The organism is Streptomyces sp. NPDC043896 (assembly GCF_056435605.1).
Map to the genome: position 1 here is coordinate 225,607 of NZ_JBWKEE010000006.1, position 57,671 is coordinate 283,277.

The 57,671-nt window shown below is 72.8% G+C and carries 46 protein-coding genes, 1 tRNA gene and 1 riboswitch (2 of these 48 only partly in view); of the genes, 27 read left to right on the top strand and 20 right to left on the bottom strand.

Annotated features, from left to right (window positions below):
* A protein-coding gene (locus AC069X_RS11210; protein ID WP_478727363.1) for a trans-aconitate 2-methyltransferase crosses the window boundary here: on the top strand, positions 1-99 show its end. Its footprint begins 759 nt before the window's first position; only the last 99 of its 858 coding nucleotides appear in the window; its start codon lies off the left edge, out of view; it ends in the stop codon at positions 97-99.
* Entirely contained in the window at positions 96-491 is a 396-nt protein-coding gene (locus tag AC069X_RS11215; RefSeq protein WP_478727365.1) for a VOC family protein, read from the top strand. Before AC069X_RS11210 ends, AC069X_RS11215 begins: the two co-directional genes overlap by 4 nt.
* A gap of 400 nt (positions 492-891) precedes the next feature.
* Here the strand turns inward: AC069X_RS11215 and AC069X_RS11220 are convergent, their stop codons facing one another.
* The gene (locus AC069X_RS11220; protein WP_478727367.1) at positions 892-1,566 is read right to left on the bottom strand and encodes a TetR family transcriptional regulator; all 675 of its coding nucleotides are present in this window, start codon (positions 1,564-1,566) and stop codon (positions 892-894) included.
* Positions 1,563-2,534 (bottom strand): acyl-CoA desaturase, encoded by a 972-nt coding sequence (locus AC069X_RS11225; RefSeq protein ID WP_478727369.1) that lies wholly within the window; start codon positions 2,532-2,534, stop codon positions 1,563-1,565. Before AC069X_RS11225 ends, AC069X_RS11220 begins: the two co-directional genes overlap by 4 nt.
* A gap of 305 nt (positions 2,535-2,839) precedes the next feature.
* Between AC069X_RS11225 and ppc the strand changes: the two genes are divergently transcribed.
* On the top strand, positions 2,840-5,629 hold the full coding sequence (gene ppc / locus AC069X_RS11230) for a phosphoenolpyruvate carboxylase (protein WP_478727371.1): 2,790 nt from the start codon (positions 2,840-2,842) through the stop codon (positions 5,627-5,629).
* 145 nt (positions 5,630-5,774) lie between these two features.
* On the opposite strand, the gene pth is transcribed toward ppc, so the two are convergent.
* The 6 genes from pth to AC069X_RS11260 form a co-directional block, all read right to left on the bottom strand.
* A complete protein-coding gene (gene pth, locus AC069X_RS11235; RefSeq protein WP_385764758.1) occupies positions 5,775-6,365 on the bottom strand; it encodes an aminoacyl-tRNA hydrolase in 591 nt (196 codons plus the stop codon).
* A 111-nt stretch (positions 6,366-6,476) separates the two neighbouring features.
* Entirely contained in the window at positions 6,477-7,061 is a 585-nt protein-coding gene (locus AC069X_RS11240) for a 50S ribosomal protein L25/general stress protein Ctc (RefSeq protein ID WP_478727373.1), read from the bottom strand.
* Between the two features lie 210 nt (positions 7,062-7,271).
* Positions 7,272-8,249, bottom strand: coding sequence for a ribose-phosphate diphosphokinase (locus tag AC069X_RS11245; protein ID WP_478727375.1), 978 nt, complete (start codon positions 8,247-8,249; stop codon positions 7,272-7,274).
* 133 nt (positions 8,250-8,382) lie between these two features.
* Positions 8,383-9,831, bottom strand: coding sequence for a bifunctional UDP-N-acetylglucosamine diphosphorylase/glucosamine-1-phosphate N-acetyltransferase GlmU (gene glmU, locus AC069X_RS11250; protein WP_478727377.1), 1,449 nt, complete (start codon positions 9,829-9,831; stop codon positions 8,383-8,385).
* A gap of 109 nt (positions 9,832-9,940) precedes the next feature.
* Positions 9,941-10,017: transfer RNA gene (locus tag AC069X_RS11255), tRNA-Gln, on the bottom strand.
* Positions 10,018-10,032: 15 nt separating this feature from the next.
* Positions 10,033-10,926 (bottom strand): hypothetical protein, encoded by an 894-nt coding sequence (locus AC069X_RS11260; RefSeq protein WP_478727379.1) that lies wholly within the window; start codon positions 10,924-10,926, stop codon positions 10,033-10,035.
* 131 nt (positions 10,927-11,057) lie between these two features.
* On the opposite strand from AC069X_RS11260, the gene AC069X_RS11265 reads away from it, so the two are divergent.
* Entirely contained in the window at positions 11,058-12,311 is a 1,254-nt protein-coding gene (locus AC069X_RS11265; RefSeq protein WP_478727381.1) for a sensor histidine kinase, read from the top strand.
* 62 nt (positions 12,312-12,373) lie between these two features.
* Here the strand turns inward: AC069X_RS11265 and AC069X_RS11270 are convergent, their stop codons facing one another.
* Both AC069X_RS11270 and AC069X_RS11275 read right to left on the bottom strand, forming a co-directional pair.
* Positions 12,374-12,883: an SUKH-3 domain-containing protein gene (locus AC069X_RS11270; protein ID WP_478727383.1), complete on the bottom strand. Its 510-nt coding sequence runs from the start codon at positions 12,881-12,883 to the stop codon at positions 12,374-12,376.
* A gap of 5 nt (positions 12,884-12,888) precedes the next feature.
* Entirely contained in the window at positions 12,889-13,452 is a 564-nt protein-coding gene (locus AC069X_RS11275; RefSeq protein ID WP_478727385.1) for a YwqJ-related putative deaminase, read from the bottom strand.
* 228 nt (positions 13,453-13,680) lie between these two features.
* Between AC069X_RS11275 and AC069X_RS11280 the strand changes: the two genes are divergently transcribed.
* From AC069X_RS11280 to AC069X_RS11300, 5 genes are all read left to right on the top strand, one after another.
* The gene (locus AC069X_RS11280; protein ID WP_478727387.1) at positions 13,681-14,676 is read left to right on the top strand and encodes an SMI1/KNR4 family protein; all 996 of its coding nucleotides are present in this window, start codon (positions 13,681-13,683) and stop codon (positions 14,674-14,676) included.
* 7 nt (positions 14,677-14,683) lie between these two features.
* The gene (locus AC069X_RS11285) at positions 14,684-17,326 is read left to right on the top strand and encodes an SUKH-4 family immunity protein (protein ID WP_478727389.1); all 2,643 of its coding nucleotides are present in this window, start codon (positions 14,684-14,686) and stop codon (positions 17,324-17,326) included.
* A 125-nt stretch (positions 17,327-17,451) separates the two neighbouring features.
* On the top strand, positions 17,452-18,324 hold the full coding sequence (locus AC069X_RS11290) for a DivIVA domain-containing protein (protein WP_478727391.1): 873 nt from the start codon (positions 17,452-17,454) through the stop codon (positions 18,322-18,324).
* Between the two features lie 552 nt (positions 18,325-18,876).
* Entirely contained in the window at positions 18,877-19,485 is a 609-nt protein-coding gene (locus tag AC069X_RS11295) for a DUF7691 family protein (protein ID WP_478727393.1), read from the top strand.
* Between the two features lie 270 nt (positions 19,486-19,755).
* The gene (locus tag AC069X_RS11300; RefSeq protein WP_478727395.1) at positions 19,756-20,244 is read left to right on the top strand and encodes a hypothetical protein; all 489 of its coding nucleotides are present in this window, start codon (positions 19,756-19,758) and stop codon (positions 20,242-20,244) included.
* Positions 20,245-20,341: 97 nt separating this feature from the next.
* On the opposite strand, the gene AC069X_RS11305 is transcribed toward AC069X_RS11300, so the two are convergent.
* The gene (locus AC069X_RS11305; RefSeq protein ID WP_478727397.1) at positions 20,342-21,202 is read right to left on the bottom strand and encodes a hypothetical protein; all 861 of its coding nucleotides are present in this window, start codon (positions 21,200-21,202) and stop codon (positions 20,342-20,344) included.
* 93 nt (positions 21,203-21,295) lie between these two features.
* Positions 21,296-23,107: an MDR family MFS transporter gene (locus AC069X_RS11310; protein ID WP_478727399.1), complete on the bottom strand. Its 1,812-nt coding sequence runs from the start codon at positions 23,105-23,107 to the stop codon at positions 21,296-21,298.
* 386 nt (positions 23,108-23,493) lie between these two features.
* Here AC069X_RS11310 and AC069X_RS11315 point away from each other — a divergent pair, with 386 nt between their 5' ends.
* Both AC069X_RS11315 and AC069X_RS11320 read left to right on the top strand, forming a co-directional pair.
* Positions 23,494-24,270, top strand: a complete 777-nt coding sequence (locus AC069X_RS11315; RefSeq protein WP_478727401.1) for an ABC transporter ATP-binding protein — start codon at positions 23,494-23,496, stop codon at positions 24,268-24,270.
* Positions 24,267-26,840: an ABC transporter permease gene (locus AC069X_RS11320; protein WP_478727403.1), complete on the top strand. Its 2,574-nt coding sequence runs from the start codon at positions 24,267-24,269 to the stop codon at positions 26,838-26,840. Before AC069X_RS11315 ends, AC069X_RS11320 begins: the two co-directional genes overlap by 4 nt.
* Before the next feature lie 233 nt (positions 26,841-27,073).
* Here the strand turns inward: AC069X_RS11320 and AC069X_RS11325 are convergent, their stop codons facing one another.
* The gene (locus tag AC069X_RS11325; protein ID WP_478727405.1) at positions 27,074-28,480 is read right to left on the bottom strand and encodes a DUF2079 domain-containing protein; all 1,407 of its coding nucleotides are present in this window, start codon (positions 28,478-28,480) and stop codon (positions 27,074-27,076) included.
* Positions 28,481-28,769: 289 nt separating this feature from the next.
* Here AC069X_RS11325 and mfd point away from each other — a divergent pair, with 289 nt between their 5' ends.
* Positions 28,770-32,330: a transcription-repair coupling factor gene (gene mfd, locus AC069X_RS11330; protein ID WP_478727407.1), complete on the top strand. Its 3,561-nt coding sequence runs from the start codon at positions 28,770-28,772 to the stop codon at positions 32,328-32,330.
* Between the two features lie 314 nt (positions 32,331-32,644).
* Here the strand turns inward: mfd and AC069X_RS11335 are convergent, their stop codons facing one another.
* Positions 32,645-32,818, bottom strand: a complete 174-nt coding sequence (locus AC069X_RS11335) for an Rv0909 family putative TA system antitoxin (protein ID WP_478727409.1) — start codon at positions 32,816-32,818, stop codon at positions 32,645-32,647.
* A 69-nt stretch (positions 32,819-32,887) separates the two neighbouring features.
* On the opposite strand from AC069X_RS11335, the gene AC069X_RS11340 reads away from it, so the two are divergent.
* Positions 32,888-33,445 carry a GNAT family N-acetyltransferase gene (locus tag AC069X_RS11340; protein ID WP_478727411.1) on the top strand — a complete coding sequence of 186 codons (558 nt, stop codon included), beginning with the start codon at positions 32,888-32,890 and terminating at the stop codon, positions 33,443-33,445.
* 12 nt (positions 33,446-33,457) lie between these two features.
* On the opposite strand, the gene AC069X_RS11345 is transcribed toward AC069X_RS11340, so the two are convergent.
* From AC069X_RS11345 to AC069X_RS11355, 3 genes are all read right to left on the bottom strand, one after another.
* Positions 33,458-34,330 carry a hypothetical protein gene (locus AC069X_RS11345; protein ID WP_478727413.1) on the bottom strand — a complete coding sequence of 291 codons (873 nt, stop codon included), beginning with the start codon at positions 34,328-34,330 and terminating at the stop codon, positions 33,458-33,460.
* 31 nt (positions 34,331-34,361) lie between these two features.
* The gene (locus AC069X_RS11350) at positions 34,362-35,108 is read right to left on the bottom strand and encodes a hypothetical protein (RefSeq protein WP_478727415.1); all 747 of its coding nucleotides are present in this window, start codon (positions 35,106-35,108) and stop codon (positions 34,362-34,364) included.
* Positions 35,109-35,173: 65 nt separating this feature from the next.
* On the bottom strand, positions 35,174-35,932 hold the full coding sequence (locus AC069X_RS11355) for a hypothetical protein (RefSeq protein ID WP_478727417.1): 759 nt from the start codon (positions 35,930-35,932) through the stop codon (positions 35,174-35,176).
* 160 nt (positions 35,933-36,092) lie between these two features.
* Here AC069X_RS11355 and AC069X_RS11360 point away from each other — a divergent pair, with 160 nt between their 5' ends.
* From AC069X_RS11360 to AC069X_RS11370, 3 genes are all read left to right on the top strand, one after another.
* Positions 36,093-38,219, top strand: a complete 2,127-nt coding sequence (locus AC069X_RS11360; protein WP_478727419.1) for an N-6 DNA methylase — start codon at positions 36,093-36,095, stop codon at positions 38,217-38,219.
* Between the two features lie 117 nt (positions 38,220-38,336).
* On the top strand, positions 38,337-39,089 hold the full coding sequence (locus AC069X_RS11365) for a hypothetical protein (protein ID WP_478727421.1): 753 nt from the start codon (positions 38,337-38,339) through the stop codon (positions 39,087-39,089).
* The gene (locus AC069X_RS11370) at positions 39,086-40,600 is read left to right on the top strand and encodes a protein kinase domain-containing protein (protein ID WP_478727423.1); all 1,515 of its coding nucleotides are present in this window, start codon (positions 39,086-39,088) and stop codon (positions 40,598-40,600) included. The genes AC069X_RS11365 and AC069X_RS11370 overlap by 4 nt, the downstream gene beginning before the upstream one ends.
* A 27-nt stretch (positions 40,601-40,627) precedes the next feature.
* Here the strand turns inward: AC069X_RS11370 and AC069X_RS11375 are convergent, their stop codons facing one another.
* Entirely contained in the window at positions 40,628-43,054 is a 2,427-nt protein-coding gene (locus tag AC069X_RS11375; protein ID WP_478727425.1) for a YfhO family protein, read from the bottom strand.
* Positions 43,055-43,231: 177 nt separating this feature from the next.
* Between AC069X_RS11375 and AC069X_RS11380 the strand changes: the two genes are divergently transcribed.
* The gene (locus AC069X_RS11380) at positions 43,232-43,858 is read left to right on the top strand and encodes a SurA N-terminal domain-containing protein (protein ID WP_478727427.1); all 627 of its coding nucleotides are present in this window, start codon (positions 43,232-43,234) and stop codon (positions 43,856-43,858) included.
* A gap of 28 nt (positions 43,859-43,886) precedes the next feature.
* A complete protein-coding gene (locus AC069X_RS11385; protein WP_478727429.1) occupies positions 43,887-44,909 on the top strand; it encodes a nucleoside triphosphate pyrophosphohydrolase in 1,023 nt (340 codons plus the stop codon).
* A 57-nt stretch (positions 44,910-44,966) separates the two neighbouring features.
* On the opposite strand, the gene AC069X_RS11390 is transcribed toward AC069X_RS11385, so the two are convergent.
* Entirely contained in the window at positions 44,967-46,166 is a 1,200-nt protein-coding gene (locus AC069X_RS11390) for a globin domain-containing protein (RefSeq protein WP_478727431.1), read from the bottom strand.
* Positions 46,167-46,288: 122 nt separating this feature from the next.
* On the opposite strand from AC069X_RS11390, the gene AC069X_RS11395 reads away from it, so the two are divergent.
* The 9 genes from AC069X_RS11395 (at position 46,289) to AC069X_RS11435 (ending at position 57,376) form a co-directional block, all read left to right on the top strand.
* The gene (locus AC069X_RS11395) at positions 46,289-47,605 is read left to right on the top strand and encodes a cytochrome P450 family protein (protein ID WP_478727433.1); all 1,317 of its coding nucleotides are present in this window, start codon (positions 46,289-46,291) and stop codon (positions 47,603-47,605) included.
* A gap of 92 nt (positions 47,606-47,697) precedes the next feature.
* Positions 47,698-48,768 carry a transglycosylase family protein gene (locus AC069X_RS11400; protein WP_478727435.1) on the top strand — a complete coding sequence of 357 codons (1,071 nt, stop codon included), beginning with the start codon at positions 47,698-47,700 and terminating at the stop codon, positions 48,766-48,768.
* A gap of 275 nt (positions 48,769-49,043) precedes the next feature.
* Positions 49,044-49,215, top strand: a riboswitch (cyclic di-AMP (ydaO/yuaA leader).
* Positions 49,216-49,217: 2 nt separating this feature from the next.
* Entirely contained in the window at positions 49,218-49,958 is a 741-nt protein-coding gene (locus AC069X_RS11405; protein WP_478727437.1) for a transglycosylase family protein, read from the top strand.
* A gap of 316 nt (positions 49,959-50,274) precedes the next feature.
* Positions 50,275-51,561 carry a phosphopyruvate hydratase gene (gene eno, locus AC069X_RS11410; protein ID WP_427711197.1) on the top strand — a complete coding sequence of 429 codons (1,287 nt, stop codon included), beginning with the start codon at positions 50,275-50,277 and terminating at the stop codon, positions 51,559-51,561.
* Positions 51,562-51,704: 143 nt separating this feature from the next.
* Positions 51,705-52,193, top strand: a complete 489-nt coding sequence (locus tag AC069X_RS11415; protein WP_007264518.1) for an FtsB family cell division protein — start codon at positions 51,705-51,707, stop codon at positions 52,191-52,193.
* 51 nt (positions 52,194-52,244) lie between these two features.
* Positions 52,245-52,799 (top strand): DUF501 domain-containing protein, encoded by a 555-nt coding sequence (locus AC069X_RS11420; RefSeq protein ID WP_478727439.1) that lies wholly within the window; start codon positions 52,245-52,247, stop codon positions 52,797-52,799.
* Positions 52,796-53,767, top strand: a complete 972-nt coding sequence (locus AC069X_RS11425; RefSeq protein ID WP_478727441.1) for a Ppx/GppA phosphatase family protein — start codon at positions 52,796-52,798, stop codon at positions 53,765-53,767. Before AC069X_RS11420 ends, AC069X_RS11425 begins: the two co-directional genes overlap by 4 nt.
* A 569-nt stretch (positions 53,768-54,336) precedes the next feature.
* Positions 54,337-55,722, top strand: coding sequence for an NAD(P)/FAD-dependent oxidoreductase (locus AC069X_RS11430; protein ID WP_467888964.1), 1,386 nt, complete (start codon positions 54,337-54,339; stop codon positions 55,720-55,722).
* A gap of 277 nt (positions 55,723-55,999) precedes the next feature.
* Positions 56,000-57,376 carry a class I SAM-dependent methyltransferase gene (locus AC069X_RS11435; protein ID WP_478727443.1) on the top strand — a complete coding sequence of 459 codons (1,377 nt, stop codon included), beginning with the start codon at positions 56,000-56,002 and terminating at the stop codon, positions 57,374-57,376.
* A gap of 89 nt (positions 57,377-57,465) precedes the next feature.
* On the opposite strand, the gene AC069X_RS11440 is transcribed toward AC069X_RS11435, so the two are convergent.
* Positions 57,466-57,671, bottom strand: partial view of an ABC transporter permease gene (locus AC069X_RS11440; RefSeq protein ID WP_478727445.1) — the end only. The gene runs 2,344 nt beyond the window's last position; only the last 206 of its 2,550 coding nucleotides appear in the window; its start codon lies beyond the right edge, outside the window; its stop codon occupies positions 57,466-57,468.

A 57,671-nucleotide genomic window follows, 5' to 3' on the forward strand; every position in this document is an offset into this window, starting at 1 on the left:
GAATACCGGGAGGCCCTGCGCACGGCGTACCCGCCGGGCCCGCGGGGCACCGTCTTCCCGTTCCGCCGCATCTTCGCCGTCGCCCACAAGGAGGCATGACCGTGCTCACCGCCGTCGACCACGTACAACTCGCCGCGCCACCCGGGTCGGAGGACAAGCTGCGCGCGTACTACCAAGGCGTCCTCGGCATGCGGGAGGTCTCCAAACCCCCCGTCCTCGCCGCGCGCGGAGGCTGCTGGTTCACCGCCGGAGGCGTGCAGCTGCACCTGGGCGTGGAAGAGGACTTCAAGCCGGCCCGCAAGGCCCACCCCGGGCTGCGCGTGACCGGCATCGTGGAGTACGCCGGCAGACTCCGCGAACGCGGCGCCGAGGTCGTCTGGGACGACAACCTGCCGGGCCACCGCCGCTTCTACTCCCACGACCCCGTCGGCAACCGGCTCGAATTCCTGGAGCCGTACACCCCCGAGCCCGACGGGCTGCCCGCGGCCTGACCCCACCGGCCCGTACCCGGCCCCGTAAGACGCGACGGCGCCCCGCCACCGGAACACCGGTGACGGGGCGCCGTCGCGTGTGCCGCGTGTGCCGCACGCGCCTTCAACACCGTGCAAGTCCCGCGCACGCGTCGCCCGCGACGCGTACGCGGTGCAGGGGCCGCGCCGCGGCGGGCGGGGGCCGCGGAGGGACTCGTACGCTGTGCAACTCCCACGCCGACGCCGTCCGGACTCGTACGCCGTGCAACTTCCGGGTGTGCGCACCAGGGGACTCGTACGCCGTGCAACTCGCTTGTCAGCGCACCAGGGGACTCGTACGCCGTGCAAGCCCCGTGCACCCGCCGCAGCGGCTTGTACGCAGTGCAACCCGCGTGCGGGCGCCGTACGAGCCGTACGGGCCTCAGCTCTTGCGGTGTCCCACCAGCCGCGGCTTCGCCTCCAGGTTCTCCAGCCCGTGCCAGGCCAGGTTCACCAGGTGCGCCGCCACCTCCGCCTTCTTCGGACGCCGCGTCTCCAGCCACCACTGACCCGTCAGCGCCACCATCCCGACCAGCGCCTGCGCGTACAGCGGGGCCAGCTTCGGATCGAAGCCCCGCGCCTTGAACTCCAGCCCCAGGATGTCCTCGACCTGCGTGGCGATGTCGCTGATCAGCGACGCGAAGGTGCCCGTCGACTGCGCCACCGGCGAATCCCGTACCAGGATCCGGAAACCGTCCGTGTAGTTCTCGATGTAGTCGAGCAGCGCGAACGCGGCCTGCTCCAGCAGCTCCCGCGGGTGCCCGGCCGTCAGCGCGCCCGTCACCCCCTCCAGCAGCTGGCGCATCTCGCGGTCCACGACCACCGCGTACAGACCCTCCTTGCCGCCGAAGTGCTCGTACACCACCGGCTTGGACACCCCGGCCTTCGCCGCGATCTCCTCCACCGAAGTGCCCTCGAAGCCCTTCTCCGCGAACAGGGCGCGGCCGATGTCCAGCAGTTGCTGGCGCCGTTCGGCGCCCGTCATCCGGACCCGGCGTCCTCGCCTGGGCTTGTCGCTGCTGGAACTGCTGCCGTCGATCGCCACGTCCCCCATCATGCCGCGTTCGGCGTCTTTTCCTTGCGCCGGGCGTCGATCCTCGCCCCCGACGGCCAGCGCACGTCCGAGGCCCATCCCAGCAGCTCGAACCAGCGGATCAGCCGCGCACTCGAATCCACCTGCCCGCGCAGCACCCCGTGCCGCGCCGACGTCGGGTCCGCGTGGTGCAGGTTGTGCCAGGACTCCCCGCACGACAGCACCGCCAGCCACCACACGTTGCCCGACCGGTCCCGCGACTTGAACGGCCGCTTGCCCACCGCGTGACAGATCGAATTGATCGACCACGTCACATGGTGCAGCAGCGCCACACGCACCAGCGAACCCCAGAAGAACGCCGTGAACGCACCCCACCACGACATCGTCACCAGACCGCCCACCAGCGGCGGGATCGCCAGCGACACGACCGTCCAGAAGACGAAGTCACGACTGATCCGCCGGATCGCCGGGTCCTTGATCAGATCGGGAGCGTACTTCTGCTGGTTGGTCTGCTCCTCGTCGAACAGCCAGCCGATGTGCGCCCACCACAGGCCCTTCATCAGCGCCGGCACCGTCTCGCCGAACCGCCACGGCGAATGCGGGTCGCCCTCGTGGTCCGAGTACTTGTGGTGCTTGCGGTGATCGGCGACCCAGCGCACCAGCGGCCCCTCCACCGCCATCGACCCCATGACCGCCAGCGCGATCCGCAGCGGCCGCTTCGCCTTGAAGGAGCCGTGCGTGAAGTAACGGTGGAAACCGATGGTGATCCCGTGGCACGCCAGGAAGTACATGAACACCATCAGACCCAGGTCCAGCCACGTCACCCCCCAGCCCCAGGCCAGCGGCACCGCCGCCAGCAGAGCCAGAAACGGTACGGTGATGAACAGCAGCAGCGCGATCTGCTCGACGGAGCGCTTCTGCTCCCCGCCGCGCGTCGCGGAGGGCGCGGACGGCGCCGAGGAGTCCTCGATCAGTTCGGGACTGATGGTCATAGTGGGGTTCCCCTGGGGGGTGAGAAGTCCGGCAGGGCCCGGCCACAGACCCTACGGATCCGTAACCTACGGCATCGTAAGTATGGCAAAGACCGCCCGCCCGGCAACAGGACGACGCCACCTGCGCGAACCGAGTCCAAAGAGCGGGCGCTCTGCCAGGGCACAGGGGCGGGACACCTATCCTGGTGTCGTCGGACAGCGCGGTCCGCACGGGCAGCCCGGGCTGCGCGCACGACCGGCACGGCCGCGCACGCCCCGGGAGCCCACAGCCCAGTAGCGCTCGAACACTGCAAGGAGCCGCACCTGTGAGCAGTGCTGACCAGGCCGCCCAGGCCCCCGTCACCCAGCCCGCCCCCCACCCCTCCGCCACGACGCGGACGGCGGAGACGGCGAACGCGGAGCTGCGCGCGGACATCCGCCGCCTCGGCGACCTCCTCGGCGAGACCCTCGTCCGCCAGGAAGGCCAGGAACTCCTCGACCTCGTCGAACGGGTCCGCGCACTCACGCGCACCGACGGCGAAGCCGCCGCCGCCCTCCTCGGCGACACCGACCTGGAGACCGCCGCCAAGCTGGTGCGCGCCTTCTCCACCTACTTCCACCTCGCCAACGTCACCGAACAGGTGCACCGCGGCAAGGAGCTGCGCGCCCACCGCGCCGCCGAAGGCGGCCTCCTCGCCCGCACCGCCGACATGCTCAAGGACGCCGACCCCGAGCACCTGCGCGACACGGTCAAGAACCTCAACGTCCGCCCCGTCTTCACCGCACACCCCACCGAGGCAGCCCGCCGCAGCGTCCTCAACAAGCTGCGCCGCATCGCCGCCCTCCTCGAAGAGCCCGTCTCCGGCGCCGGCGAACGCCGCCGCCACGACCTGCGGCTCGCCGAGAACATCGACCTCGTCTGGCAGACCGACGAACTGCGCGTCGTCCGCCCCGAGCCCGCCGACGAGGCCCGCAACGCCATCTACTACCTCGACGAACTCCACGCCGGCGCCGTCGGCGACGTACTCGAGGACCTCGCCGCCGAACTCCAGCGCGTCGGCGTCGAACTGCCCGCCGGCACCCGCCCCCTCACCTTCGGCACCTGGATCGGCGGCGACCGCGACGGCAACCCGAACGTCACCCCCGACGTCACCCGCGACGTGCTGATCCTCCAGCACGAACACGGCATCACCGACGCCCTCGAACTCGTCGACTTCCTGCGCAGCCTGCTCTCCAACTCCATCCGCATCGCCGGCGCCACCGAGGAACTCCTCGCCTCCCTCCAGGCCGACCTGGAACGCCTCCCCGAGATCAGCCCCCGCTACAAGCGGCTGAACGCCGAGGAGCCCTACCGCCTCAAGGCCACCTGCATCCGGCAGAAGCTCCTCAACACCCGCGAGCGCCTCGCCAAGGGCATCCCCCACGAGGAAGGCCGCGACTACCTCGGCACCGCCGAGCTCCTCGCCGACCTCACCCTCATCCAGACCTCCCTGCGCGAACACCGCGGCGGCCTCTTCGCCGACGGCCGCATGGACCGCACCATCCGGACCCTGGCCGCCTTCGGCCTCCAGCTCGCCACCATGGACGTACGCGAGCACGCCGACGCCCACCACCACGCACTCGGCCAGCTCTTCGACCGCCTCGGCGAGGAATCCTGGCGCTACGCCGACATGCCGCGCGACTACCGGCAGAAGCTCCTCGCCAAGGAACTCCGCTCCCGCCGCCCGCTCGCCCCCACCCCGGCCCCGCTCGACGCCGCGGGCCAGAAGACCCTCGGCGTGTTCACCGCCATCAAGGACGCCTTCGAGAAGTTCGGCCCCGAGGTCATCGAGTCCTACATCATCTCGATGTGCCAGGGCGCCGACGACGTCTTCGCCGCCGCCGTCCTCGCCCGCGAGGCCGGCCTCCTCGACCTCCACGCCGGCTGGGCCAAGATCGGCATCGTCCCGCTCCTGGAGACCACCGACGAGCTCCGCGCCGCCGACGTCATCCTCGACGAGATGCTCGCCGACCCCTCCTACCGGCGCCTCGTCTCCCTGCGCGGCGACGTCCAGGAGGTCATGCTCGGCTACTCCGACTCCAGCAAGTTCGGCGGCATCACCACCAGCCAGTGGGAGATCCACCGCGCCCAGCGCCGGCTCCGCGACGTCGCCCACCGCCACGGCGTGCGCCTGCGCCTCTTCCACGGCCGCGGCGGCACCGTCGGCCGCGGCGGCGGCCCCTCGCACGACGCGATCCTCGCCCAGCCCTGGGGCACCCTCGAAGGCGAGATCAAGGTCACCGAGCAGGGCGAGGTCATCTCCGACAAGTACCTCGTCCCGTCCCTGGCCCGCGAGAACCTGGAGCTGACCGTCGCGGCCACCCTCCAGGCCTCCGCCCTGCACACCGCCCCGCGCCAGTCCGACGACGCGCTCACCCGCTGGGACGCGGCCATGGACATCGTCTCGGACGCCGCCCACGGCGCCTACCGCGCACTCGTCGAGGACCCCGACCTGCCCGCGTACTTCTTCGCGGCCACCCCCGTCGACCAGCTCGCCGACCTGCACCTCGGCTCCCGGCCCTCCCGCCGCCCCGACTCCGGCGCCGGCCTCGACGGCCTGCGCGCCATCCCGTGGGTGTTCGGCTGGACCCAGTCCCGGCAGATCGTCCCCGGCTGGTACGGCGTCGGCTCCGGCCTCAAGGCCCTACGCGAAGCCGGCCAGGACACCGTCCTCGCCGAAATGGGCGAACGCTGGCACTTCTTCCGCAACTTCCTGTCCAACGTCGAGATGACGCTGGCCAAGACGGACCTGCGGATCGCCCGCCACTACGTCGACACCCTCGTACCCGACGAGCTCAAGCACGTCTTCGACCGCATCGAGGCCGAACACGAGCTCACCGTCCGCGAGGTCCTGCGCATCACCGGCGGGGAGCAGCTCCTCGACTCCCAGCCCGTCCTCCAGCAGACCTTCGCCGTACGCGACGCCTACCTGGACCCCATCTCCTACCTCCAGGTCTCCTTGCTGGCACGCCAGCGCCAGGCCGCCGCCCGCGGCGAGGACCCCGACCCGCTGCTGGCCCGCGCCCTGCTGCTCACCGTCAACGGCGTCGCCGCCGGCCTGCGCAACACCGGCTGACCGGCCCCGTACCCGGCCCCGCACACGAAGGAAGCCCCCGCCGTCAGGCGGGGGCTTCCCTCTTGCACGCCGTACAAGCGGCGGGTTGAACACCGTACAAGCGGCGCTCAGGCGCTGCCAGGACAGGCCACAGCAGTCAGGGCAGTCAGGAGTTGTACGCCGACTGCGCGCGCTCCAGACCCTCCTGGACCAGGCACTCCACCGCGTCCGCCGACCGGTCCACGAACCAGTCCAGCTCCTTGCGCTCCGTCGACGAGAAGTCCTTCAGCACGAAGTCCGCCACCTGCATCCGCCCCGGCGGACGACCGATGCCGCACCGCACCCGGTGGTAGTCCGCACCCATCGACTTCGTCATGGACTTCAGCCCGTTGTGGCCGTTGTCACCACCGCCCAGCTTCAGCCGCAGCGTCGCGTAGTCGATGTCCAGCTCGTCGTGCACGGCGACGATCCGCTCCACCGGAACTTTGTAAAAGTCCCGCAGCGCCGTCACCGGACCACCCGACAGGTTCATGAACGACATCGGCTTCGCGATCACCACGCGCCGGTTCAGCGGCCCCGGCGGACCCATCCGCCCCTCGACCACCTGCGCCCGCGCCTTGTGCGCCTTGAACTTCCCGCCGATCCGCTCCGCCAGCAGGTCGGCCACCATGAAACCGATGTTGTGGCGGTTCCCGGCGTACTCCGCCCCCGGGTTACCGAGACCGACGATCAGCCACGGCGCCGCGTCGTCCGACATCAAAAGCTCCTTAAACCCGTGAACAAGCCCGTGAACGAGAACGACCGCCGTCCCGCTCCAGTGGAGCCGGACGGCGGTCGGTCAGCAACTGCTGAGGGGGTGAGGCGAGGCTCAGGCCTCTTCGCCCTCGGCGGCCTCGGCGGCCGGCTCCTCGGCCTGCGGGGCGACGACCTGCAGGACGGCGGTCTCACCGTCGACGGCCAGCGTGGTGCCGGCCGGCAGGACCAGGTCCTTGGCGTGGATCGAGGCACCGGCCTCGAGGCCCTCGATGGAGACCTTGACCTCGGTCGGGATGTGCGTGGCCTCGGCCTCGACGGAGACCGTCGCGAGCAGGGTCTCCAGCAGGTTGCCACCGGCGGCCAGGTCGCCCTCGGTCACGACCGGAACCTCGACCGTGACCTTCTCGCCCTTCTGGACGATCAGGAAGTCGACGTGCAGGATGTCGCGGCGCAGCGGGTGACGCTGGACGGCCTTCGGGATGACCAGCTCGGTGCCGTCACCCGCGATGTCCAGGGAGAGCAGCGCGTTCGGGGTCTTCAGCGCCATCATCAGCGCGTGGGACTCGACACCCACGTGCTTCGGGGCGGTGCCGTGACCGTAGATGACACCCGGGGTCAGGGCGTCACGACGGGACTGGCGGGCAGAGCCCTTGCCGAAAGAGTCGCGGAGCTTCGCGGAAAGCTTGATCTCGGACATGTTCACTCCTCGTGGGGTGACGAAACGGACAGAGGTCACCCGGCCTGAACGGCCTGCTACGAAGAGCGCGTCGATAACGGAGCACCCGCACCCGAAACAGGTACGGCCTCCCTCGCCGAGCAACTCAACGAGTGTACCCGGCGGGGAGGCCGCGCCCAAAAGGATCTCACCCAGGCCCGCAAGGGCCGTACGGGTCAGACGACCAGACGACTACTGCTGCTCCTCGAAGAGGCTCGTCACCGAACCGTCCTCGAAGACCTCACGCACCGCGCGCGCGATCATCGGCGCGATCGACAGGACCGTGATCTTGTCGAGCTCCAGGTCGGACGGGTCCGGCAGGGTGTTCGTGAAGATGAACTCGCTGACCTTCGAGTTCTTCAGACGGTCGGCGGCCGGTCCCGACAGGATGCCGTGCGTGGCCGTCACGATGACGTCCTCCGCGCCGTGCGCGAACAGCGCCTCGGCGGCGGCGCAGATCGTGCCACCCGTGTCGATCATGTCGTCGACCAGGACGCAGACGCGGCCCTTGACCTCACCCACGACCTCGTGGACCGTCACCTGGTTGGCGACGTCCTTGTCACGGCGCTTGTGCACGATCGCCAGCGGCGCGTCCAGACGGTCGCACCAGCGGTCGGCCACGCGGACACGGCCGGCGTCCGGGGAGACGACCGTCAGCTTGGTGCGGTCCACCTTCGCGCCCACGTAGTCCGCGAGGACGTTCAGCGCCGACAGGTGGTCCACCGGGCCGTCGAAGAAGCCCTGGATCTGGTCCGTGTGCAGGTCGACCGTCAGGATGCGGTCCGCACCCGCGGTCTTCAGCAGGTCCGCGACCAGGCGCGCCGAGATCGGCTCCCGGCCCTTGTGCTTCTTGTCCTGACGGGCGTACCCGTAGGACGGGATGATCACGGTGATGGAGCGGGCCGACGCGCGCTTCAACGCGTCGATCATGATCAGCTGCTCCATGATCCACTTGTTGATCGGAGCCGTGTGGCTCTGGATCAGGAAGCAGTCCGCGCCACGAGCCGACTCCTGGAAGCGGACGTAGATCTCACCGTTCGCGAAGTCGAAAGCCTTGGTCGGCACGAGACCGACACCGAGCTGGTGCGCGACCTCCTCGGCCAGCTCGGGGTGGGCGCGGCCGGAGAAGAGCATCAGCTTCTTCTCGCCGGTCGTCTTGATCCCGGTCACAGCACTGTCTCCTCAGACGTGTGAAAGCTGCTCGCCCCCATGTGCGTCCGTCCCGCACACGGTGAGCCAGCCGAATTGCGTGCACCTATCACGGTACGCCGTCTCCGGCGTACCTGTTTCCGGTCAGTTCACCTCAATGGCTGCCGGAGTCCTTCTCCGCCGACGACTGCGCGGCCGTCGCCGCCGCACTGCCGGGACGCTTACGGGCCACCCAGCCCTCGATATTCCGCTGCTGGCCACGGGCCACGGCCAGCGCGCCGGGCGGCACATCCTTCGTGATCACCGAGCCGGCCGCCGTGTAGGCACCGTCCCCGATGGTGACGGGAGCCACAAACATGTTGTCCGAACCCGTCTTGCAGTGTGAGCCAACCGTGGTGTGGTGCTTGTGCTCACCGTCGTAGTTCACGAACACGCTCGCCGCGCCGATGTTCGTGTACTCGCCGATCGTCGCGTCACCCACGTACGAAAGGTGCGGCACCTTCGTGCCCTCACCGATCGTCGCGTTCTTCATCTCGACGTACGTACCGGCCTTCGCCTTCACACCCAGGTCCGTACCCGGACGCAGGTACGCGAACGGACCGACCGTCGCCTGGTCGCCGATCACCGCACCGTCCGCCACCGTGTTGTCCACCCGCGCACCCGCGCCCACACGCGTGTCCTTCAGCCGCGTGTTCGGACCGACCTCGGCCCCCTCGCCCACGTGCGTGGCACCCAGCAGCTGCGTACCCGGGTGGATCAGGGCGTCCTGCCCGAAGCTCACCGTCACGTCCACGAACACGCTCGCCGGGTCCACCACCGTCACACCCGCCAGCATCGCCCGCTCCAGCAGGCGCGCGTTCAGCAGCGCCCGCGCCTCCGCCAGCTGCACCCGGTTGTTGATCCCGAGGATCTGCCGGTGGTCACTGCCGACCGCCGCGCCGACGCGGTGCCCCGCCTCGCGCAGGATGCCGAGCACGTCGGTGAGGTACTCCTCGCCCTGGCTGTTGTCCGTACGCACCTTGCCGAGCGCGTCCGCGAGGAGCGCCCCGTCGAAGGCGAACACCCCGGAGTTGATCTCCCGGATCGCGCGCTGCGCCTCGGTGGCGTCCTTGTGCTCGACGATCGCGGTCACGGCGCCGGTGGCCGGATCGCGGACGATGCGGCCGTAGCCGGTGGAGTCGGGGACCTCGGCGGTGAGCACGGTGACGGCGTTGCCGTCGGCCTCGTGCGTGGCCGCGAGGGCGCGCAGGGTCTCGCCGGTGAGCAGGGGGGTGTCGCCGCAGACGACGATGACGGTCCCGTCGACCGTTCCGCCGAGCTCTTCGAGGGCCATGCGGACGGCGTGGCCGGTGCCGTTCTGCTCGTACTGGACGGCGGTGCGGACGCCGGCGTCGGCGTCGGCCAGGTGCGCGGTGACCTGCTCGCGAGCGTGGCCGACGACGACCACGAGGTGGGTCGGGTCCAGCTCGCGGGAGGCCGCGACCACGTGACCGACGAGCGAGCGCCCGGCGATCTCGTGCAGAACCTTGGGTGTGGCCGACTTCATGCGGGTGCCCTCACCCGCTGCGAGTACGACGACGGCTGCCGGGCGGGTTGCGCTCACGGGTGGGCCCTTCGGCTTCGGGGGTGGACCCGTGAAGGATAGCGGGGGGTCACGGCCCGGAAACGAGGCCGGGTCCCGACCGACGTGGTCAGGACCCGAACTGGCGAAGCTCCCGGGGCAGGAGTCGAACCTGCGTCGTACCCACATTCAAAGTGTGGTCGCCCCTGCCGACAGAGCAACCCGGGATCGCGCGCCGCCAGCCTACGCGTTTCTCCTGTCCGCCTCCACCGTCATGCGTGACCACCACCCCTCGATCCGTCGGTAGAGCTCGGCGCTGTCCCGTACGCCGATCACCAGGCAACCCCGGTAGCCGTCACCCACGTTCTTTCGGACGGTCTTCGGGTTGTGCTTCTTCAGCGTCGTCCTCTGCAGGCGCGAATGATCCACTCTTGCCTGGTCAGCCCAGTAGTGCTCGGCTGCCACGACGTCTGCCGACTCGTGGATCATCACGCGGTACTGGAGGCGCTCCGGCTCGACGCCGAGCAGGTGCAGCCAGGCGAGGTAGAGCTGAATCATCCCGGCGTCGCTGTTGACGAAGATCACTCGCTCGCGCCGGGCGTACGACTTGCTCTTCTGCCCCTCGGCCCAATACAGGCCGACACCTACGAGGAAGAGCTCCCGGTCCGACATCTGTCCGACCTCGTCGGCCGCCGTCTCCTTGGTCTTCTGCCGTCTCTCTTCGCGCCGTTCGAGTGTCCTTTCCCACCCGCGTCGGGAGATGGCCGATGCCTCCTCGGGCGTGCGGCTCCGGTCCGGTTTGGGGAGGTCGCGGACCCAGAGGGAGATGGAGCTCTTCGAGCAGCCGAGTTCCAGCTGGATCTCGTCGTACGTCATGCCCCGGAGGCGGAGCTCGCGGGCCTTCGCCCGGAGGTCGTCCTTGGCGCGCGGGCGCTTCGTCCATTCGGGTGGGGGCTCGCCTTTGACCAGGGCGTTGAGGATGTTGTTGTTGTGGACGCCGAGGCGGTCGCGGATCTGGCGGAGGCTGAGGCCCTCGCGCCGGAGGGCGGTGGCCTGCTCCCGGAGGGATTCGAAGGTCGCGGTTCCGGTGCGGAGTCCGCCGGTGCCGTCGCCGGGGCGACGTCGGGTTTCTGTCATGACGCCAGAGTCGTCCGGAATGTGGGATTCAGGTCTCGGATCGCGAGTGATTCAGTCGTACGTGCGATTACCTCCGGTTTGCTGGAATTTCGTTCGGTGGCGTGCTGGGCCCGCTGCGTACGCTGGACGGCATGACCAGTACGGGGGATGGGCGCGAGGGGACGGGCCGGGACGGGCCCTGGTGGTGGGAGCGGCGGCGGGCGGCGGTGCTCGACGTGGGGCTGGGGGTGGCGTCGGCCGTCGAGTGTGCCTTCGAGGGGGTGCCGACGGCCCGCGAGGCCGGGGTGCCGGTGTGGGCCGGGGTGCTGTTCGGGGTCCTGGCGGGGTCCGTGCTGGTGCTGCGCCGGCGGTGGCCGGTGGCGGTGGTGCTGGTCGGGATCGCCGTCACGCCGGCCACGATGGGCTTCCTGCTGGGTGTGGTGGGGCTGTACACGCTGGCGGCGTGCGAGGTGCCGCGGCGGATCCTGGCGACGCTGGCCGTGATGTCGCTGGCCGGGACGTTCGTGGTGACGTACGTGCAGACCCGCGGGGACGTGGAGGCCGACGGCACGCTCGTGATCGTGCTGTCCGTGTTCATGGCGGTGGCGCTGACCGTGCCGCCGGTCCTGCTCGGGCTGTACGTGGGGGCGCGGCGGCGGCTGATGGAGAGCCTGCAGGAGCGGGCGGACTCGCTGGAGCGGGAGCTGTCGCTGCTGGCGGACCGGGCGGAGGAGCGGGCGGAGTGGGCCCGTCAGGAGGAGCGGACGCGGATCGCGCGGGAGATGCACGACGTGGTGGCGCACCGGGTGTCGCTGATGGTGGTGCACGCGGCGGCGTTGCAGGCGGTGGCGGCGAAGGATCCGGTCAAGGCGGTGCGGAACGCGGCGCTGGTGGGTGACATGGGGCGCCAGGCGTTGACGGAGTTGCGGGAGATGCTGGGGGTGCTGCGGGCTCCGGGGAAGCAGCCGGTCGCCGAGGCGCGGCCGGTGGCGCTGGTGGCGGGGCCGGAGGAGGGGCCTTCGCTGGGGGAGCTGGAGGCGCTGGTGGGGCAGTCGCGGGCGGCGGGGATGGTCGTGGAGATGCTGGTGCAGGGTGAGGGCGGCGGGTATCCGGCCGAGGTGGAGCAGACGGCGTACCGGGTGGTGCAGGAGGCGCTGACCAACTGCCACAAGCACGCTCCGGGCGCGCGGGTCGTCGTACGGCTGGCGCACCGGGAGGGGGAGGTGGCCATGCAGGTGGAGAACGGGCCGTGCGAGGGGGAGGCGCGGGGGGCGGATCTGCCCAGTGGGGGGAACGGGCTGGTGGGGATGCGGGAGCGGGTGCTGGGGCTGGGCGGGGTGTTCGTGTCCGGTCCGACGGACGCGGGTGGGTTCAGGGTGTCGGCGGTGCTGCCGGCCGTGCGGTAGCCGTGCCGGCGGCGGGGTGCCGGCCCGGGGTGGGGAGGGCCGGCGGGCGGGGTGGCCGGGGGTCAGCCCGTGGTGAGGCGGGCGGGCTGGAGGCCGGTGAGGAGGAGGGTGAGGGCTTCGTCGAGTCCGGCGCCGAGGTACCAGTCGCCGGTGTGGTCGACGAGGTAGACGCGGCCTTCGCGGTCGATGGCGAGGTGGGAGCCGCCGTCGGTGCCGGCGCCGAGCGGGCAGAGCTGGGTGGACAGGGCCCGTCCGAGGTCGGCGAAGGTGCGGGCGAGGTGGAGGCCGGTGAGCGGGTCGACGCGGACGGCGGTGGGGGCTATCTGGCGGCCGGGGCCCGGGGCGGTGAGGGTGAGGCCGCCGAATTCGGCCCAGGCCTCGACGGCGGCGGGGAAGACGGTGTGCCGGTGGCCTGCGGGGGTGGTGTGGTCGCGGAGGGCGTCGGCCCAGTATTCGGCCTGCTTGATGTCCCAGCGGCCGGGTTCCCATCCGGCGGTGCGCAGGGCGGAGTCCACGGGGCCGGGGAAGCGGGTGGCCGAGGAGCGGTCGTAGGAGGCGGAGGACGCGGTCATGGCGGCTACTCGGGGTGGGTGAGGTCGACGGGGCGTACGCCGAAGTGGTTGAGGAGGGCGTCGCAGGAGCGGCAGGGCGGTGCGTAGGTGCCGTGGAGGGGGTCGCCGTCCTCGCGGATGCGGCGGGCGGTTATGCGGGCGTGCTTGAGGGAGCGGCGGGCTTCGCTCGCGGAGAGGGGTTTGCGGGAGGCGCGCTTGCTGCGGGCGCCTTCGACGGCGGTGAGGTGGCGGGAGAGCAGGATGGCTTCGGGGCATCGGCCGGTGAAGCGTTCCCGCTGGCCGCTGGTGAGGGTGTCGAGGAAGTCCTGGACGAGGGGGTGCAGGGCGGGCGGCTGGTCGCCCTTGCCGGCGGTGCCGGTGAGGGTTTCGCCGCGGACGGAGAGGGCGGCGGCGACGGTGGGGAGGATGCCGTCGCGGCGGAACCGGAGCACGGGTGTGGTGTGGGCGGTTCCGGTGCTGCTCCAGCGCAGGCGGGGATCGCCGGCGGGGCCGGCCGCGGCGGGTTGCTGCCGGCTCGTGCCGGGTGCCGCGTTTTGTGTGGCCGCTGTGTGTGTGGTCGCGGTCTGCATGGTTGCTCTTCCCTCCCGTGGCGGCGGTGGTGGTCGCTGTCGCGCACGCCCCCGTGCTGCGGGACAGCCTGTCAAATGTCACCTGTCGTGTGGAAGCGGGGTCGAATATTCGTATCAATTCGGATGTTCCCGCCCCGTCGGCGCGTGCGGGGGTCGGGGGCGGCCGGGGGTCTTGCCGGAGCACATAGGCTGTGGTGAACCAGCCAGATCCAGCAGGGGGCTACCGCCATGACGACAGGTCGGCTCGGGCACCAGGCCGCGCCACCCAACGCCGCGTACTCGGGGCAGGTCGTGCACTTCCCGGACCCCGTCCGGGCCGCGCGGCATCCCCACGGGGTGCGGATGGACGGCAACGGCCATCCCGACTTCTCGCGCTACGCGCGCGCGGCCGTGGAGATCGCCGAGCCGCCGGAGGGCTTCGGCGTGGACGAGCTGCGGCTGACGGACTTCGTGTCCGCGAACGCGGCGATGCGCGCGGCGGGCCACCCGCTGTGGGACACCGTGGGCCCGGTGGCGACCCCGCACGGCTGGACGTGGCACCACGTGGCCGGATCGCGGCGGATGGAGCTCGTCCCGGTCGAGGTGAAGGCGCTGCTGCGGCACCACGCGGGTCTGGCGACCGCTCCGGTGGACCACGACAAGCGCGGTGCGCGGCCGCTGCAGGAGGCGCGTCCGGCGCACCTGGGGCTGCCGAAGGGTCCGGTGGCGGTGTCGGAGCTCCAGGTGCAGGGGGTCGAGGAGGACCTCGGCTACCGGCTTCCGGAGGCGTACCGCTCGTTCCTGAAGGCGGCCGGCGGCTGTGCCCCGGTGGGTGCGGGGCTGCTGGTGGAGCTGGGGCTGCTGGTGGACCAGCCGTTCTTCACGGTGCGTGAGGAGGCGGCGGTCAACGACCTCGTGTACGTCAACAAGTGCCTTCGGGACCACTTGACGAAGGACTACCTGTGCGTGGGCTTCGTGCAGGGCGGGCTGCTCGCGGTGAAGGTGAAGGGCGAGGGCGTGGGCTCCGTCTGGTTCTCCCCGTACGACGACGCGCGTGACCGGGACGGCTGGTCGGTGCAGGAGCGGGTGGAGCGTCTGTTGCTGCCGTGCGGTGCCGATTTCGATGCCTTCCTGGAGCGTTTGGCGGGTAATCCGCCGGAGCTGGAGACGGTGGCCGGTCTGATGGTGGACGGCGGATTCGCGCGTTCGGTTGCAGTGTCCGGCGCCGGCATGGGTGAGGGGTGAGGGCGTCGTGGTGACGTTCGCGCAGGCGCAGGAGCGCGCCGAGGAGTGGATCAACGGGGACGTGCCCGCGTACCAGCATCGTGAGGTGCGCGTACGGGAGTTCGGGCTCGGGTTCGTGGTGTGGGCCGAGGACCGGGCGGCCGGTCCGGTGTCCGGCGGTGGGCGGCAGCGGCTGGTCATCGCGCGGGACAGCGGTGAGGTGACGCTGTGGCCGGGGCTGCCGGTGGGCGAGGTGATCCGGCGGTACGAGGAGGAGTACGGGGCGGCTGCCGCGCCGGTGGCTTCGGAGGCTTCGGTTCCGCCGCCGCGGATCGATTCGGAGCAGACGTCGTTCATGCTGACGCCGCCGCAGTGGCTGCAGGAGGCGGCGGACCGGGCGGGGATTCCGCCGGCGGGGTCTTCCGGGTCTTCGGGGTCTTCCGGGTCTTCGGGGTCCTCCGGGTCTTCGGGGTCTTCGGGTGGGGCGTCGGGTGGTGCGGGTTCCGCTGGTGCCGGTGCTTCCGGTGCGGGTGCTTCCGGTTCCGGTTCCGGCTCCGGTGCCGGAGGTGCGGGTGTGGAGGATGCCGTTCCGTTGAGGCGCGGGGGCGAGGTGCCCTACGAGCCGACCGCGAACGACGGGGTGCCCGTCGGGTCCACGCCGTGGGCCGGTACCGATGTGAACTCCGGCGCCGACGACGGGTCGGTGCCGCTGCCCGCCACGGTGTTCGCGCCGCCGCTGTCCGGCTCCGACCTGGAGGACGCGCCCTCCGGCTCCGGGGTGGGCTCGGAGGCCAAGACCACGCTGATGGCGGGTGGCAGCCAGCTGCCGAAGACGACCGTGGCCCCGGCGCTGGTGGTTCCGCCGGACGCCGCGGCCATCGCCGACGCGCCGACGAGCCGGGCCCGGGTCTCCCCGGCCGGCGGGGTCGCGCAGCCGGGTCAGCCGCCGCAGGCTCCTCCGCCTCCGCACGTACCGCCGGCGCCGCCGGCGGGTGCTCCGGGTACGCCGGGTGCTCCGGGTGCTCCCGGTGCTCCTGGGGCGCCGGGTGGCGGGGCGCAGTACGCCGCCACGATGCTCGCGGCGCCGGGCGGGCCGCCGACGCCTCCGGGTCCGCCGGGTACGCCGCCCGCGCCTCCTGGTCCGCCGGGGGCTCCCGGTGCGTCCGGTTCGCTGGGCGGGGGCCTGGACCACGCCGCGACGATGCTGGCCGGTCCGGCCGTCGTGCAGCCGCCCGCGCCTCCCGGTCCGCCGGGTACGCCGGGTACGCCCACGCCCCCGCCCGGTGCTCCTGCGGCGCCCGGTGCCCCGGGTGCGCCCGGAGCCGGTGCGCACCATGCCGCGACCATGCTCGCGGGGCCGGGTGCGGTGCCGCCGCCCGGGCCGCCCGGGCCGCCCGCCCCTCCCGGTGCGCCCGGTGCGCCCGGTGCCGCGTCCGGTTCGCTGGGCGGGGGCCTGGACCACGCCGCGACGATGCTGGCCGGTCCTGCCGTCGTACAGCCGCCCAGGCCTCCCGGCGCGCCTGGGGCCCCGGGTGCTCCCGGTGCTCCCGGGGCGCCTGGTGTTCCCGGGGGCGGGGCGCACCACGCCGCGACCATGCTGGCCGGTCCCGGTGTGCCGCAGCCGCCCGGCCCGCCCGGCACGCCTCCCGGCCCGCCGCCCGGTCCGGCGGGGCAGCCGCAGGCTCCGTCCGGCGTGCCCACGGTCGGTCCCGGCTACCAGGCGGTGCTGCGCTACCGCGCGCCCGACGGCTCCGAGCAGCAGCTCATCCGCCGCTCGGCGCCCGGTACCCCGCACCCCGAGTGGCAGATCCTGTACGAGCTGCGGTCGATGAACGTGCCGCCGCAGCAGGTGCTGGAGCTGCACACCGAGCTGGCCTCCTGCGAGCTGCCGGGCGGTTACTGCGCCCGGATGATCCGGGAGACCTGGCCGCAGGTGCGGATCACCAGCGTGGCCCCGTACGGGACCGACCACGCGGGCCGTCAGCAGGGCATGCGTCACCTGCTCACCCATCAGGGTGAGCTGCACCAGGTGGCGGACGGGCCCGCGCGTCCCGCGCCGGTCCGGGCGCCGCTGCCGCAGGTCCCGCTCCAGCCGGCGATCCCGATGGACGCGATCGCGCAGGAGCTGGCGGGGGCCTTCGGGCCGCAGGGCGTGTTCCGTTACGACCAGCGGGCGGTGTCCCGTCAGGGCGTGCCGGAGATCGTGGCGCAGACCCTGATGTGGGCGGGTCTGCCGGTCGACTTCGGCCCGTTCTTCTGGGCGCAGGCGGTGCCGGGTCAGCCGGTGCCGACGCTGGCCGAGCTGGCGGCGCAGCGCGGGGTGCAGCCGGCGTCCGACGCGGGCTCGTACCTGGTGGTGGGCAGCGACTTCGGCAAGGCGCTGTGCGTTCAGTACGGGACCGCGCACATAGTGGCGGTGCCGGTGGAGGCCGGCCCCGGTGGGGCGCCCGTGCCGCCGCAGTTCGTGAATTCGAGCCTGCCGCAGTTCGCGCGGTCGCTGGCGATGCTGGGTCACATGTGGCGGCTGCGCCAGCATCTGACGCCGGAGCAGGCCGGGCGCTGGACCGTCGATTTCCAGGCGAATCTGGCGGGGCTCGACAGTGCGGCGCTGGCCTCGCCGGAGAGCTGGTGGTCGGTGCTGCTGGAGCAGATGTGGGACGGACTGCTCTGACCGGATGAACGCAGGCGTGGCCGGGCCGGGTCTCCTCGTGTGGGGGACCCGGCCCGGCCATTCCGGCTTCTGCGAGCAAATGACGCATCCTTGACAGCAATCCCCGCGAGAGAGGCGCTCCCAGGATGACTTCACCCTTTGCGACCGTGCGCGGCCGCGGCTACCGGATGGACGAGGTCGACCGGTATCTCGCGCGGTTGTCAGGCAGTCGGGACGAGGCGTGGGAGCGGGTGGCGCGGCTGACGGTGCTGGCCCGTCAGATGGAGGCGGAGGCCGAGCGGTTGCGGGCGGCCGTCGCCGCGCTGGCACCGCAGACGTACGACGAGCTGAGCGAGCGCGCGCGGCGGATCCTGCTGCTGGCGCAGGAGGAGGCCGAGGTCCTGCGGGAGGACGCGCGGGCGGACGCGGCGGAGGCGGCGGGCGCGGCCGAGGCGCACGCCGACCGGGTGGCGGAACTGGCGCGGCACGACGCGGAGGCGGTGCGGGAGCAGACCGAGGTGCGGGCGCGGCAGGGACTGCTGCGGGCGCAGCGGGAGGCGGACGCGCTGCGGTCGGAGGCGCGGGAGGACGCGGCGGGGTGGCGGGCCGAGGCGCAGGCGTCGCTGACGGAGACGGCGCGCCGGGCGCAGGCGCTGCTCGCGGAGCGCGAGCAGGAGCAGGTGGAGCGGTGGGACGCGGCCGGGCGTGAGCTGGCGGCGCGGGCGGAGGAACAGGACGCGCGGTACGCGGAGCTGGAGCGGTACGCGGAGGCGCGGCTGGCGGAGGCGCGGCGGGGGTACGCGGAGGCGGAGGAGTCGGCGCGGCACGGCCAGGAGGACGCGGAGGCGCGGGCGGAGGAGCTGGTGGCGCAGGCGCGGGTCCGGGAGGAGCGGACGGCGCGGGAGACGGACCGGATCCTGCGGGAGCACGCGGAGGCGGAGGAGGAGATGCGGGCGCACATGAGCCACGTCCGCTCCAGCCTGGCGGCGCTGACGGGGCGGGCGCCGGCGGAGGGGTAGGCGGTCGCGGTTGCCCTGGCCGGGCGGTTGTTCTGGCGGGGTGGTTGGCCTGGCGGGGCGGTTGCGTTGGCCGGGCGGTTGCCCTGGTGGGGGTGCTGCGGGATGGGGTGCCGGGTTGGCCGGGCGGCGCTGCGGTGGGGTGATCGCCCTGCGGGGCGTCCGCCCGGCTGGGCGGTGCCGCGGTCGGGTGTTTGCCCTGCTGGGCGGTGCTGCGGTCGGGTGTTTGCCCCGCCGGGCGGGGCTGCGGGGGCCGGTGGCGGGGTGGGGTGTCGTCCGGGACGGGCTTCGATGTTCGGCGCCTGTTCCGGGTCCGGTCGCGGAGCGGTGACGGGCGCCGAGTTCATCTCGTTTGGGTCCCGGCCGACACCCCACCCCGCCCCGCCCCCGCCCCCGGCCGGTGCCTCCGGTCTCGCCGACCGCTTCGGCGGAGGTTCCAGGAGTGGCCGGGCGGAGGGCGGGGAGGGGGGAGCGGACCCGTGCGGCGGCCCGCTCGGCCGCAGGCGGCCCCGGTTCGCCAAGGGGCTTGTCAGTAGCCCGCGTTAGCCTCCCGGGATGAGTTCCTCGCTGAGTGTCTACCTGCTCGATCTGAACGCCACCCACGCCCTCGTCGGCTCCCGCGACGACGCCCTCCTCGACGTCATCCGGTACGAGCGCGCCGACGACCTCGCGCACGCCGACGACTGGTTCGACTCCGAGATCGCGAACGGCGCGCCCACCGCGTACGAGGCGCTGCGCGCGGTGGTGCACGGCGGGCCGTTCAGCGAGGACCGGGAGCACGCCTTCCAGTACGCCTACGCCTACAAGCGGCTCTGTGACCTGACCGGGTCGTTCCTGGACAACTCCTCCTTCAGTCCGTACCGGGGGGAGTGGCTGTCCATGGTCGACGCCGGGCTCCGGGCGCTGAACGTGACCGCCGTCTCCGTCGAGGACTTCGACTTCGCGGACCTGCCCGGCGGGCTGCCGCACACGTACACGCCGGGCTGCGGGGAGTGGACGTACGGCCAGTGCGTCAAGGCGCTGGAACAGTACGAGGAGACGAAGCTGCAGGGACGTGCTCCGTTGCTCGAACGGGACGTGGCGGAGGCCGTGGCGGACGTGCTGGGCTGGCTGCGTCAGGTCGAGGTGCGGCCGGGGTTCGGGATCATAGGTTTCCGTTCCTAGCGGTATTGCACGGTGTTCAAGTCGCTGCGGTGTGCCCTGCTGGCGGGGCCGCGCGCCGGTGCGCGAGGTGTCTGGGCGCCGAGAGCCGGAGGGGGGCCGATCTCCTCGCGGGAGCGGGCGGGATGACCGTCCGAGGGGGGCAGGGCGGGTGAACCTCGGGGCGCGCTCCCGATGGTGAAAGGTTTCTGCTCCGCGTCGCGCTTCTACGCTCCCTCCCGGATGCCACCGGACCGGCATCCGCCCGCGGAAGAGAAGAACGGAACCCCCCTCATGCGTCTTCGTACCACCGCCGTAGCCCTCGCCGGAGCCCTCGCCCTCGTCCTGCCGACCGCCGCCACCGCTCTCGCGGACGACGGCGATGCCCTCAGCTACAGCTTCCTCCAGGACGGCGAAAGCAAGACCGGGCAGGTGAGCGACCTGACCGAGGGCACGTGCCACGCCCTGGCCGTGACCGACAAGGCCTCGATCGAGGAGGTCGTCAACGAGACCGACAAGGTGGCCCTGTTCTTCGACAACAGGAACTGCGAGGGCGAGCCGGTCGCGGCCGCGGGCCCGGGTGAGAAGGCGGGTGACCTCCCGGCCGTCGCCGTCGTCTTCGAGGCCGCCGAGAAGGGTCAGCAGGGACGGCCGGAAGAGAAGCGCGAGGAGGCCGCCCAGGCTCCGGTCCAGGCGCCGGCCGAGAGCGACGACAGCGAGGAGACCGAGGAGAGCGAGGAGGAGGCCGACTTCATCGACTCCGCCATCCGCGCGCTGGGCTGATCCTTCCCCTGACGAACGCGGGGTCCGGCGCCCGAGGGTGCCGGGCCCCCGTCATGCCCGGGACCCGTCACGCCCCGTCACGCCACGCCGCGCCCCGTCACGGCGCGTCGGCGGCCGGCTGCGGGTGGGGTGCCGCCGGGGTGCCGACGTAGCGGTACGGGTCGCTCCGTAGCCCGCGCGAGTCGACCACCACGGCGAACGGGGGTTTCGCCGTGGCCGGGAGCGGGGCGGTCAGGGTGCCCGTGGCCGGGTCCTGGGTCACCTCCAGCGGGGTGCCGTCCACCGTCAGGCGGGGCTCGGTGAAGCCGCCGCCCTCGACGGTGAGCCGCCCGTCGGGGGAGACGGTGACACCGGTGATCACCGGGTTGGCGCGGGCGGCCATCTTGTTCACCAGGTACGCCCCCGCCGGAGCCCCGGTCAGTGCCCAGATCTCGGCGGGGAGCCGCGGGAGCCCGCCGCCCACGTCGGAGAGGAAGAACAGGACGACGTAGAGCATGGTGACCGCGCTCAGGGCGACGTACTGGAGGTCCACGAGGTCGGTCCGGCCGCTGTCGTTCGCGATCAGCTCCCGCAGCGGGCGGCGCCCGCCGGGAGTCGGCTTCGGGGCGGGCTTGGCCAGGCTGCCGTGCTCCAGCCGGAACCCGACGACGGCCTTCGCCGCGATCAGCGCCACGTACGGGCCCCCGAGCAGCGGCAGGTAGACGGAGGTCAGCGGCGCCAGCGGGCCCTGGGAGCCGGTGCCGCGGAAGTACCCGATGCCGCCGCCGGCCGTCAGCCCGTACGCGAGGATCGCGAGCAGCAGCCAGACCAGGAGCACCGTCCAGGCCAGGGCGAGGGTGGTGGAGGTGGAGAGCCGGCCGTCGCGGCCGGTGACGAAGCCGGGCCGGCGGCGCAGGCGCAGGACCACGGGTCCGGCGAAGGCGGCCAGTAACGCCAGCGCGAAGAATGCGGATGTCATGCGGTCCCCCCGGAAACGGTCCTGGGCAAGAGGGTCACCCACTGGGCCCGGGCATGACAACCCGTGCCCCCGGCTCCGCCGCCCCGCCCGGCGCTACTCGTGCTCCGGCAGGACCGGGAACCTGCGCGGAGCCACCAGCAGCAGCACCAGCAGCGCCGCCACCCCCGCGGCCGTCGCGCCGAGGAAGATGTGCTCCACCGCGGCCGCCACCGCCCCCCGCAGCTGCTCCGAGGCGGCCGGCGAGAGGCCGGCCGGCTCCGCCAGGGCCCGCGACACGTCGTCGAGCCGCTCCGGCAGCCCCGGCAGCGGCGTCTGCGCCAGCCGGGCGGCGACGGTCGCGTTGGCCACCGCCCCCAGCAGCGCGGCCCCCACGCTCTGCCCGACGGTGCGGCAGAACAGCACCGAGGCCGTCGTGGTCCCCCGCTCGGCCCAGCCCACCGTCGACTGCACCCCGACCACCAGCGGCAGCTGGAAGAGACCGAGGGCGGCGCCCAGCAGCAGCATGACCAGCGCGGGCTGCCACGGCCGCGCCGGGTACGGCAGCAGGGTGAAGGCGAGCAGGATGACCGAGGCCAGCCCCATCCCCAGGGCGGCGGTGTCGCGGAAGCCGATGCGCCGGTACACGTGCTGGCAGAAGGCGGCCGACAGCGGCCAGGTCAGGGTCATCAGGGCGGTCAGCAGCCCGGCGCCGACCGGCCCGAGTCCGAGTACGGACTGGGCGTACGTCGGCATGAACACCATCGGGGCGACCATCAGCAGCCCCAGCGCCCCCATCGCCAGGTTCACGGCGGCGATGGTGCGCCGGCGCCACACCCAGCCGGGGAGGATCGGTTCCTCGGCGCGGCGTTCCACCCGGACCACCACCGCGGCCAGCACCGCGCTCGCGCCCAGCAGGGAAAGCGAGGGCGCCGACAGCCAGGGCCAGGCCACCCCGCCCTGGACGAGCGCGAACAGCAGCAGCCCGCCGCAGGCGAAGACGGCGAGCGCCCCGGCCCAGTCGACCGGGCCCCGGCGCCCGGGGGAGCGTACGGGTTCCGTGAGGTGGCGGGCGGTCAGCCAGAGGGCGAGCCCGGCGAGCGGCACGTTGATCAGAAAGGTCCAGCGCCAGCCCGCGTACCCGGCCAGCACTCCGCCGAGCACCGGGCCGAGCAGGGCGGAGCTCGCCCAGACGGTGGTCATCCTGGCCTGGATGCGGGGGCGGTCGCGCAGCGGGTAGAGGTCGGCGGCCAGGGTCTGGACGGTGCTCTGCAGGGCGCCGCCGCCCAGTCCCTGGACGATCCGGAAGGCGATGAGCGCGGCCATGTTCCACGCGGACGCGCACAGCAGGGAGCCGGCGAGGAACAGGGCGGTGCCGAAGAGCAGGACGGGCTTGCGGCCGAAGGTGTCGCTGAGCTTGCCGTAGAGGGGGAGGGTGACGGTGACGGCGAGGAGGTAGCCGGAGAACAGCCAGGAGAAGACGGAGAACCCGCCGAGGTCGCCGACGATCTGCGGGACGGCGGTGGAGATGATGGTGCTGTCGAGCGCGACCAGGGCCATGCTCAGCATCAGCGAGACCACCACGCGGGTGGGCGGACGCCCGGGTGTGCCTCCGTCGGCGGCGGGGTCGGGCGGCGGGGTCTTCCCGGAGGTCCTCCCGGAGGGTGTTCCCGAGGAGGATCCGGAGGTCCTGCCCGACCTCCTCCCCGAGGAGGATCCCGGGGACGCCCCGGGTTCGGACCTGGGGGGCGACCCGGGGGACGACCCGGGGTCGGATCCGGGGGAGGACCCTGCGGCGGCACGTCCTGCGGAAACCTTTCTTCCGGTGGCTCCATCGGTTCCGGTGAGGTCCGCCGCTCCTTCAGCGGGTGCTTCCGACCCGTTTTCGCCTGATTCCACCGTGTTCCCCTCGTCTGCGGGGAACACCATCTCACCGGGCCGCCGCGGACGGTATCCCCGTCTCACGGGCGCCGCGTCCGCCGGCGCCGGCCGTCGGTGCCCCCTACCCCCGGTCCGCCGAAGGGTGGACAACCCCTAGGGGCGGCTCAGCATTTGGGCCCAGGGGACGTTCGTCCCGGCGGAGGAGGACGGACGGCCCGCGGCGTCCTTAACTGGTTCATACGAGCGGGGCCGCCGGGGGCGGGGTGGGGTTAACCCCCCGGCGGATACGGCGATGAGCACCAGCGCGCCCGGCGCCCCCCGCACCGCAGACTTCGACGGCGACGGTGCACGTACCGGAGCGACCAGCGCGACCGGAGCGACCGGCGCAGACACACATGAACACCAACAGGGGAGACAGCACCGTGACAACGGCGATGACCGAGACCAGGCGCGGGAGCGGCGGAGGACACAACTCCGTCGCGGCCCGGGCGCGCCAGGTCGTCAAGGCCTACGGCTCCGGCGAGACCCGTGTCGTCGCCCTCGACCACGTGGACGTGGACGTCCACCGCGGGCAGTTCACCGCGATCATGGGCCCCTCCGGCTCCGGCAAGTCCACGCTGATGCACTGCCTGGCCGGTCTGGACACGGTGACCAGCGGGCAGATCCACCTGGAGGACACCGAGATCACCGGGCTGAAGGACAAGAAGCTCACGCAGCTGCGCCGGGACAAGATCGGCTTCATCTTCCAGGCGTTCAACCTGCTGCCCACGCTCAACGCCCTGGAGAACATCACCCTCCCCATGGACATCGCGGGCCGCAAGCCCGACCCGCAGTGGCTGGACAGGGTCGTGCAGACGGTGGGCCTCGCGGGCCGGCTCAAGCACCGTCCGACCGAGCTGTCCGGCGGCCAGCAGCAGCGCGTGGCGGTCGCCCGCGCCCTCGCCGCCCGCCCCGCGATCATCTTCGGCGACGAGCCGACCGGAAACCTGGACTCGCGCGCCGGAGCCGAGGTGCTCGGCTTCCTGCGCCAGTCCGTGGACCAGCTGGGCCAGACCATCGTGATGGTCACGCACGACCCGGTCGCCGCCTCCTACGCGGACCGCGTCATCTTCCTCGCCGACGGCCGCATCGTCGACGAGATGTACGGGCCCACGGCCGACCAGGTCCTGGACCGGATGAAGGACTTCGACGCGCGCGGGCGGACCTCGTGACCGTCATGAAGACCGCGCGGCGCAACTTCTTCGCGCACAAGGGCAGGATGGCGCTCTCCGCCGTCGCCGTGCTGCTCTCGGTCGCCTTCGTCTGCGGAACCCTGGTGTTCACGGACACCATGAACACCACTTTCGACAAACTGTTCGCGGTCACCAGCTCCGACGTCACCGTCACCCCCAGGGAAGCCGAGGAGGGCGAGGAGATCTCCAGCCGCGGCAAGCCCCAGGTGCTGCCCGGCTCGGCGGTGGAGAAGGTGCGCGGCGCCCAGGGCGTGAAGTCCGCCGAGGGCGGCGTCGTCTCGATGGCGGTGACGGTCGTCAACTCCAAGAACGAGAACATGGGGTCGACCACCGGAGCCCCGACCATCGCGGGCAACTGGAACGACAACGAGCTCAAGTCGATGAAGATCACCTCCGGTCACGCCCCGCGCGGCCCCACCGAGGTGCTTGTCGACGCCGACACCGCCGACAAGCACCGCCTCAAGCTCGGGGACGAGCTGCGCACCATCGCCGTCACCGGTGACATCCGGGCGAAGATCAGCGGTATCGCCTCCTTCACCGTGACCAACCCGGGCGCGGCCGTCGTCTACTTCGACACCGCCACCTCTCAGGAGAAGCTGCTCGGCGCCGCCGGCACCTTCACCCACATCAGCGTCACCGCCCAGGACGGCGTGAGCCACGAGCAGCTGAAGAAGAACGTGGCGGCCGCGGTCGGCGCGGACACGTACAAGCTGCAGACGGCCAAGGAGGCCACGGCCGCCAACAAGAAGGACATGGGCTTCCTCGACGTCATGAAGTACGTGATGCTCGGGTTCGCCGGCATCGCCTTCCTCGTCGGCATCTTCCTCATCTTCAACACGTTCTCGATGCTGGTCGCCCAGCGCACCCGAGAGATCGGCCTGATGCGCGCCATCGGCTCGGACCGCGGCCAGATCAACCGTTCCGTGCTGCTCGAAGCCCTGCTGCTCGGTGTCGTCGGCTCCGTCGCCGGTGTCGCGGCGGGCGTGGGCCTGGCCGTCGGCCTGATGAAGCTCATGGGCCAGATGGGCATGCAGCTGTCCACCGCCGATCTCACGGTCAAGTGGACGACGCCGGTCGTCGGCCTGGTCCTGGGCACCGTCGTCACCGTCATCGCCGCCTACGTCCCGGCCCGCCGGGCCGGCAAGGTCTCCCCGATGGCCGCCCTGCGCGACGCCGGCACCCCCGGCGACAAGAAGGCCGGTACGGTCCGTGCGGTGCTCGGCCTCGTCCTGACGGGCACCGGCGGCGCGGCCCTCTTCCTCGCCGCGGCCGCCGAGAAGGCCTCGCAGGGCTCGCTGTGGCTGGCCGTCGGGGTGCTGTTCAGCCTCATCGGCTTCGTCGTGATCGGCCCGCTGCTGGCCGGTGTCGTGGTCCGGGCGCTCGCCGCCCCGGTGCTGCGGCCCTTCGGTTCCGTCGGCCGGCTCGCGGAGCGCAACGCGCTGCGCAACCCGCGCCGCACCGGCGCCACGGCCGCCGCGCTGATGATCGGACTGGCGCTCGTCGCCTGCCTGTCGGTGGTCGGCTCTTCCATGGTGGCCTCCGCCACCGACGAACTCGACCGCACGGTCGGCGCCGACTACATCGTCGCCTCGCAGGGCGGGCAGCCGATGATGCCGCAGGCCGAGCAGGCCATGCGGGGCACCAAGGGCCTGGACCACGTCACCGCGTACCGCGAGGTCGAGGCGAAGATCACCGCCCCGGACGGCACCTCCGCCCAGGACCGGCTGAGCGCCACCGACCCGACGTACGCGCAGGACGTGCGCCGCAAGATGAGCGCGGGCCGGCACGAGGACGCGTACGCGGCAGGCTCGATGGCGGTCGGTTCCGAGTACGCCGCGAAGCACGGTGTGAAGGTCGGCGACGAGCTGACGGTCGCGTTCAACGGCGGCAAGAGCGTCAAGCTGAAGGTCGCCGCGATCACCCTGGACGAGGGCAACCTCGACAAGGGCGTGAAGTACATCAGCACCGCGACCGCCGAGGCCAACATCCCGGCCGACCAGCTGGCGCGTCCGTTCATGCTGCTGGCCAAGGCCGAGAAGGGGCAGGCCGACAGCGCCTACACGGCGCTCAAGTCGGCGATGGCCGAGTATCCGCAGTACAAGGTGCTGAACCAGACCGACTACAAGCAGGACCTCAAGGACCAGGTCGGGCAGCTGCTCAACATGGTCTACGGGCTCCTCGCCCTCGCGATCATCGTCGCGGTGCTGGGTGTGGTGAACACCCTGGCCCTTTCGGTGGTCGAGCGGACCCGCGAGATCGGCCTGATGCGCGCCATCGGGCTCTCGCGCCGCCAGCTGCGCCGCATGATCCGTCTGGAGTCGGTGGTCATCGCCCTCTTCGGGGCCCTGCTGGGCCTCGGCCTGGGCATGGGCTGGGGTGCCACCGCTCAGCAGCTCCTCGCCCTCCAGGGGCTGGAGGTGCTGGAGATCCCGTGGCCGACCATCATCGGCGTCTTCGCCGGCTCGGCCCTGGTGGGCCTGTTCGCCGCACTGGTCCCGGCCTTCCGGGCGGGGCGGATGAACGTACTGAACGCGATCGCCGCCGAATAGCGGGGGCGGTCGTACGGGGGAACCACGGGGGAGCAGTACGGGGGGAGGCGCCGGCCCCGGACCGTCCGCAGGGACGGTCCGGGGCCGGCGTCGTGCGTCGTGTGTCGTGTGTCGCCGGGTCCGGTCACGGGGCCGTCGCCGGGCCGGTCACGGGGCCGTCCCGGGGCCGTCCCGGGGTCCGGCGCTGGTTCGGTGGCCGACCCCCTCGCATGGATCCGCCGGGCTGCCGCGGCTCAGAGCGTCCGCTGGAGCAGGACGTACCCGCCCGCCTCGCCCACCAGCGCGAACCGCGACCCCGGATGGAGCTGTCCGGCGTAGGCGAGGGGGTCGCCGGCCCAGCCGGAGGAGTTGTCGAACACGAGGAACGCGGGGAGCACGCCCTTGGTGTTGCCGATCCAGAACACTGTGCAACGCGAGGTGAGCCGGGTCAGCGGCCCGTTGTCCGCCTCCACCCGCACCCCGTCCGGGATGTGCTCCAGCAGCCGCTCGACGGCGGCCGCACGCTCGGGCTTCGCGTACGCGGCCCGCTCCCCGAGCCGGGCGAGCGGCATGCTGGTGGCGCTCAGCGCGAGGGCGGCCGCGAGCACCGCCCCGGGGAGTTGAACAGCGTACGAGCGCACCCGCGGCCGGGGGCTGCGGCGTGCGGTGTCGACGGCGTCGGCCAGGGCCAGGGCGACGACCGGCATCAGGACGGCGCTGTAGTGGAAGTCGGTGGACCAGTAGTGCGGGTCACCCGACAGGAGCCGCCAGCCCAGGGTCGGCACGGCCACCAGCAGCAGCGGGGAGCGCAGCGCGAGGAGCCCGGTGGTGGGGACGAGGACCCAGCCGAGGGTGGTCAGTTTCGTGCCGAGGCCGCGCAGCGGGCCGCCGCCGTCCCCGCCGAGCTTCTCCCAGTAGGCGTAGCCGTCGGCGGCGAAGGCGGGGATCACCACCGTGAACACCAGTGCCGCGGCGGCCGCTCCCGCGACGGCCACGGCGACCGCGAGCCGCGCGGCCGGCCGGTCGGTGCGCCGGGCCCGCCAGGCGACCACGAGCGCGAGGGCGGCCAGGGTGACGCCGAGGTCCTCCTTGACCAGCAGCAGCGGCAGCCCCCAGCCCAGGGCGGCCCGCCACCGGTCCGCGAGCAGCGCCTCCAGGGCGAAGGCCAGCAGCGGTACGGCGAAGCAGATCTCGTGGAAGTCGAACTCGACGGCCCGCTGGATCCCCCAGGACAGTCCGTACGCCGCCCCGATCGCGAGCCCTCGGGCCTGCCCGAGGAGCCGTACGGAGGCCCGGGTGACGGGCAGGGCGGACAGCGCGAACAGTGCCGCCTGCACCACCAGCAGGGTGACGGGGCCGGGGAACAGCCGGTAGAGCGGGGCGATCAGGGCGATGACCGGGCTGAAGTGGTCGCCGAGGATGTTGAAGCCCGGTCCCTTGATGTCCACCACGGGCGGCTGGAGCCAGGCGTAGGACCGGACCGCCTGCTCGAATATCCCGAGGTCCCATGAGGCCTCCTCCATCCGCCGGAAGCGGGTCACCGAGAGCACGGTGTACGCGAGGAAGAGCGCGGCGGTGAGCGCGTACGGCGCTCCGCGCGCGGCCCGGGCGGCCAGTCCGGCCGGGATGCCGGTGCTGGAGGTGCTTCCGGGTATCAGCATCCGGACAGATTCTCACCCCCAACCGGAACGCTTTCCTCCGCCCCCTGGTGCCCGGCCCCGCGGCGCTCCCCGCCGGGGCCGGCGGGGACTCCCCCGCCCCTCCGGCCCCCCGGACGACCCGGAGCCCCGGCGCCCCCACGCCTCCCCCTCACCCGTGTGGGGCCGGAATGCCCCGCGCGGCCGGGGGGACGGCGTCATAGGGTGGGAACCCCCGGCCCGTTCACGTGTCGGGTCCTTCGCGTTGCCCCCGACGCGCCTGACGCTCCTCACCGGATGGAAAGCCTGTCTCATGAGCCTGCACGGACTGCTCGACGCCGTCACCCGGGACCCCGCCCTCGCGGAGGCCGTCAGCGCGGCCGGGGACGGCAACCGCATGCACGTGGACCTCGTCGGCCCGCCCGCCGCCCGGCCCTTCGCGATCGCCGCACTGGCCGCCCGTACCGAGCGGACCGTGCTCGCGGTCACCGCCACCGGGCGGGAGGCGGAGGACCTCGCCGCCGCGCTGCGCTCCCTGCTGCCCCCCGACGAGGTGGTGGACTACCCGGCCTGGGAGACGCTGCCGCACGAACGGCTCAGCCCGCGCAGCGACACCGTCGGCCGCCGGATCGCGGTGCTGCGCCGGCTCGCGCACCCGAGCAAGGACGACCCGGCTGCCGGGCCCGTCTCGGTGGTCGTGGCACCGATCCGCTCGGTGCTCCAGCCGCAGGTCAAGGGGCTCGGGGACCTGGTGCCGGTGAGCCTGCGGCAGGGGGACAGCACCGACCTGGGCGTGGTCACCGAGGCCCTGGCCGCGGCCGCGTACGCCCGGGTGGAGCTGGTCGAGAAGCGCGGGGAGTTCGCCGTGCGCGGCGGCATCCTCGACGTGTTCCCGCCCACAGAGGAGCACCCGCTGCGCGTGGAGTTCTGGGGTGACGAGGTCGAGGAGATCCGTTACTTCAAGGTCGCCGACCAGCGCTCCCTGGAGGTCGCCGAGCACGGGCTGTGGGCGCCGCCCTGCCGGGAACTGCTGCTCACCGACGAGGTGCGCGAGCGCGCCGCCGCCCTGGCCGAAGAGCACCCCGAGCTCGGCGAACTGCTGAACAAGATCGCCGAGGGGATCGCGGTCGAGGGCATGGAGTCCCTCGCCCCGGTCCTCGTCGACGACATGGAACTCCTGATCGACGTCCTGCCGGCCGGGGCGATGGCCGTGGTCTGCGACCCGGAGCGGGTGCGCACCCGTGCCGCCGATCTGGTGGCGACCTCGCAGGAGTTCCTGATGGCCTCGTGGGCGGCCACCGCCGGCGGCGGCGAGGCCCCCATCGACGTCGGCGCGGCCTCGCTGCGCGGGATCGCGGACGTGCGCGAGCACGCGCGCGAGCTCGGCATGATGTGGTGGTCCGTCTCCCCCTTCGCGGCCGGCGAGGCGCTGACGCACGCCTCCGACGTGACGGGGGCGGGCGGTGACGTGCTCAAGCTCGGCATGCACGCCCCCGACGCCTACCGGGGCGACACGGCCCGCGCGCTCGCCGACACCAAGGGCTGGATCGCCGACGGCTGGCACACCGTCTACCTCACCGAGGGCCACGGCCCGGCCGCCCGTACCGTCGAGGTGCTGGGCGGCGAGGGCATCGCGGCCCGGCTGGAGCCGCAGCTGCGGACGCTGGAGCCCTCGATCGTGCACGTCGCCTGCGGTTCCCTCGACAACGGCTTCATCGACCCGGCGCTGAAGCTGGCCGTCCTCACCGAGACCGACCTGACCGGGCAGCGCACCGCCACCAAGGACCTCGGCCGGATGCCGACCCGGCGCCGCAAGTCCATCGACCCCCTCACCCTGGAGGTCGGCGACTACATCGTGCACGAACAGCACGGCGTCGGCCGCTACATCGAGATGGTGCAGCGCACGGTGCAGGGCGCCACCCGCGAGTACCTGCTCGTGGAGTACGCGCCGGCCAAGCGCGGCCAGCCCGGCGACCGCCTGTACATCCCCACGGACCAGCTGGAACAGGTCACCAAGTACGTGGGCGGCGAGGCCCCGACGCTGCACCGGCTCGGCGGCGCCGACTGGACGAAGACCAAGGCGCGGGCGAAGAAGGCGGTCAAGGAGATCGCCGCCGACCTGATCAAGCTCTACAGCGCGCGCATGGCGGCCCCGGGCCACACCTTCGGCCCGGACACCCCCTGGCAGCGCGAGCTGGAGGACGCCTTCCCGTACGCGGAGACGCCCGACCAGCTGACCACCATCGCCGAGGTCAAGGAGGACATGGAGAAGTCCGTCCCCATGGACCGCCTGATCTGCGGCGACGTGGGCTACGGCAAGACGGAGATCGCGGTGCGGGCGGCGTTCAAGGCGGTCCAGGACGGCAAGCAGGTCGCCGTCCTCGTGCCGACCACGCTGCTCGTGCAGCAGCACTTCGGCACCTTCTCCGAGCGCTACAGCCAGTTCCCGGTCAACGTGAAGGCGCTCTCGCGCTTCCAGTCCGACACCGAGTCCAAGGCCACCCTGGAAGGCCTCAAGGAGGGCTCGGTGGACGTGGTCATCGGCACGCACCGCCTGTTCTCCTCTGAAACAAAGTTCAAGGACCTGGGCCTGGTCATCGTCGACGAGGAGCAGCGGTTCGGTGTCGAGCACAAGGAGCAGCTGAAGAAGCTGCGCGCCAACGTGGACGTGCTGACCATGTCCGCGACCCCGATCCCGCGCACGCTGGAGATGGCGGTGACCGGCATCCGCGAGATGTCGACGATCACCACACCGCCGGAGGAGCGGCACCCGGTGCTCACCTTCGTCGGCCCGTACGAGGAGAAGCAGATCGGCGCCGCCATCCGGCGCGAGCTGCTGCGCGAGGGCCAGTGCTTCTACATCCACAACCGGGTCGAGTCGATCGACCGGGCGGCCGCGAAGCTGCGGGAGATCGTGCCGGAGGCGCGGATCGCGACGGCCCACGGCCAGATGTCGGAACAGGCGCTGGAACAGGTCGTGGTGGACTTCTGGGAGAAGAAGTTCGACGTGCTGGTCTCCACGACGATCGTCGAGTCGGGCATCGACATCTCCAACGCCAACACCCTCATCGTGGAGCGCGGCGACAATTTCGGCCTCTCGCAGCTGCACCAGCTGCGCGGCCGTGTGGGGCGCGGGCGCGAGCGCGGGTACGCGTACTTCCTGTACCCGCCGGAGAAGCCGCTGACGGAGACGGCGCACGAGCGGCTGGCCACCATCGCCCAGCACACCGAGATGGGCGCCGGCATGTACGTGGCGATGAAGGACCTGGAGATCCGCGGCGCGGGCAACCTGCTGGGCGGCGAGCAGTCCGGGCACATCGCGGGCGTCGGCTTCGACCTGTACATCCGGATGGTCGGCGAGGCGGTGGCCGACTACCGGGCCGCCGTCGAGAACGGCGGGGTGGAGGAGGAGCCGCCGCTGGAGGTCAAGATCGAGCTGCCGGTCGACGCGCACGTGCCCCACGACTACGCGCCCGGCGAGCGGCTGCGCCTCCAGGCGTACCGGTCCATCGCGGCGGCGAACTCCGAGGCCGACATCAAGGCCGTGCGGGAGGAACTCACCGACCGCTACGGCAAGCTGCCGGAGCCGGTGGAGAACCTGCTGCTGGTGGCGGGCCTGCGGATGCTGGCGCGGGCCTGCGGCGTGGGTGACATCACCCTCCAGGGGCCGAACATCCGCTTCGGACCGGTGGAGTTGCGGGAGTCGCAGGAGCTGCGGCTCAAGCGCCTGTACCCGGGGACGGTGCTCAAGCCGGCGACCTCGCAGGTGCTGGTGCCGCGCCCGAAGACGGCCAAGGTCGGAGGGAAGCCGCTGGTCGGGCGTGAACTGCTGGCCTGGACGGGGGAGTTCCTCACCACGATCCTCGGCTCGTAGCGGGCACGGCGACGGCGGCTTGAACACTGTTCAGGCGAGGCGCGCCTGGACGTTGTTCAGGCAAGGCTCGTTCGAGGGCTGTTCGGGCGGGGCCGCCCGAACGCCGTCCCGGCGGTGCCGCCCGAACGCCGTCCCCGGACGGCGGCTTGAACGCCGTGCAGGCGGCGGCTGCTTGAACATCGTTCGGGTGGCGGCTGCTTGAGTGCGGTGACCGCCGCGCTGAACGCCGTGACCGCCCGCGCGTGCCGGGCGCGGGCGGTCACGTGTTCTGCCGGCTCCCGTGGGACGGGGGAGCGGGCGGCAAGGGCTGTGGGCTACTTGTCCGGGTCGTCGTCGATGCCCAGCCGGCTCTCCATCTGCTGCTGGGTCTTGTCGACCTGGTCGGAGTACTTCCCGCCGGTCCTCTCGTTGACCTCTTGCTCGAGCTGGTCGGAAATGTCCTTGCCCTTGTTCTTGGCCTGGTCCTTGAACCTGTCGAAAATCCCCATACGAGGGCTCCTTCCGTGTCCCGTTTGCGACGGTACGCCGGTTTCTGGCCCTGTGCATATCATCGGCTGATGATCACGCAGAAGACCCTCCGCGCCGCCGCGACGGCGGACTTCCCCGCTCTGCTCCTGCGCCCCTGGCGCGGTGGTGACGTCCCCGCGCTGGTCGAGGCGTACGCCGATCCCGTGCTGCGGCGCTGGACCGCCGACGCCCTCGACGGCGAGGCCGACGGGCTGCGGTGGGTGGAGGAGCAGCGCCGGGGCTGGGACGCGGGGCTGCGCTTCGCCTTCGCGGTGCTGGAGGGCGACGGTCCGGGCCGGCTGGTGGGCAACGCCGTCCTGAAGAGGCCCGCGTCCGGCGGGCCGGCGGCCGAGGTCGGCTACTGGACCGCCGCCCACGCCCGCGGCCGGGGTGTCGCGCCGCGTGCTCTGGAGGCCCTGACGGCCTGGGCGTTCGCGACCTTCGCCGGCTCCGGGCTGGAACGCCTGCACCTCCTGCACCAGGAGGACAACGGGGCTTCCTGCCGCGTGGCGGAGAAGAGCGGCTTCCCCTTCCACGCCACCCTTCCGGCGGCCCCGCCCGCGTACCCGTTGAGCGGGCACCTGCACGTCAGGCCCGCCCGGACCTGAACGGCGTTCAGGTCAGACCGATTCGCCGGCCGGGCCGCCGGTCTTGGAGAGGTCCAGGACGTCGGTGTCCTTCGGGGAGGCGGTGTCCACCGGGACGTTGAAGTCCGAGAACAGGATCGCGCCGGTGGTGTCGCCGCTGATGGCCGACTTGAGGATGTAGGGGGTGCCCTGCGTCGAGACCCAGTCGGTCTGGGTGCCCTGCCGGGCGGGGGAGGTGACCGACAGGGCCGGCTTTCCGTCGACGGTGCCGGTGTCGCCCTTGCGGGCGAGCGGGCCGCCCTTGCCGAGGTCGTCCGTCAGCCTGCCGAGGTTGCAGCTGCCGGTCATCGGGGCCGCACGGGGGTCGGTGGCGGGGATCTTCACCCAGCGGTCGGCGAGCATGGTGACCATCTGGTCCGTCTGCTTCTGCGGGGTGAGCTTCTGCTTGGCGGCGCCACGCCAGTAGGCGGCGTCGCCGCGGAAGTGGACGAGTTCGGCGGACTTGATGATGTCCATCTTCCCCATGCCGTCGAGGCGGACGGCGCCGTTGCAGTTGCCCTTCTTGTCGAGGGAGAGGTCGATCCGCATCGGCTTGCCCTCGTACTCGACCGTGGCCTTGACGTGCATCGACTCCGCCTTGCGGGTGGCCTCGCCGGCGCGGGTGAGTATGTCGGCCCCCGACAGGGCGGCGAGCGGGCCCTCGCCCCCCGCCCCCGCCGGGCCCGAGGGCGAGGCCGGGGACGACGGGCCGGAGGGGTCGGACGCCGCGCCGGGCGACTGTGCGGCGCGGGCCCGGCTGCCGATGTCGGACGCCCGGCCGTCGCCGGCCGCGCACGCCGTCAGCCCGCCGCCGATCAGGGCCGCGGCGGCGAGTGCCGACGCGGTGTTCTTCGTATGGCTGCGCATCCCGGTTCCCCCGTTGAACTATGTGCAGGTGTCAGGATCCGAGCGTAGGGGGTGTCTGTGACACCCCGCCGGACGGGGCGGGGGCGGGTGCCCGTACGCCGCGGTACTCGACCGTGCGCGCGTCCGGTCCCCGCTGCCAGTGCTTGACCAGGTACGGCGCGCCGTCCAGCAGGACGTGGTCGGTGACCTCGCCGCCGCCGGGCGCCGTCGACGTGAACACCGCGACCGGCTTGCCGTCCTGGGCGGTGTCCGGCTCGCGGCGGACGTCGGTGAGTTCGGACGGGAAGGCGCGGGCGGGGTACCCGTCCTTGCACAGGGCGAGGAGGTGGGCGACCGAGGGGTCGCTCGGCCGGACGTCGATCCAGCCCTCGGTGGTGTCGGGGGACTTGACGGGGGCGTCCCTGAACTGGTCCTTGAGGAAGCCCTCGTCCCCCCTGAAGGAGAGCCTGCCGCCGTCCATGAGGATCTCGCCCGCCCCGGCGCGGGCGACGGTGACCTTGCCCCAGCAGCCGCTGTCGCCCTCGAAGGTCAGGCCGGCTTCGAGCTCGCGGTCCCCGATCGTCCGCTGGACCAGCGCGAACCTGGAGTCCGTCCCCTCCGTCTCCTCGTACGCGGCGCGCAGGGCGGCGGCCGGGTCCTTGCCGGCGAGCGGGTCGGGTGCCGTCGCCGAGGCCGATGGTTTCGCCGCCGCGCCGGCTCCGGGGCCGCAGCCGGTGACGGTCAGCAGGGCCGCGCAGGCGGCGAGAGCGGCCGTGCCCGCGGGCATGGTGGTGCGCATGATGGTCCCCCCTGGGATCGGTCAGGAGGCGGAGGCTATCCGGGGGGTCTCCGGCCGTGCTGGAGTCAGGACTTCTTCCAGGTCGCGCAGCCGGTGGTCTTGAAGTAGCCGTCCTTCGCGCCGATCGTCACGACGGCCGGGCCGGTGGGGTTGTCGTTGGCGGCGATCGAGTCGATGCCGTGGGCGGCGTCCTTGGCGCGCTCCCAGTAGCAGCCGGCCGAACCGTCGGCGGGGCCCTCGGACTTGTAGGTGCCGGGGGCGAGGTCGAGGCCCACCTTGAACATGCCGCCGTCGCCCGCGGCCTCCGTCTTCGGGGCGTCGGAGACGGCCTTCGGGTCGACGGTCTCCCAGTCGTTGCAGCCGGTGGACTTGAACAGCTTGTCGCCGGCCCCGATGGTCACGTAGCTGGTGCCGACGACGTTGTCGTTGGCGATGATCGAGTCGGTGTCGCCCGAGGCGTCCTTGGCGCGCTCCCAGTAGCAGCCGAGGCCCTTGTTGCCGGTGGTGCGGTAGGTGCCGGGCTGGAGGTCCGAGCCGACCTGGAAGGTGCCGCTGCCGCGGATGGCCGCCTTCTTGCCGTCCTTCTTCGGTTCGGCCGGCTTCTGGCCGCTGCCGCTGCCGCTGCCGCTGCCGCTGCCACCCGCCGGAGCGCCGGCGCCCGCACTCGCGGACGAGGCCGGCTTGGCCTTGGTGTCCTTCGCGCCGCCCGTGCCGCCGCCCCCCGTGCAGGCGCCGACCGCGACGAGCGCGACGAGCGCGCCGCACCCCGTGAGCACCTTGTGGCGGGCGATCCAGCTGTGGCGCGGGGTGGAGGACTGGGACATGGGAGGGCTCCTGTCTCGTTTCTCTCGGTGCGGCCGGCGTTCTCCGCTGTTGACGGGATCATCACAACAGAGGCTGTGAACCGAGTCAACACGATTCACAGAACTGATCGGATTCACGCTGTGAAGTGGATTCCCGCGTGTGTATCGGTATGCTCCCGGCATGCTGGAGGAGAACGTCCCTGAGGTCACCGCCGCCGAGATCGCCCGCCTGGCCGGAGTCGGCCGGGCCGCCGTGAGCAACTGGCGCCGCCGCCACCCCGACTTCCCCAAGCCCGTGGGCGGCACCGAGACCAGTCCCTCCTTCGCGCTGCCCGCGGTGGAGGAGTGGCTCCGGGCGCAGGGCAAGCTCGCCGAGGTCCCCCTGCGCGAACGCGTCTGGCAGCAGATCACCGCCCACCCCGGCGGGGCCGCCGCCGCCCTCGTCGAAGCCGGCGCCGCCCTGCTCGTCGTACGGGATCGCCCCGCGCGGTGGCTGGAGCTCGCCGCGCTCCCCGACGACCGGTTCGCCGGGCGGCTGCCCGCCGTACGGGACGAGGCGCTCACCGCCCGGCTGGGAGCCGGCCACCCGGCCGCCGTCCGTCCCGCCCCCGCCCCCGGGTCCGTGCCGATGCTCCGGGCCGTCGCCGAACTCGCCGCCGGGCTCGGCGCCCGCCAGGCCTTCGAGTTCCTCCTCGGCCGCCACCTGGAGGCCAACCCCCGCCAGTACACGCTGACCCCCGACGGCGTCGCCGACCTCATGGCCGCCCTCGCCGGCCCCGGCGTCCGCACCGCCCTCGACCCCGCCTGCGGCACCGGCAGCCCGCTGCGCGCCCTCACCGGCGCCGCCGTCCTGCACGCCCAGGACTACTCGCCCGAACTGGCCGCGCTCGCCGCCCTGCGCCTCGCCCTCCACGGCTCCGCCCAGGTCCGCGCGGCCGCCGCCGACAGCCTGCGCGCCGACGCCTTCGCCGGCACCGCCGTCGACGCCGTGCTCTGCCACCCCCCGTTCAACGAACGCAACTGGGGCCACGAGGAACTCGCCTACGACCCCCGCTGGGAGTACGGCTTCCCCGCCCGCAACGAATCGGAGCTCGCCTGGATCCAGCACGCCCTGGCCCGCCTCCGCGAGGGCGGCACCGCCGTACTGCTCATGCCGCCCGCCGCCGCGGCCCGCCGCTCCGGCCGCCGCATCCGCGCCGACCTGCTGCGCCGCGGCGCCCTGCGCGCCGTCGTCTCCCTCCCCGCCGGCGCCGCGCCCCCGTACGGGATCCCGCTCCAGCTGTGGGTGCTGCGCAAGCCCGCCCCCGGCGCCGCCGCCCCGGCCGGACTGCTGCTCGTCGACACCGCCGGCCTCGACCCCGACGGGCCGGCGCAGGCCCGGGCCGCGTGGCCCGACGTGCGCGACGCGGTGCTCGCGGCCTGGACCGCGTACGACCGCACCGGCGCGGCCCCCGGGATGCCCGGGGTCGGCCGCGTCGTACCGGTCATCGAACTCCTCGACGACGACGTCGACCTCACCCCCGCCCGCCACCTGCCCCCGCCCGCCGCCGGCGGCGGCCCCGCCGAACTGGCCGCCCTCCGCGAGCGCCTCGACGCGACCCTCACCCACGCCGCCCGCCTCACCCCGCCGCCCGTCACCCCCGTCACCCCCGCCGGAGCCGCCGGACCGGCCGGAGCCGCCGGACCGGCCGCCGCCCCGCTGTCCCAGACCACCGTCGGCGAACTCGCCCGCGCCGGAGCCCTGCTCCTGCGCGCCGGCACCGGCAGCGGCAACCCGGAGCTGCCCGTGCTCACCGAGTACGACGTCTACGCCGGCACCGCCCCCTCCGGCACCGTCACCACGCCGGGCGCGCCCGGCGCGGCGGGCACGGCGGCCGCCTCCGACGCCGCCGCCGCCGAACAGCTCCTCGCCGAACCGGGCGACGTCGTCGTCCCCGTCGTCGGCGCCCTCGCCGCCGCCCGCGTCGTCACCGAGGACCCCGCCACGGGCGCCGGCGCCGTCATCGGCCGCAACCTCCAGCTGCTGCGGCCCGACCCGGCCGCCCTCGACCCCTGGTTCCTCGCCGGCTTCCTGCGCGGCACCGCCAATGCCCGCCGTGCCAGCAGCCACGCCTCCACCGCCACCCGGCTCGACGTGCGCCGGCTCCAGCTGCCCCGGCTGCCGCTGGCCGAACAGCGCCGCTACGGGGCGCGGTTCCGGGCGCTCGCCGAGTTCGAGGGCGCGCTGAGGCTGGCGGGACGCCTGGGGGAGCAACTCGTACAGGGCCTGTACGACGGCCTGTCGGACGGCAGCGTGACACCCGGCTGACCATGCCGCGACCGTGCTGCGACCCTGCAACGGTTGCGTCCATCCCCTCACGGACGGCCTGAAACGCTGTATACGCTTCGAGCCGTCACCTTTCCGCACGGCCCGTCAGGAGCACCGATGCACGGCCCCGGCATCCCGCCGCAGCAAGGCCCCCACGGCCACCGGCCCGTCTCCGGGGCGGCGATGACGCTGCGCGTGCTGTTCACGGCGCTCCCCGTCCTCAGCTGCGGCTTCTTCGCCTGGGGCGCCATGCTGCGGCTCGCGATCCTCACCCGCAGGTCCCGGGACTGGGCGCTGCTGGTGCTGAGCCTGGTGCTGTCGGTCGTGTGGATCGTCTTCATCGGGCTCGACCCGACCGCAGACACCAGCGGCTGGCAGGGCAACGTGGGCGCCGGCGGCTCGATCTTCACCGGCTTCGCGGTCTGCGTGTACTACCTCGTCGCCGACATCAGGCACCACGAGTCCCGGGCCGCCCTGGCCGCGGCGCCCTGGTACCCGGCGCAGCCGCAGGCCCCGTACGCCCAGCACCACCAGCCGCAGCCGGTGCACCAGCCCCAGCCGCCGCACCAGACCACGCCGGGCTACGGCTACCCGCCGGCCGGGCAGCAGCCCGGCCGGCCGGTCCAGCCGAACGTGCCGCAGAACCCGCAGCACCAGAACCCCCAGCACCAGAACCCGCAGAACCCGCAGAACCCGCAGAACCCGCAGAACCCGCAGCCGCCCGTCCCGCCCGCGCGCCTCGGGCAGGTCCGCGCCGAACTCGACGAGCTCAGCGAGCTCCTGCGCCGGCAGGACCAGGCGCGGCCCCCGCAGCCCGGCGGCCCGTACCAGGACCCGAACAGCACGGCGATCCAGGACGACCGGCGGTGACCGGCGCAGAACGCCTCATCGGCGACCGCTACCAGCTCGCCACCGTCCTCGGCCAGGGCGGCATGGGCCAGGTGTGGACGGCCTACGACCGCCGCCTGGACCGCCGCGTCGCCGTCAAGCTGCTGCGCCCCGACAAGGTGGCCGGCCCCGGCACCGTCGCCGAGGAGCTGCGCCGCCGCTTCGTGCGCGAGTGCCGGGTCACCGCCCAGGTGGACCACCCCGGTCTGGTCACCGTCCACGACGCGGGCAGCGACGGTGACGAGCTGTACCTCGTCATGGGCTACGTCGAGGGCTCCGACCTCGCCGACCACCTCGCCGAGCACGACCCCTACCCCTGGCCGTGGGCCGTCGCGGTGGTGGCGCAGCTGTGCGCGGTGCTCTCCGCCGTGCACGCGGTGCCGATCGTCCACCGCGACCTGAAGCCGCGGAACGTGATGGTCCGCCCGGACGGGACCGTCCTCGTCCTGGACCTCGGCGTCGCCTCCGTGATGGACACCGACACCACCCGCCTCACCAGTACCGGATCCCCGATCGGCAGCCCCGCCTACATGGCACCCGAGCAGGCCATGGGCGGCGCGGTCGGTCCGTACACCGACCTGTACGCGCTCGGCGTGCTGCTGTACGAACTGCTCAGCGGCGGCGTCCCCTTCGCGGGGACCACCGCCCTCGGCGTGCTGCACCGCCACCTCTACGAGCCCCCGGCCCCGGTGCGCCCGCTGCGCCCCGAGATCCCGGCGGAGCTGGAGGCGGTCCTGCTGCGGCTGCTCGCCAAGGACCCGCAGGACCGTCCGGGCTCCGCCCAGGAGGTCTACGAGGCCCTCGTGCCGCTGCTCCCGGCCCCCGGCAGCCGCCTCCCGTCCGGCCCGCTCGACCCGACCCGCCCCTTCCTGCGCCCCCAGGCACCCTGGCCGGACCGGGCCACCGCCGTGCCCCCGCGCCCGGCCGCGCCGCCGGCGCCGCCCCGCCCCGACATCCCGGGCGCGGTGGACGAGGCCCGCAAGCTGCTGGACCAGGGCCGGCTCACCCAGGCCGTGGACATCCTCGGCAACATCCTCCCGGCGGCCGCCGCCGAGCACGGCGAGCACTCCCCGGTGGTCCGCAGCCTGCGCAAGCAGTACGCGGCCACCCTGATGGACGACGGCCAGTACCGCCGCGCCCTGCCGGAGCTGCGCCGCCTCGCCGACCAGTTCCCGGCCGGGGACCCGCAGTCGCTGCGCTTCCGCTACGACGCCGCGCAGTGCCTGGAGCAGCTGGGCGAGCCGGCGGCGGCCCTGGCGGAGTACCGCTCGCTGCTGCCGCTGTTCGAGAACCACTACGCCAACCCGGACCCGGGCCTGCCGCTGGAGGTCCGCCGCCGCATAGCGCACCTGCTGCTCTCCCTCGGCGACCGCCCGGCGGCCCACGACACCCTGGTCCGTCTCCTCTACGACGCGGACCGCGTCCACGGCCCGGCGCACCCCCTCCCGGTGGAGATCCGGCGCACCCTGCAGTGGCTGGGCCAGGTGCGGTGACCGGGTGGGTGCGGTGCCCGCCCGGGCCTACCGCACCTCCGCGCCCGCGCCCGCGCCCCGCAGGCGCCTGCGCAGGGCCGTCCCGGCCAGCGCGAGTACGGACACCCCGGCCAGCGCCGCCCCGGCCGGCAGACCGGGCGGGCTGAACTCGCAGGTCACCGTGGTGGTGCGGCCGTCCAGCGGGGCCGCGAGCAGGCCGAGGCGGGACTGCGCCGGGCGGCCGTCGCAGCTCCAGCCCGCGATGGCCGGTACGGCCACCACCGCCGTGCCCGTGCTGCCCGGGGGCAGGGTGGCGCTCAGCCCGGCGGAGGTGACCCGTACGTCCGTCGCGGCGGCGGCCCGCAGCCGGTCGACCGCCGCGCGCAGCCGGGTCCCGTCCAGGCAGGACAGCGCCCACCGGTCGGGGGCCGGGCGGTCGAAGACGAGCTTCGAGGCGGGGCCGCGCGAGACCCCGAGCGACTGGAGGGCCGCCCGGTTCTTGGGCGGGTTGCCGTTCAGCTTGAAGGGGCGGCCGCCCGCGAGGCGGGCCGTGGCGTTGTACTCCGGGGCCCACAGGAAGGCCTCGGTGCCCGCGCGGCAGACGCCGGGCGCGACCGGGTCCTCGTACACCGGCGCTCCCAGCAGCAGTTCCTGGTTGGCGAAGGGCGACTCCCCGTACGCCCCGGGGGCCTCCGCCGGGCGGACGGTGACCAGGGGCAGGGCCTCGGCGCGGGCGACGGTGCCGTCGGGCTTCAGCCGGGCGCCGACCGCGAACACCGCGTCCGTCACCGGGTTGTCGAGGCTCTGGATGCTGCGCCCGCGCGAGGTCCAGCCCGCGCCCAGCGCCGTCATGGTGCGCGTGAACACGTCCGGGGTGTGGCTGCTGTAGTACGAGCCCCCCTCGCCGCCCAGCAGCATCGGGTCGTTGCCCGACAGCGCCGGCCGGCCCGCGTCGGTCCGGTACGCCGGCCAGCCCTCGGCCCCGGCAAGGGCGCGGGCGCGCGCGGTGTGGGCCTGGTTCCAGGAGGGGTAGTCGTCCAGCCCGGCCAGCTTGCCCTTGTGGCCGTACGCCGTGGTCGCCGCGGCCTGCGCCACCAGAACCGCCACCAGCGCCGCCGCGAGCAGCCCGGCGGCCACCGGCGGTAGCCCCCGCCGGCCGAGCGCCCACCAGGCCGCGGCCGCGGCGGCGAGCCCGCCCGCGAACAGGGCGTACCCCCACGCGGTCGGCAGGGCGCTGCCGCTCGCCCACAGCCCGGCGGCCGCCAGCAGGGCGGCGCCCGCCCCGAGCGCCCGTACGCCGGGCACGCCCGCGGCGAGCCCCGTCCAGGCGGCGATCACCGCGATGCCGGCCAGGACGAAGGTCTGCCGGTACGCGCTGCCGTTCGGGGTGGCGAAGAGGTGCCAGAGCAGGTGCGTCGGCTCCCACTGGAGGGACAGCCCCGCCGCCACGACGAGCCCCGTCCACCAGCAGCGGACGCGCACCGGCAGCGCCCGGTGGAACGGGAGGGCCGCCACCAGCAGCAGGGCGCCGGTGCCGACGAACACGGCCGGGGAGTTGAAGGAGTACGTGGCGGGCAGCAGCCGGGCGAAGAAGTCGGACCACGGCACCGGGCCGAACTCCCTGGACCAGCCCGGGTACGCCTGCTGCGTGCTGAGGAACAGCGGCACCAGCACCGGCGCCGCGAGCCCGGTGCCGAGCAGCGTGGTCACCGCGGCCCGCCCCACCACCAGGGCCCGCGCGCGCAGCCCCTCCCGGGTCAGCACCACCCGTACCAGCAGCACCAGGGCCGCCCCGAGGGTGGCCATGTACGCGGTGTAGAAGTTGGCCGTCCAGGCGACGGCGACGACCAGTGCTCCGAGCACCGGCCGCCGCGCGCGCAGTGCCCATTCGCCGGTGAGGCACAGCAGCGGGAAGGCGACGAGCCCGTCCAGCCACATCGGGTTGTACGCGGCCTCGATCACCGACCAGCCGCACAGCGCGTACGAGGCCCCCAGCAGCCCCGCCGCCCACCAGGGGCCGCGCCGCTGGGTCCGCAGCAGCCATGCCATGGCGGCCGCCGCGGCCGCCGTCTTGAGCACGGTCACCACGTACACCGCGAGGTCGATGTCCTCGCGGGGGAACAGCGCGACCAGCACGGCGAACGGGCTCGTCAGGTACGTGCCGAAGTCGGGCAGGAAGCTGGTCCCGTACCCGGACTGCCAGTTGAACAGGATCCCGCCCTCGGCCCGCCCGTGCAGCAGGTCCCACAGGTGCGCGTGGTACGGCACGAACTGGTTGCCGAGGTCGTTGACGCTGCGGTGGCGCGGCCCGTACGGGAACACCCGCGCGACGGCGTCCCCGCCGCACACGGCGAGCGCCGTGACGAGCGAGGCGAACACCGCCCCGAGCGCCCCCGCTCCGCGACCGGACCGCCGCGGCGGTTCCGTGGCGGGTCGGTCCGGGATCTGGCGCTGGGCGAGCTGCGATGTCGGCATGGTGCACCGACGATCTCAGGAGGGAAGGGCACGCCGGTAGCCGGGGAGTGAACTCGCACCCCAACACCACGGGAATCGTTGGTCGAACCGGTGGCTCGGGCCACCCTGAACTCATACCATCGATCACCGCAAGGCCCTTGTGCACCGACGCACAATCTCCCGGCCCTGGAGGCTCCTTTGCACCGTCGCACAGCGCTCTCCGTCTCCGCCGTCCTCCTCGCGGCGGCCCCCCTGCTGACCGCCTGTTCCGGCGGGGCGCGGCCCGGCACCGCGGCCGTCGTCGGTGGTGAGCGCATCACCACCTCGGCGCTCCAGGCGCAGGTCGGTGACGTGCGCGCCGCCCAGAACCGGTCCGAGCAGGGGGCGCAGCTGATCGGCGCGACCGCCGGGCTGGAGCGGCTGAAGCTGAACAAGATGATCCAGAGCGCCGTCCTGGAGCGGGCCGCGAAGGACGCCGGGCTGAGCGTGAGCCCCAAGGAGGTCCAGGACGTCCGCAAGGCGCAGCTGGAGCAGCTGGGCGGGGAGGAGGCGCTGCGGGACGCGGCGCTCCAGCAGGCGCAGCTCGCGCCGGGGCAGATCGAGGCGGACACCCGTTTCAAGCTGCTGCGGGACAAGCTGTTCGCGCACTACGGCGGCCAGGACAAGGCGCTGGCCAAGCTGTCGGAGGCGGCGCGGGCGCTGCACATCGAGGTCAACCCGCGCTACGGCCGCTGGGACGCGGAGCAGATCCTGCTCGGCGACCAGGAGACCCCGTGGATCACCCAGCGGACCCGTCCCGAGCAGGCGGCACCCGCCGGAGCCTGAGGGCGGAGGGCGGGGGTAGGTTCGGGGGGTGACCGACACCTCCGCCTCCGCCGCCGCTCCCGCCGAGCCCACCGGCCGGATCGTCCTGCTGACCGCCAGCCACCGGGTCGCGCCGGGGCTGCTGTCCTGGCCGGCCTGGCAGACCCTGCACGCCGCGGACCGGGTGCTGTGCGCCGACCCGGGCCACCCGCAGCTGCCGTACCTGCGGGAGGCGGGGGTCGAGGTGACGCAGGAGAGCCCGGACGCGCACGCGCTGGTCGAGGCGTGTGCCGGTGGCCGTACGGTCGTGGTGCTGCCCGGCGGCGAGGGGGACCAGCGGCTCACGGACGGGCTGGCGCGGCTGGCCGGCTCGGGCCGGGTGGCCATGCCGGACCTGGAGCTGCTGCCCGGCTCGTACGACCTGCCGGGGGCGCGGCTGCTGGACCTGGTGCAGGTCATGGACCGGGTGCGCCGGGACTGCCCCTGGACCTCGCGGCAGACCCACGAGGGGCTGGTGAAGTACGCCATCGAGGAGGCGTACGAGCTGGTCGAGGCGATCGAGGACGGGGACCGGGACGCGCTGCGCGAGGAGCTCGGCGACGTGCTGCTCCAGGTGGTCTTCCACGCGCGGATCGCCGAGGAGGAGGGCGGCGGCGAGGAGGGGGAGGAGCCCTTCTCCATCGACGACGTGGCGGGGGACCTCGTCGACAAGCTGATCCGGCGCCACCCGCACGTGTTCGGGGACGCGACCGCCGATTCCCCCGAGGACGTCAGCGCGCACTGGCAGGCCACCAAGGCGGTCGAGAAGCAGCGGGACTCGGTCACCGACGGGATCCCGCTGGGCCAGCCCGGGCTGGCGCTCGCGGCCAAGCTGGCGGGGCGGGCCCGTACGGGAGGGGTGGCCGTGGAGCTGCCCCGGGGCGAGGGCATCGGGTACGAGCTGCTGGAGCTGGCGGCGCGCGCCGAGGCGTCGGGGACGGACCCGGAGACGGCGCTGCGGGCGGCGGCCCGCGTCTACCGGGACGCGATCCGCGCGGCCGAGGGCGCGGCGGAGCGGAAGCCGGAGCGGTAGGCGGCAGGCGGCAAGGGGAGCGGCGGCCGGCAAGGGGGAGCGGCGGCCGGCCGGGGCCTATTCGCGCGGGGCGCGGGCCGACGGGTTGTGCCAGTGCGGGGCCGGGCGGTGCAGGAACCACTCGCCGAAGCCGAGCGGCCGGGCGCGCAGGGCGGAGGCCACGGGGACGGCGTCGTGGAAGACCCGGTCGGGCCGGGCCCCGAGTTCCTCCAGGAGGTAGGAGGTCTCCTCGATGAACGGGGCGGGCCCGCTGAGGTAGACGTCCTGGTCCCGCCACAGGCCCCGGTTGCTGAGGGCGGTCGCGAGCCGGTCGGTGGCCTGGTTGCGGTGCCGGCCGGGGGCGGGGGTGATGTAGGTGACGCCGAGCCAGCGGCAGGCGGCGGCGTACTCGTCGATCAGGGGCCGGTCGTAGAGATGGGCGGCGTCCCGCGCGACGACGAAGAGCCGTACGTCGTGGTCGGGAGGGTGCTGCACGAGTTCCTCCACCAGGGCCCGTACGGGCGCCCAGCCGGTGCCGGCGGCGATGAAGGTGAGGGGGCGGTCCTCGCGGCGCAGGGTCAGCTGTCCGCCGGGGGCGCCGAGCCGCAGGACCTCGCCGGGCAGGACGTCGCGGACCAGGGCGGTGCTGAGCCGGCCGCCGTCGATCCGGCTGACGTGGAGGTCCACGGTGCCGTCGGGGCGGGGCGCGTTGCCGAGGGAGTACGTGCGCCAGGTGGTCGGGACGCGGTCGCTGCTCACGCTGACGTACTGGCCGGGCCGGTAGGGCAGGGGGGTGCGCGGTGCGAGGGTGAGCACGCCGATGTCCTCGCCGTACTGGAGGTGCCGCACGACCTCGGCCTCCCACCAGGGAGGGTCGCCGCTGTCGGCGGCGCCGGCGGTCATCGCGTCGGCGATGAACTGGTAGGCCTCGCACCAGGCCTTCTCGACGGCCGGGATCCAGGCGTCGCCGGAGGTCTCGGCGAGCGCGGCGAGCAGGCTGACGCCGACGGCGGCGTAGTGCTCGGGGCCGACGAGGAACTTGCGGTGGTCGCGTCCGAGGTCGCGCAGGTAGGGGATGAGGGTGTCGCTCTCCAGGTGGCCGACGACATGGGTGAGCGCGGCGAAGAGCCGGTCGCGCTGGCGCTCCATGTCCTCGGAGGAGTCCGGGAAGAGTTCGCGGAGCCCGGGGTTGTGCCAGAAGAGGTGGGAGTAGAAGTACTTGACCGCGTGCTCGGCCCGTCTCTCCACCACCGCGAAGCTGCTTTTCAAGATCCTCACATCCACAGAACCGAAAGTAGGAATGTCGCAGAACCTGACGTCAAGTGATGTCCGATCTGCGGACAGCCGCGACGAAGCGGCCATAAGGGATGGTCCGCGGCGCGCCGGGATACGGTCGACGGGTGCACGATCAGACCCCCGCCGCCCAGGCCGACCCGTCCCGCCCCCAGGGGCCGACCCTCTTCGACTGGGAGTTCGCGACCGACCCCTACCCGGCCTACGCCTGGCTGCGCGAGCACTCCCCGGTGCACCGCACCCGGCTCCCCAGCGGGGTCGAGGCCTGGCTGGTGACCCGGTACGCCGACGCCCGCCAGGCCCTCGCCGACCAGCGGCTGAGCAAGAACCCGGCGCACCACGCGGAGCCGGCGCACGCCAAGGGCAAGACCGGGATCCCGGGGGAGCGCAAGGCGGAGCTGATGACGCACCTGCTGAACATCGACCCGCCGGACCACACCCGGCTGCGGCGGCTGGTGTCGAAGGCGTTCACCCCGCGCCGCGTGGCCGAGTTCACCCCGCGCGTGCAGGAGCTGACCGACCACCTCATCGACCAGATCGTGGGAAAGCAGCACGGCGCCGGGAAGGGGGAGGCGGACCTCATCCACGAGTTCGCCTTTCCGCTCCCCATCTACGCCATCTGCGAGATGCTCGGCGTACCGCGCGAGGACCAGGACGACTTCCGCGACTGGGCGGGGATGATGATCCGCCACGGCGGCGGGCCGCGCGGCGGGGTCGCCCGCTCGGTGAAGCAGATGCGCACCTATCTCGGGGAACTGATCCACCGCAAGCGGGATGATCTGGGCAATGACCTCATTTCCGATCTGATCCGGGCGAGTGACCACGGAGACCACCTGACGGAGGCCGAGGCCACGGCGATGGCCTTCATCCTGCTCTTCGCCGGCTTCGAGACGACCGTGAACCTCATCGGCAACGGCATCCACTCCCTCTTCATGAACCCGGACCAGCGCGAGCGCCTCCAGGCCTCCCTGGCCGCCGGGGAGAGCGCGCTGCTGGAGACCGGCGTCGAGGAACTGCTGCGCTACGACGGCCCCGTGGAGCTCGCCACCTGGCGGTTCGCCACCCGCCCGCTGACCCTGGGCGGCCGGGACATCGCGGCCGGGGACCCGGTGCTCGTCGTCCTCGCGGCGGCCGACCGCGACCCGGAGCGGTTCGCCGAACCGGACACCCTGGACCTCTCCCGGAGTGACAACCAGCACCTCGGATACGGCCACGGGATCCACTACTGCCTCGGTGCTCCGCTCGCCCGGCTCGAAGGGCAGACGGCCCTCGGAACTTTGCTGAAGCGTCTGCCGGATCTGGAACTTGCGATTCCCCCCGCGGACCTGCGCTGGCGGGGCGGTCTCATCATGCGGGGCCTGCGCACCCTCCCCGTCCGCTTCACAGTCCCGAACGAAACGAAGCCGGAAGCGAACCGGGACTGACCGGAAGTCAGTCCACTCCCGAACTTGTGACATCCGTTCGAAGGCGGCTAGGTTCTGCCGTTACCCCGCCGTTATGCGAAAGGTGCAGCCTCATGCTTCCCGGGAACGGCCGCCACAGACGCCCCCGCCAGGTACCCGCGATCGTCGTCACCGCAGGAGTGACCGGATCCGCGCTGGCCCTGCCGCTGCTCGCCGCCACCGGCGCCAACGCGGCCGACACCGCCACGTGGGACAAGGTCGCCGACTGCGAGAGCGGCGGCACCTGGAGCGCGAACTCCGGCAGCGGTGCCTACGGCGGGCTGCAGTTCACCCTGGAGCAGTGGCGCAACGCGGGCGGACTCGCGTACGCGGAGCGCCCGGACCTCGCCAGCCGCTCCCAGCAGATCGCGGTCGCCGAGCGCGTGCTGGCCTCCCAGGGCCCCCAGGCGTGGCCGCTGTGCGCCGCCTCGGCCGGACTCACCCAGCAGGGCCCCGCGCCCGAGGTGGACCCGGGCGACAAGCTGGACCCGGGGCCCGTCGCGCCCACCCCGAGCCGGCCCGACGACTCGGTGCCGGCCACCGGCAAGGGCAAGCCCTCCACGGACTTCGGGGCCCCGACCCCGGCGCCCGGCACGCCCACCACCGGCCCGAGCGGACTGCCGGACTACCCGCTGGGCCCCTCCAGCGGACTGCCCGTCATGCCCGAGCCGGACTTCACCGTCCAGCCCTCCACCCCCGGCACGCCCACTCCCGGCACGCCCACCCCCGGCACCCCCACCCCCGGCACCCCCACGGCGCCGGGCGCCACGCCCTCCCCGGGCACCCCGACGACCCCGGCCACGCCGGGCGCCACGCCCGCCCCGGGCGTCACGCCCACCGCCCCCGCCACCCCGGGCGCCCCCACCGGCACCCCCTCCGGCACCCCGTCCGCCGAGGCGGGCGACGGCTCCGGCAAGCACCGCGGCCCGGCCGCGGTCGAGGTGCCGGCGGCACCTGGCACGGCGTCAGCGGCCCCCGCGGGCCCGACGTACACCGTGAAGCCGGGCGACAGCCTCTCGGACATCGCCAACGCCAAGGGCGTGCAGGGCGGATGGGGCGAGCTCTACAAGGCCAACGAGCAGGTCATCGGCGAGGACGCCGACCTCATCAAGCCCGGCCAGAACCTGGATCTAACCAAGAAATAGGGGGCAGTTCGGACATCCTTTAAGAGTTGAATGTCCGTTATCGTCAAATGAGACATGCATCTCTTCCTGCCAACTGGCGTGTCTCATTCCGGAACTTCCGGAAACCCGCCCCTCACCTGCACAAACGTGCTCAGGAGGAAGGCAAGTAGGCCGGTTTCTCCCCAAAATCACACGTTGAACATCGGGGAGAGACCTGTCTACCTTCTGAATCGCTCGCCACCGCGAGCTCCTTCGACCGCATCGCCGAATCCTGCCGGCGGACGGGGGGAACAGTCGTCGCGCAAGCGCCGAAGGCAGGAGCGGGGGAACCAAGGTAGGCGCCGGGAAAGGCCGTTGAGAGACGGTCCGGGTACCGGCTAGGGGTGAAGACACGCGCCGCGCCGCGTGACCGGGCACTCATCCGCCCGAACCCGACAGCTCACCTCGAAGGCGTCGGTGAGGAGAACTCCATGCTGCTTTCCGGCAAGGGCAAGCACCGTCGCGGCTCCAAGGCCGCCCGCATCGTCACGCTCGCCGGTGTCGCCGGTGTCGCCGTCGCGGCCCCGCTGATGACCGCCGGTACGGCCAGCGCCGCCACGGCCGCCGAGTGGGACAAGGTCGCCGCCTGCGAGTCCGGTGGCAACTGGTCCATCAACACCGGCAACGGCTACTACGGCGGCCTGCAGTTCTCGTCCTCCACGTGGGCCGCTTACGGCGGCAAGGCGTACGCCGCGCAGGCCAACCAGGCCACCAAGGCCCAGCAGATAGCCATCGCCGAGAAGGTCCTCAAGGGCCAGGGCAAGGGCGCCTGGCCGCACTGCGGCGTCGGCCTGTCGAAGTCCGCCTACAACGGCGGCGGCTCGACCACCCCGGCCAAGCCCGCCCCGGCGAAGCCCTCCAAGCCGGCCCCGGCCAAGCCCGCCCCGGCGAAGCCCGCTCCGGCCAAGCCGTCCACGCCGAAGGCCGACACCGAGACCAAGGGCTCCGGCTCGGGCTCCGGCAACTGGACCCCGTCCAAGCCGTCGACCCCGAAGACCGAGGCCCCGAAGTCGGGCACCGGCACCTACACGGTCAAGGAAGGCGACACCCTCGGCAGCATCGCCGACGCCAACAAGGTCAAGGGCGGCTGGGAGAAGCTGTTCGAGCTCAACAAGGACAGCGTCTCCGACGCCGACCTGATCTTCCCGGGCCAGAAGCTGAAGCTCGCCTGAATCTCCGCGTAACACTCGCTGCGCCCCGCAGCGTCCCCGCCGCCCGGCGCGTATCCCCCCACGCGCCGGGCGGCGGCATGTCGTCCGCCGGTACCCGCACAGCGGAACCGGAACACCGGCCTCCGGCATCGGACCTCCCGCGGAACGCGGAGAATCGAGGGTCCTATGTCCAGGAAGACGGGTATTCGGCCCCTTTTTCGTCCCAGGACCCGGGCGGTCGGGCAGCCCACCGCCCGAAGCCGGTTAGGCTCTAGGCGGCAGGGCCGGCCCACGGCCCACGCGCCACCGCACACCCAGCGTCACATCCCAGAAGGAGATGCTCGTGCCGTCCATCGACGTCGTCGTAGCCCGGGAAATCCTGGACTCCCGAGGCAACCCCACGGTCGAGGTCGAGGTGGGCCTCGACGACGGCAGCACCGGCCGTGCTGCCGTTCCGTCCGGCGCCTCCACCGGTGCCTTCGAGGCCATCGAGCTCCGCGACGGTGACCCCAACCGTTACATGGGCAAGGGCGTGGAGAAGGCCGTCCTCGCCGTCATCGAGCAGATCGGCCCGGAGCTCGTCGGCTACGACGCCACCGAGCAGCGCCTGATCGACCAGGCCATGTTCGACCTGGACGCCACCGACAACAAGGGCTCCCTCGGCGCCAACGCCATCCTCGGCGTGTCCCTCGCCGTCGCCCACGCCGCGTCCGAGGCCTCGGACCTCCCGCTGTTCCGCTACCTCGGCGGCCCGAACGCGCACCTGCTGCCCGTTCCGATGATGAACATCCTCAACGGTGGGTCGCACGCCGACTCCAACGTCGACATCCAGGAGTTCATGATCGCCCCGATCGGCGCGGAGTCCTTCTCCGAGGCGCTGCGCTGGGGTGCCGAGGTCTACCACACCCTCAAGAAGGTCCTGCACAACAAGGGCCTCTCCACCGGCCTGGGCGACGAGGGCGGCTTCGCCCCGAACCTGGAGTCCAACCGCGCCGCGCTCGACCTCATCATCGAGGCCGTCAAGCAGGCCGGCTACACCCCGGGCAAGGACATCGCGCTCGCGCTCGACGTCGCCGCGTCCGAGTTCTACAAGGACGGCAAGTACGAGTTCGAGGGCCAGTCCCGCTCGGCCGCCGAGATGACCGACTACTACGCCGAGCTCGTCGAGGCGTACCCGCTGGTCTCCATCGAGGACCCGCTGTTCGAGGACGACTGGGCCGGCTGGAAGACCATCACCGACCGCCTGGGCTCCAAGGTCCAGATCGTCGGCGACGACCTCTTCGTCACCAACCCCGAGCGCCTCGCCCGCGGCATCGAGGAGGGCTCCGCGAACGCCCTGCTCGTGAAGGTGAACCAGATCGGCTCCCTGACCGAGACCCTCGACGCCGTCGAGATGGCCCAGCGCAACGGCTTCAAGTGCATGATGTCGCACCGCTCCGGCGAGACCGAGGACGTCACCATCGCCGACCTCGCCGTCGCCGTGAACTGCGGCCAGATCAAGACCGGCGCCCCGGCCCGCTCGGACCGCGTCGCCAAGTACAACCAGCTGCTGCGCATCGAGGAGATCCTCGACGACGCCGCCGTGTACGCGGGCCGCTCCGCCTTCCCGCGCTTCAAGGGCTGACACGGCCCCGAGGGCTGACGCCGCCTCAGGGCGGCACCCCGGGGGGACACCCCTGGGGTCCCAGCCTCCGTACGTCCCCGCACTCGGTCCCGTACCGTGTGCGGGGACGTATTGCGTAGTGCGCGCACAGGGGAGGCGGGGTTATGGCCGGGAACCGGGATCGGTTCTCCACCTTCTCGACGGCGACCCGGCTCAAACAGCTCGGCGAACGGACCGCGGCCCACGTCTACCGCTCGCAGTCCCGCCGGCACATCCGCCGCAGCCGGCTCACCGGCCGCGCGGCACTGCTGGTCCTCGTCCTCTGTACGCTGGTCGTCGCCCTCGCGTATCCGATGCGCCAGTACGTCTCCCAGCGCTCGGAGATCACGGACCAGCAGCGGGCCGCCGACACCGCGCGCAAGCGCCTCGAACAGCTCCGCGACGAGAAGGCCCGCTGGCAGGACCCCGCCTACGCGGAGCAGCAGGCGCGCAGGCACCTGCACTTCCTGCGCCCGGGGGAGATCGGCTACATCATGACCGACCCCGGCGCCGCGGCCCCGGAGCACCGCCGCGGCGGCCAGGACGGTTCCGACCGCCCCTGGTACTCCAACGTCTGGGACGGCGTCGACAAGGCCGACCGCCCCGGCGAATGACCCACTGACCCACCCATCACGCACGACCGAACGAAGAGACTTCCTCCAGGCATGCAGACGCCCCCGCCCCAGACCGACCGGACCGAGCCGACCGACGCGGACATCGAGGCGTTCGAGCAGCAGCTCGGCCGCCCGCCGCGCGGGCTGCGCGCCATCGCGCACCGCTGCCCCTGCGGCCAGCCGGACGTCGTCGAGACCGCACCCCGGCTGCCCGACGGCACCCCCTTCCCCACGCTGTACTACCTGACGTGCCCGCGCGCGGCCTCCGCGATCGGCACCCTGGAGGCCAACGGCGTGATGAAGGAGATGCAGGCCCGGCTCGCCGAGGACCCGGAGCTCGCCGCCGCGTACCAGAAGGCGCACGAGGACTACATCGAGCGCCGTGACGCCATCGAGGTGCTCCAGGGCTTCCCGAGCGCCGGCGGCATGCCGGACCGGGTGAAGTGCCTGCACGTGCTCGTGGGCCACTCGCTGGCCGCCGGCCCCGGGGTGAACCCGTTCGGCGACGAGGCACTGGCCATGCTGCCGGAGTGGTGGGCCAAGGGCGCCTGCGTCACCCCGTGCGGGGAGAAGAAGGAAGAGGAGACCGGGGAGGGCGCCGCATGACCCGGGTCGCGGGCATCGACTGCGGTACGAACTCCATCCGCCTCCTCGTCGCCGACTACGACCCGGCCACCGGGGAGCTGGTGGAGCTCGACCGCCGGATGGTCATCGTCCGGCTCGGCCAGGGCGTGGACAAGACCGGCCGACTGGCCCCGGAGGCCCTGGAGCGCACCTTCGCGGCCTGCCGCGAGTACGCCGGGGTGATCAAGGAGTTCGGCGCCGAGCGGGTGCGCTTCGTGGCCACCTCGGCCTCGCGCGACGCGGAGAACCGGGACGAGTTCGTCCAGGGCGTCCTGGACATCCTCGGCGTCGAGCCGGAGGTGATCTCCGGGGACCAGGAGGCGGAGTTCTCCTTCACCGGCGCCACCAAGGAGCTCGTCGCGCACGAGCACCTGGAGCGGCCGTTCCTGGTGGTGGACATCGGCGGCGGCTCGACGGAGTTCGTCGTCGGCGAGGACCACGTCCGGGCGGCCCGCTCGGTCGACGTGGGCTGCGTCCGGATGACCGAGCGCCACCTGGTGGTGGACGGCCAGGTCACCGACCCGCCGTCGGAGGCGCAGATCGCCGCCATGCGGGCCGACATCGAGACGGCGCTGGACCTGGCCGCCGAGACCGTCCCGCTGGCCGAGGCCCGCACGCTGGTGGGCCTGGCGGGTTCGGTGACCACGGTCGCCGCGATCGCCCTGGGCCTGGACGAGTACGACTGGTCGCGGATCCACCACTCCCGGATCTCCTACGAGCAGGTCCGCGAGATCAGCGACCGCATGCTGACCTCCACCCACGCCGAGCGCGCCGCCATCCCCGTGATGCACCCGGGGCGGGTCGACGTGATCGGCGCGGGCTCCCTCGTGCTGCTCGCGATCATGGAGCGGATCGGCGCCACCGAGGTCGTGGTCTCGGAGCACGACATCCTGGACGGCATCGCGATCAAGACCGCGGAAGAGGCGGAGGCGGGCGAGGGCGGGTCCTGACCCGCCGCCCCGCCCCCTCGCGCCGGAGGGCCCCCGCACCGCGCGGGGGCCCTCCGGCGTTTCGAGCGTTTTCCGGTCGGCCGTGCAGCGGTCGTCGTGCGGTCCTGTGGCTGAACATCGCGTTCCGCCCGACGGGTGGCTGGTGGGAGGGGGGAGGAGCCCCGGTGCGGTGGTGGTGCGAGGGCAGTGCGGGGCCCCCGGTACGGCCGAAATGGCCCCTGCGGGCACGAGGTTCGTGAAGTTCTTCACAAGGAAAAAGCGCCGACCGGGTCAACAAGAGGGCTCTCGGGCCCCTTCTCGGGGGTCGCAGGGCCGTTTCGGCATCTGTTTGTGCGATGCGGGGCCGCGACGGGTTTCGTATCAGAGGTATGGACGAAGCCCAGTGGTCCAGTCCGGTTGAGGCCTTGGAGGCCTGTTCAGGACGGGTGCACAACGACTCCCGTTACATGTTGGTTCCCGTTGCGCGCCATGATCTGGGTCACGCGGGCCGCGCAGTGTAGCAGAGGCCCTGCCGCACCTTGTGAAGGGGCTCACGAGCGTCACCCCTTGGGGTGCTGGATACTCGTTCCATGAGCACCACGGAGCGTCCCAGGATCCTCGTAGTAGGAGGTGGGTACGTAGGCCTGTACGCGGCCAAGCGCATCATGAAGAAGATGCGCTACGGCGAGGCGACCGTCACGGTCGTCGACCCGCGGTCGTACATGACCTACCAGCCCTTCCTCCCCGAAGTGGCCGCAGGCAACATCTCGCCTCGGCACGTCGTCGTCCCGCTGCGACGCGTGCTGCCCAAGGCTGAGGTTCTCACCGGCCGGGTCACCACCATCGACCAGGACCGCAAGGTCGCCGTCGTCACGCCGCTGGTCGGCGAGGCGTACGAGCTGCCCTTCGACTACCTGGTGATCGCGCTCGGCGCCGTCTCCCGCACCTTCCCGATCCCCGGCCTGGCCGAACAGGGCATCGGCATGAAGGGCGTGGAAGAGGGCATCGGCCTGCGCAACCACGTCCTCGAGCAGCTCGACAAGGCCGAGTCCACGACGGACGAGAACGTCCGCCGCAAGGCGCTCACCTTCGTCTTCGTCGGCGGCGGCTTCGCCGGCGCCGAGACGATCGGCGAGGTCGAGGACATGGCCCGCGACGCCGTGAAGTACTACTCCACGATCAAGCGCGAGGACATGCGCTTCATCCTGGTCGACGCGGCCGACAAGATCCTTCCCGAGGTCGGGCCCAAGCTCGGCACCTGGGGCAAGGAGCACCTCGAGTCCCGCGGCATCGAGATCTACCTCAACACCTCCATGGACTCCTGCGTGGACGGCCACGTGGTGCTGAAGAACGGCCTCGAGGTCGACTCCAACACCATCGTGTGGACCGCGGGCGTCAAGCCGAACCCGGCGCTGGCCCGCTACGGCCTGCCGCTCGGCCCGCGCGGCCACGTGGACACCGCCCCGACCCTCCAGGTCCAGGGCACGGACTACATCTGGGCCGCCGGCGACAACGCCCAGGTTCCGGACGTCGCCGCCCGCAAGGCCGGCGTCGAGAACGCCTGGTGCCCGCCGAACGCCCAGCACGCGCTGCGCCAGGCCAAGGTCCTCGGCGACAACGTGGTCTCCGGCATGCGGGGCTTCCCGCAGAAGGAGTACGCGCACTCCAACAAGGGTGCGGTGGCGGGCCTCGGCCTCCACAAGGGCGTCGCGATGATCGTCATGGGCAAGATGAAGATCAAGCTCAAGGGCCGGCTCGCCTGGTACATGCACCGTGGCTACCACGGCATGGCCATGCCGACCTGGAACCGCAAGATCCGCGTCTTCGCCGACTGGACCCTCGGCATGTTCCTCAAGCGCGAGGTCGTCTCCCTCGGAGCACTGGAGACCCCGCGCGAGGAGTTCTACGAGGCCGCCAAGCCGGCGCCGGCCCCGGCCGCCGCCGCTGCCCCGGCCGAGAAGGCCAAGGCCTCCTGACCCGGAGCACTCCGGCAGGAACCTGAGCACGACCCCGAAGGGGCCGCCCGCCATCCGTGGTGCGGGCGGCCCCTTCGGCGTACCCGGGGACGGCCGTGCGGTGCGGCCTCCCGGTGGCCGGATCCGGGCGCGGGAGTGGCCGGAGCGGCCCCCTTACCGGGGGTCCGGCGCGGCCCGCTGGAGGCCGGGTCGAGGGCCGGTCCAGCAGGCAAACCGGTCGTGATTGCCCCAGAGGGGAAGTGGGAAGTCGTTCCACGGAACTCTGGAGGTGCCTGAAATGACCGACGCCGCGCCGCGGCTGGCAGCGATTGCCGAAACCCTGCTGGGCGCCCCCGTGCCCGTGCGGATACGGGCCTGGGACGGCAGCGAGGCCGGCCCCGCCACCGGCCCCGTGCTGGTGATCAACCACCGGCGCGCCCTGCGCCGGATCCTGTGGAAGCCGGGCGAGCTGGGGCTCGCCCGTGCCTGGGTCGCCGGGGACCTCACGGTCGAGGGTGACCTGTTCGAACTGCTGGACAAGGTGGCCGGGCTGCTCTGGGAGCGGGAGCCCGCCGCCGCGCCCGCGCCCGCGCCGGTCCGCTCCGGCCTGGGCAAGCTCGCCGCCCTGCGCCCGCACCTGCCCGGGCACGTCCCCGGGACCACCGGGACCGCCGCGCTGCTGCGCGACCCGGCCGCACGGGCCGCCGTACGCGACCTCGTGGCCCTGGCGCGCCCGTGGACCGCGCCCGCGCCGCCGCCGGAGGAGGCCGTCCGCCGGGGCGGGCCGCGCCACTCCAAGCGGCGCGACAGCGAGGCGATCAGCCACCACTACGACGTGGGCAACGACTTCTACGAGCACGTGCTCGGCCCCTCGATGGTGTACTCCTGCGCCTACTGGACCCCGGACGGCACCCTGGAGGACGCCCAGCGGGACAAGCTCGACCTGGTCTGCCGCAAGCTCGGGCTGAAGCCGGGGCAGCGGCTGCTGGAAGTCGGCTGCGGCTGGGGCTCCATGGCCCTGCACGCGGCCCGCGAGTACGGCGTGCAGGTCACCGGCATCACGCTCTCCCGCGAGCAGGCCGCGTACGCCCGCAAGCGGATCGCCGAGGAGGGCCTGACCGACCGGATCGAGATCCGGGTCCAGGACTACCGGGACGTCAAGGACGGCCCGTACGACGCGATTTCCTCGATCGGCATGGCCGAGCACGTGGGCTCCGAGCGCTACCGCGAGTACGCCCGGATCCTGCACGCCCTGCTGGCCCCCGGCGGCCGGCTGCTGAACCACCAGATCGCCCGGCCCCCGGAGCACGACGAGGAGGCGTACGAGGTCGACGAGTTCATCGACGCGTACGTCTTCCCGGACGGGGAGCTCTCCCCGATCGGCACCACCGTCGGCGAACTGGAGCGGGCCGGCTTCGAGGTCCGCGACGTGGAGGCGCTGCGCGAGCACTACGCGCTGACCCTGCGGGCCTGGGTGGCACGCCTGGAGGAGCACTGGGACGAGGCCGTACGGCTGACCTCGCCCGGGCGGGCCCGGGTGTGGCTGCTGTACATGGCGGCCTCGGCGCTCGGCTTCGAGCACGGCCGCCTGGGGGTCAACCAGGTGCTCGCGGTGCGCCCCGGGGACGGAGGGGCCTCGGGGATGCCGCTGCGGGCGCGCGTCTGGGGCGCGTAGCCCCCGCGGACGGACGACGGGAAGGGCCCCGGGGCGTGTGCCCCGGGGCCCTTCCGTGTGCGCCGTGCGCGGCGCGTACGCCCTTGCCGCTACTCGGTCTTGATGGCGGTGAGCATGTTCAGCCGGGCGGCGCTGCGGGCCGGCCACATGGCGGCCAGGACGCCGACCACGGCGGCCAGCAGGAGGAAGACGCCGATCCGGTCGTAGGGGAGGACCAGTTCGTAGTTCGGCACCGACTTGGTGAGGGTGGAGCCGACGGCCCAGGCGAGGAAGACGCCGATGCCGACACCGAGGA

Bases quoted from the DNA above. Each gene is read 5' to 3' on its own strand.
- AC069X_RS11215 (WP_478727365.1), top strand. From the start codon at position 96: ATGACCGTGCTCACCGCCGTCGACCACGTACAACTCGCCGCGCCACCC.
- AC069X_RS11220 (WP_478727367.1), bottom strand. From the start codon at position 1,566: ATGATGGGGGACGTGGCGATCGACGGCAGCAGTTCCAGCAGCGACAAG.
- AC069X_RS11225 (WP_478727369.1), bottom strand. From the start codon at position 2,534: ATGACCATCAGTCCCGAACTGATCGAGGACTCCTCGGCGCCGTCCGCG.
- pth (WP_385764758.1), bottom strand. From the start codon at position 6,365: ATGTCGGACGACGCGGCGCCGTGGCTGATCGTCGGTCTCGGTAACCCG.
- AC069X_RS11240 (WP_478727373.1), bottom strand. From the start codon at position 7,061: ATGTCCGAGATCAAGCTTTCCGCGAAGCTCCGCGACTCTTTCGGCAAG.
- AC069X_RS11260 (WP_478727379.1), bottom strand. From the start codon at position 10,926: ATGACAGAAACCCGACGTCGCCCCGGCGACGGCACCGGCGGACTCCGC.
- AC069X_RS11265 (WP_478727381.1), top strand. From the start codon at position 11,058: ATGACCAGTACGGGGGATGGGCGCGAGGGGACGGGCCGGGACGGGCCC.
- AC069X_RS11270 (WP_478727383.1), bottom strand. From the start codon at position 12,883: ATGACCGCGTCCTCCGCCTCCTACGACCGCTCCTCGGCCACCCGCTTC.
- AC069X_RS11275 (WP_478727385.1), bottom strand. From the start codon at position 13,452: ATGCAGACCGCGACCACACACACAGCGGCCACACAAAACGCGGCACCC.
- AC069X_RS11280 (WP_478727387.1), top strand. From the start codon at position 13,681: ATGACGACAGGTCGGCTCGGGCACCAGGCCGCGCCACCCAACGCCGCG.
- AC069X_RS11290 (WP_478727391.1), top strand. From the start codon at position 17,452: ATGACTTCACCCTTTGCGACCGTGCGCGGCCGCGGCTACCGGATGGAC.
- AC069X_RS11295 (WP_478727393.1), top strand. From the start codon at position 18,877: ATGAGTTCCTCGCTGAGTGTCTACCTGCTCGATCTGAACGCCACCCAC.
- AC069X_RS11300 (WP_478727395.1), top strand. From the start codon at position 19,756: ATGCGTCTTCGTACCACCGCCGTAGCCCTCGCCGGAGCCCTCGCCCTC.
- AC069X_RS11305 (WP_478727397.1), bottom strand. From the start codon at position 21,202: ATGACATCCGCATTCTTCGCGCTGGCGTTACTGGCCGCCTTCGCCGGA.
- AC069X_RS11310 (WP_478727399.1), bottom strand. From the start codon at position 23,107: ATGGTGTTCCCCGCAGACGAGGGGAACACGGTGGAATCAGGCGAAAAC.
- AC069X_RS11315 (WP_478727401.1), top strand. From the start codon at position 23,494: ATGACCGAGACCAGGCGCGGGAGCGGCGGAGGACACAACTCCGTCGCG.
- AC069X_RS11325 (WP_478727405.1), bottom strand. From the start codon at position 28,480: ATGCTGATACCCGGAAGCACCTCCAGCACCGGCATCCCGGCCGGACTG.
- mfd (WP_478727407.1), top strand. From the start codon at position 28,770: ATGAGCCTGCACGGACTGCTCGACGCCGTCACCCGGGACCCCGCCCTC.
- AC069X_RS11335 (WP_478727409.1), bottom strand. From the start codon at position 32,818: ATGGGGATTTTCGACAGGTTCAAGGACCAGGCCAAGAACAAGGGCAAG.
- AC069X_RS11340 (WP_478727411.1), top strand. From the start codon at position 32,888: ATGATCACGCAGAAGACCCTCCGCGCCGCCGCGACGGCGGACTTCCCC.
- AC069X_RS11345 (WP_478727413.1), bottom strand. From the start codon at position 34,330: ATGCGCAGCCATACGAAGAACACCGCGTCGGCACTCGCCGCCGCGGCC.
- AC069X_RS11350 (WP_478727415.1), bottom strand. From the start codon at position 35,108: ATGCGCACCACCATGCCCGCGGGCACGGCCGCTCTCGCCGCCTGCGCG.
- AC069X_RS11355 (WP_478727417.1), bottom strand. From the start codon at position 35,932: ATGTCCCAGTCCTCCACCCCGCGCCACAGCTGGATCGCCCGCCACAAG.
- AC069X_RS11360 (WP_478727419.1), top strand. From the start codon at position 36,093: ATGCTGGAGGAGAACGTCCCTGAGGTCACCGCCGCCGAGATCGCCCGC.
- AC069X_RS11365 (WP_478727421.1), top strand. From the start codon at position 38,337: ATGCACGGCCCCGGCATCCCGCCGCAGCAAGGCCCCCACGGCCACCGG.
- AC069X_RS11375 (WP_478727425.1), bottom strand. From the start codon at position 43,054: ATGCCGACATCGCAGCTCGCCCAGCGCCAGATCCCGGACCGACCCGCC.
- AC069X_RS11400 (WP_478727435.1), top strand. From the start codon at position 47,698: ATGCTTCCCGGGAACGGCCGCCACAGACGCCCCCGCCAGGTACCCGCG.
- AC069X_RS11405 (WP_478727437.1), top strand. From the start codon at position 49,218: ATGCTGCTTTCCGGCAAGGGCAAGCACCGTCGCGGCTCCAAGGCCGCC.
- eno (WP_427711197.1), top strand. From the start codon at position 50,275: ATGCTCGTGCCGTCCATCGACGTCGTCGTAGCCCGGGAAATCCTGGAC.
- AC069X_RS11415 (WP_007264518.1), top strand. From the start codon at position 51,705: ATGGCCGGGAACCGGGATCGGTTCTCCACCTTCTCGACGGCGACCCGG.
- AC069X_RS11420 (WP_478727439.1), top strand. From the start codon at position 52,245: ATGCAGACGCCCCCGCCCCAGACCGACCGGACCGAGCCGACCGACGCG.
- AC069X_RS11425 (WP_478727441.1), top strand. From the start codon at position 52,796: ATGACCCGGGTCGCGGGCATCGACTGCGGTACGAACTCCATCCGCCTC.
- AC069X_RS11430 (WP_467888964.1), top strand. From the start codon at position 54,337: ATGAGCACCACGGAGCGTCCCAGGATCCTCGTAGTAGGAGGTGGGTAC.
- AC069X_RS11435 (WP_478727443.1), top strand. From the start codon at position 56,000: ATGACCGACGCCGCGCCGCGGCTGGCAGCGATTGCCGAAACCCTGCTG.